The sequence below is a fragment of the Burkholderia sp. LA-2-3-30-S1-D2 genome, assembly GCF_001523915.2.
In the GTDB taxonomy this organism is placed as follows: domain Bacteria; phylum Pseudomonadota; class Gammaproteobacteria; order Burkholderiales; family Burkholderiaceae; genus Burkholderia; species Burkholderia diffusa.
The window spans coordinates 3,367,694-3,424,376 of sequence record NZ_CP013384.1 but is presented as its reverse complement, the minus strand read 5'-3'; the positions used below and the strand labels follow the sequence as shown (position 1 = coordinate 3,424,376).

54 protein-coding genes, 2 tRNA genes and 1 pseudogene (2 of these 57 cut by a window edge) are annotated in these 56,683 nt (G+C 66.9%); 35 read left to right on the top strand and 22 right to left on the bottom strand.

Annotated elements, in window-relative coordinates; all coding sequences use genetic code 11:
- From WS66_RS28960 to WS66_RS34170, 3 genes are all read right to left on the bottom strand, one after another.
- Positions 1–209, bottom strand: the 5' end (the start) of a protein-coding gene (locus WS66_RS28960; protein WP_059602964.1) for a GGDEF domain-containing protein. It extends 1,150 nt beyond the left edge of the window; only the first 209 of its 1,359 coding nucleotides appear in the window; the start codon lies at positions 207–209; the stop codon falls past the left edge of the window.
- A gap of 111 nt (positions 210–320) precedes the next feature.
- A complete protein-coding gene (locus tag WS66_RS28955; protein ID WP_006756942.1) occupies positions 321–569 on the bottom strand; it encodes a DUF2795 domain-containing protein in 249 nt (82 codons plus the stop codon).
- Between the two features lie 106 nt (positions 570–675).
- A complete protein-coding gene (locus WS66_RS34170; protein ID WP_006489933.1) occupies positions 676–846 on the bottom strand; it encodes a hypothetical protein in 171 nt (56 codons plus the stop codon).
- Between the two features lie 152 nt (positions 847–998).
- Between WS66_RS34170 and speG the strand changes: the two genes are divergently transcribed.
- On the top strand, positions 999–1,541 hold the full coding sequence (speG, locus tag WS66_RS28950; protein ID WP_059603008.1) for a spermidine N1-acetyltransferase: 543 nt from the start codon (positions 999–1,001) through the stop codon (positions 1,539–1,541).
- Between the two features lie 150 nt (positions 1,542–1,691).
- Here speG and WS66_RS33830 read toward each other — a convergent pair whose 3' ends face one another.
- Complete coding sequence (locus WS66_RS33830) at positions 1,692–1,895, bottom strand: hypothetical protein (protein ID WP_159086591.1); 204 nt, start codon at positions 1,893–1,895, stop codon at positions 1,692–1,694.
- 146 nt (positions 1,896–2,041) lie between these two features.
- On the opposite strand from WS66_RS33830, the gene sap1 reads away from it, so the two are divergent.
- Complete coding sequence (gene sap1, locus WS66_RS28945; RefSeq protein WP_059602967.1) at positions 2,042–2,389, top strand: surface attachment protein Sap1; 348 nt, start codon at positions 2,042–2,044, stop codon at positions 2,387–2,389.
- A gap of 175 nt (positions 2,390–2,564) precedes the next feature.
- Positions 2,565–3,119 (top strand): YaeQ family protein, encoded by a 555-nt coding sequence (locus tag WS66_RS28940; RefSeq protein WP_006498691.1) that lies wholly within the window; start codon positions 2,565–2,567, stop codon positions 3,117–3,119.
- 10 nt (positions 3,120–3,129) lie between these two features.
- Here the strand turns inward: WS66_RS28940 and WS66_RS28935 are convergent, their stop codons facing one another.
- A complete protein-coding gene (locus WS66_RS28935) occupies positions 3,130–3,543 on the bottom strand; it encodes a VOC family protein (protein ID WP_059602970.1) in 414 nt (137 codons plus the stop codon).
- 451 nt (positions 3,544–3,994) lie between these two features.
- Between WS66_RS28935 and ada the strand changes: the two genes are divergently transcribed.
- The 3 genes from ada (at position 3,995) to gshA (ending at position 8,151) form a co-directional block, all read left to right on the top strand.
- Positions 3,995–5,086 (top strand): bifunctional DNA-binding transcriptional regulator/O6-methylguanine-DNA methyltransferase Ada, encoded by a 1,092-nt coding sequence (gene ada, locus WS66_RS28925; protein ID WP_059602973.1) that lies wholly within the window; start codon positions 3,995–3,997, stop codon positions 5,084–5,086.
- Positions 5,083–6,057, top strand: coding sequence for a DNA-3-methyladenine glycosylase family protein (locus WS66_RS28920; protein WP_059602976.1), 975 nt, complete (start codon positions 5,083–5,085; stop codon positions 6,055–6,057). The genes ada and WS66_RS28920 overlap by 4 nt, the downstream gene beginning before the upstream one ends.
- Before the next feature lie 480 nt (positions 6,058–6,537).
- Positions 6,538–8,151: a glutamate--cysteine ligase gene (gene gshA / locus WS66_RS28910; protein WP_059602979.1), complete on the top strand. Its 1,614-nt coding sequence runs from the start codon at positions 6,538–6,540 to the stop codon at positions 8,149–8,151.
- A gap of 76 nt (positions 8,152–8,227) precedes the next feature.
- Here the strand turns inward: gshA and WS66_RS28905 are convergent, their stop codons facing one another.
- Positions 8,228–8,539, bottom strand: a complete 312-nt coding sequence (locus tag WS66_RS28905) for a DUF4148 domain-containing protein (RefSeq protein WP_059602982.1) — start codon at positions 8,537–8,539, stop codon at positions 8,228–8,230.
- A 510-nt stretch (positions 8,540–9,049) separates the two neighbouring features.
- Between WS66_RS28905 and WS66_RS28900 the strand changes: the two genes are divergently transcribed.
- Complete coding sequence (locus tag WS66_RS28900) at positions 9,050–10,690, top strand: L-lactate permease (RefSeq protein WP_059602985.1); 1,641 nt, start codon at positions 9,050–9,052, stop codon at positions 10,688–10,690.
- Positions 10,691–10,785: 95 nt separating this feature from the next.
- Here the strand turns inward: WS66_RS28900 and WS66_RS28895 are convergent, their stop codons facing one another.
- A complete protein-coding gene (locus tag WS66_RS28895) occupies positions 10,786–11,694 on the bottom strand; it encodes a LysR family transcriptional regulator (protein WP_059602989.1) in 909 nt (302 codons plus the stop codon).
- A gap of 229 nt (positions 11,695–11,923) precedes the next feature.
- Here WS66_RS28895 and WS66_RS28890 point away from each other — a divergent pair, with 229 nt between their 5' ends.
- The gene (locus WS66_RS28890) at positions 11,924–14,095 is read left to right on the top strand and encodes a phosphocholine-specific phospholipase C (RefSeq protein WP_059602991.1); all 2,172 of its coding nucleotides are present in this window, start codon (positions 11,924–11,926) and stop codon (positions 14,093–14,095) included.
- Positions 14,096–14,279: 184 nt separating this feature from the next.
- Positions 14,280–15,008, top strand: coding sequence for a phosphonate utilization associated transcriptional regulator (locus WS66_RS28885; protein WP_059602994.1), 729 nt, complete (start codon positions 14,280–14,282; stop codon positions 15,006–15,008).
- A 93-nt stretch (positions 15,009–15,101) separates the two neighbouring features.
- On the opposite strand, the gene WS66_RS28880 is transcribed toward WS66_RS28885, so the two are convergent.
- Complete coding sequence (locus WS66_RS28880; protein ID WP_059602997.1) at positions 15,102–16,499, bottom strand: FAD-dependent oxidoreductase; 1,398 nt, start codon at positions 16,497–16,499, stop codon at positions 15,102–15,104.
- A gap of 105 nt (positions 16,500–16,604) precedes the next feature.
- A pseudogene (locus WS66_RS28875) lies at positions 16,605–16,965 on the bottom strand (2-aminoethylphosphonate--pyruvate transaminase); the annotation flags it as partial.
- A 143-nt stretch (positions 16,966–17,108) separates the two neighbouring features.
- On the opposite strand from WS66_RS28875, the gene phnA reads away from it, so the two are divergent.
- From phnA to WS66_RS34920, 3 genes are all read left to right on the top strand, one after another.
- On the top strand, positions 17,109–18,347 hold the full coding sequence (gene phnA / locus WS66_RS28870; protein WP_059603000.1) for a phosphonoacetate hydrolase: 1,239 nt from the start codon (positions 17,109–17,111) through the stop codon (positions 18,345–18,347).
- A gap of 27 nt (positions 18,348–18,374) precedes the next feature.
- On the top strand, positions 18,375–19,829 hold the full coding sequence (gene phnY / locus WS66_RS28865; RefSeq protein WP_108064738.1) for a phosphonoacetaldehyde dehydrogenase: 1,455 nt from the start codon (positions 18,375–18,377) through the stop codon (positions 19,827–19,829).
- A gap of 89 nt (positions 19,830–19,918) precedes the next feature.
- On the top strand, positions 19,919–20,134 hold the full coding sequence (locus WS66_RS34920; protein WP_059607538.1) for a hypothetical protein: 216 nt from the start codon (positions 19,919–19,921) through the stop codon (positions 20,132–20,134).
- Positions 20,135–20,163: 29 nt separating this feature from the next.
- On the opposite strand, the gene WS66_RS28855 is transcribed toward WS66_RS34920, so the two are convergent.
- Entirely contained in the window at positions 20,164–20,979 is an 816-nt protein-coding gene (locus WS66_RS28855; protein WP_059607536.1) for an alpha/beta fold hydrolase, read from the bottom strand.
- Positions 20,980–21,060: 81 nt separating this feature from the next.
- On the opposite strand from WS66_RS28855, the gene WS66_RS28850 reads away from it, so the two are divergent.
- Positions 21,061–21,675, top strand: a complete 615-nt coding sequence (locus WS66_RS28850; RefSeq protein WP_059607534.1) for a CGNR zinc finger domain-containing protein — start codon at positions 21,061–21,063, stop codon at positions 21,673–21,675.
- 42 nt (positions 21,676–21,717) lie between these two features.
- Here the strand turns inward: WS66_RS28850 and WS66_RS28845 are convergent, their stop codons facing one another.
- Positions 21,718–22,767, bottom strand: coding sequence for a DUF3592 domain-containing protein (locus tag WS66_RS28845; protein WP_059607532.1), 1,050 nt, complete (start codon positions 22,765–22,767; stop codon positions 21,718–21,720).
- A 200-nt stretch (positions 22,768–22,967) separates the two neighbouring features.
- Positions 22,968–23,043, bottom strand: a tRNA-Lys gene (locus WS66_RS28840).
- Between the two features lie 191 nt (positions 23,044–23,234).
- Between WS66_RS28840 and WS66_RS28835 the strand changes: the two genes are divergently transcribed.
- Complete coding sequence (locus WS66_RS28835; protein ID WP_011886440.1) at positions 23,235–23,639, top strand: PaaI family thioesterase; 405 nt, start codon at positions 23,235–23,237, stop codon at positions 23,637–23,639.
- An 8-nt stretch (positions 23,640–23,647) separates the two neighbouring features.
- Entirely contained in the window at positions 23,648–24,514 is an 867-nt protein-coding gene (locus WS66_RS28830) for a patatin-like phospholipase family protein (RefSeq protein WP_059607530.1), read from the top strand.
- A 49-nt stretch (positions 24,515–24,563) separates the two neighbouring features.
- On the opposite strand, the gene WS66_RS28825 is transcribed toward WS66_RS28830, so the two are convergent.
- Positions 24,564–25,577, bottom strand: a complete 1,014-nt coding sequence (locus WS66_RS28825; RefSeq protein WP_059607527.1) for a D-2-hydroxyacid dehydrogenase family protein — start codon at positions 25,575–25,577, stop codon at positions 24,564–24,566.
- 426 nt (positions 25,578–26,003) lie between these two features.
- Here WS66_RS28825 and WS66_RS28820 point away from each other — a divergent pair, with 426 nt between their 5' ends.
- Positions 26,004–27,053 carry a LysR family transcriptional regulator gene (locus WS66_RS28820; protein ID WP_059607525.1) on the top strand — a complete coding sequence of 350 codons (1,050 nt, stop codon included), beginning with the start codon at positions 26,004–26,006 and terminating at the stop codon, positions 27,051–27,053.
- Between the two features lie 142 nt (positions 27,054–27,195).
- Here the strand turns inward: WS66_RS28820 and WS66_RS28815 are convergent, their stop codons facing one another.
- The 3 genes from WS66_RS28815 to dprA form a co-directional block, all read right to left on the bottom strand.
- The gene (locus WS66_RS28815) at positions 27,196–29,793 is read right to left on the bottom strand and encodes a DNA topoisomerase III (RefSeq protein WP_059607523.1); all 2,598 of its coding nucleotides are present in this window, start codon (positions 29,791–29,793) and stop codon (positions 27,196–27,198) included.
- A gap of 191 nt (positions 29,794–29,984) precedes the next feature.
- The gene (locus WS66_RS28810) at positions 29,985–30,365 is read right to left on the bottom strand and encodes a thioredoxin family protein (RefSeq protein ID WP_059607521.1); all 381 of its coding nucleotides are present in this window, start codon (positions 30,363–30,365) and stop codon (positions 29,985–29,987) included.
- 36 nt (positions 30,366–30,401) lie between these two features.
- Positions 30,402–31,676 (bottom strand): DNA-processing protein DprA, encoded by a 1,275-nt coding sequence (dprA, locus tag WS66_RS28805; RefSeq protein ID WP_082729060.1) that lies wholly within the window; start codon positions 31,674–31,676, stop codon positions 30,402–30,404.
- A gap of 229 nt (positions 31,677–31,905) precedes the next feature.
- Here dprA and def point away from each other — a divergent pair, with 229 nt between their 5' ends.
- From def to WS66_RS28735, 14 genes are all read left to right on the top strand, one after another.
- Positions 31,906–32,409: a peptide deformylase gene (gene def / locus WS66_RS28800; protein ID WP_059607517.1), complete on the top strand. Its 504-nt coding sequence runs from the start codon at positions 31,906–31,908 to the stop codon at positions 32,407–32,409.
- A gap of 34 nt (positions 32,410–32,443) precedes the next feature.
- Entirely contained in the window at positions 32,444–33,436 is a 993-nt protein-coding gene (gene fmt, locus WS66_RS28795) for a methionyl-tRNA formyltransferase (RefSeq protein WP_059607514.1), read from the top strand.
- Between the two features lie 110 nt (positions 33,437–33,546).
- Positions 33,547–34,188 carry a LysE family translocator gene (locus tag WS66_RS28790; protein ID WP_059607512.1) on the top strand — a complete coding sequence of 214 codons (642 nt, stop codon included), beginning with the start codon at positions 33,547–33,549 and terminating at the stop codon, positions 34,186–34,188.
- A gap of 100 nt (positions 34,189–34,288) precedes the next feature.
- Complete coding sequence (gene htpX / locus WS66_RS28785) at positions 34,289–35,146, top strand: zinc metalloprotease HtpX (RefSeq protein WP_006485774.1); 858 nt, start codon at positions 34,289–34,291, stop codon at positions 35,144–35,146.
- Positions 35,147–35,321: 175 nt separating this feature from the next.
- A complete protein-coding gene (gene rsmB / locus WS66_RS28780) occupies positions 35,322–36,710 on the top strand; it encodes a 16S rRNA (cytosine(967)-C(5))-methyltransferase RsmB (RefSeq protein WP_059607552.1) in 1,389 nt (462 codons plus the stop codon).
- Positions 36,707–37,297, top strand: a complete 591-nt coding sequence (locus WS66_RS28775) for a DUF4390 domain-containing protein (RefSeq protein WP_059607510.1) — start codon at positions 36,707–36,709, stop codon at positions 37,295–37,297. Before rsmB ends, WS66_RS28775 begins: the two co-directional genes overlap by 4 nt.
- Entirely contained in the window at positions 37,287–39,701 is a 2,415-nt protein-coding gene (esaS, locus tag WS66_RS28770) for a sensor histidine kinase EsaS (protein WP_059607507.1), read from the top strand. The genes WS66_RS28775 and esaS overlap by 11 nt, the downstream gene beginning before the upstream one ends.
- The gene (esaR, locus tag WS66_RS28765) at positions 39,702–40,403 is read left to right on the top strand and encodes a response regulator transcription factor EsaR (protein WP_059607505.1); all 702 of its coding nucleotides are present in this window, start codon (positions 39,702–39,704) and stop codon (positions 40,401–40,403) included.
- Positions 40,404–40,463: 60 nt separating this feature from the next.
- A tRNA-Phe gene (locus WS66_RS28760) sits at positions 40,464–40,539 on the top strand.
- Between the two features lie 351 nt (positions 40,540–40,890).
- Entirely contained in the window at positions 40,891–41,625 is a 735-nt protein-coding gene (gene queC, locus WS66_RS28755; RefSeq protein ID WP_059607503.1) for a 7-cyano-7-deazaguanine synthase QueC, read from the top strand.
- Positions 41,626–41,700: 75 nt separating this feature from the next.
- Positions 41,701–42,333, top strand: coding sequence for a 7-carboxy-7-deazaguanine synthase (queE, locus tag WS66_RS28750; protein ID WP_059468636.1), 633 nt, complete (start codon positions 41,701–41,703; stop codon positions 42,331–42,333).
- A gap of 18 nt (positions 42,334–42,351) precedes the next feature.
- A complete protein-coding gene (gene queD / locus WS66_RS28745; protein WP_044847357.1) occupies positions 42,352–42,804 on the top strand; it encodes a 6-carboxytetrahydropterin synthase QueD in 453 nt (150 codons plus the stop codon).
- Between the two features lie 296 nt (positions 42,805–43,100).
- Entirely contained in the window at positions 43,101–43,886 is a 786-nt protein-coding gene (locus tag WS66_RS28740; RefSeq protein WP_059607501.1) for an HpcH/HpaI aldolase family protein, read from the top strand.
- Complete coding sequence (locus WS66_RS28735; RefSeq protein ID WP_059607500.1) at positions 43,883–44,650, top strand: tetratricopeptide repeat protein; 768 nt, start codon at positions 43,883–43,885, stop codon at positions 44,648–44,650. The genes WS66_RS28740 and WS66_RS28735 overlap by 4 nt, the downstream gene beginning before the upstream one ends.
- Before the next feature lie 110 nt (positions 44,651–44,760).
- Here the strand turns inward: WS66_RS28735 and rodA are convergent, their stop codons facing one another.
- From rodA to WS66_RS28710, 5 genes are all read right to left on the bottom strand, one after another.
- Positions 44,761–45,909 carry a rod shape-determining protein RodA gene (gene rodA, locus WS66_RS28730; protein WP_059607498.1) on the bottom strand — a complete coding sequence of 383 codons (1,149 nt, stop codon included), beginning with the start codon at positions 45,907–45,909 and terminating at the stop codon, positions 44,761–44,763.
- 11 nt (positions 45,910–45,920) lie between these two features.
- A complete protein-coding gene (gene mrdA / locus WS66_RS28725; protein ID WP_059607496.1) occupies positions 45,921–48,206 on the bottom strand; it encodes a penicillin-binding protein 2 in 2,286 nt (761 codons plus the stop codon).
- A 109-nt stretch (positions 48,207–48,315) separates the two neighbouring features.
- Positions 48,316–48,828, bottom strand: a complete 513-nt coding sequence (mreD, locus tag WS66_RS28720; protein WP_009687274.1) for a rod shape-determining protein MreD — start codon at positions 48,826–48,828, stop codon at positions 48,316–48,318.
- Positions 48,825–49,892, bottom strand: a complete 1,068-nt coding sequence (gene mreC / locus WS66_RS28715; RefSeq protein WP_059607494.1) for a rod shape-determining protein MreC — start codon at positions 49,890–49,892, stop codon at positions 48,825–48,827. The genes mreD and mreC overlap by 4 nt, the downstream gene beginning before the upstream one ends.
- 127 nt (positions 49,893–50,019) lie before the next feature.
- A complete protein-coding gene (locus WS66_RS28710) occupies positions 50,020–51,063 on the bottom strand; it encodes a rod shape-determining protein (RefSeq protein WP_004189550.1) in 1,044 nt (347 codons plus the stop codon).
- 366 nt (positions 51,064–51,429) lie between these two features.
- Between WS66_RS28710 and gatC the strand changes: the two genes are divergently transcribed.
- The 5 genes from gatC (at position 51,430) to WS66_RS28685 (ending at position 56,552) form a co-directional block, all read left to right on the top strand.
- On the top strand, positions 51,430–51,729 hold the full coding sequence (gatC, locus tag WS66_RS28705; RefSeq protein WP_006407213.1) for an Asp-tRNA(Asn)/Glu-tRNA(Gln) amidotransferase subunit GatC: 300 nt from the start codon (positions 51,430–51,432) through the stop codon (positions 51,727–51,729).
- Between the two features lie 66 nt (positions 51,730–51,795).
- Positions 51,796–53,286 (top strand): Asp-tRNA(Asn)/Glu-tRNA(Gln) amidotransferase subunit GatA, encoded by a 1,491-nt coding sequence (gene gatA / locus WS66_RS28700; protein WP_059607492.1) that lies wholly within the window; start codon positions 51,796–51,798, stop codon positions 53,284–53,286.
- Between the two features lie 4 nt (positions 53,287–53,290).
- Positions 53,291–54,763, top strand: a complete 1,473-nt coding sequence (gene gatB, locus WS66_RS28695) for an Asp-tRNA(Asn)/Glu-tRNA(Gln) amidotransferase subunit GatB (protein WP_059607490.1) — start codon at positions 53,291–53,293, stop codon at positions 54,761–54,763.
- 126 nt (positions 54,764–54,889) lie between these two features.
- The gene (locus tag WS66_RS28690) at positions 54,890–55,729 is read left to right on the top strand and encodes a PPK2 family polyphosphate kinase (RefSeq protein ID WP_059607488.1); all 840 of its coding nucleotides are present in this window, start codon (positions 54,890–54,892) and stop codon (positions 55,727–55,729) included.
- 49 nt (positions 55,730–55,778) lie between these two features.
- A complete protein-coding gene (locus WS66_RS28685; protein WP_059607486.1) occupies positions 55,779–56,552 on the top strand; it encodes an exodeoxyribonuclease III in 774 nt (257 codons plus the stop codon).
- A gap of 105 nt (positions 56,553–56,657) precedes the next feature.
- Here the strand turns inward: WS66_RS28685 and WS66_RS28680 are convergent, their stop codons facing one another.
- Positions 56,658–56,683, bottom strand: the final stretch of a protein-coding gene (locus WS66_RS28680) for an NAD(P)-dependent alcohol dehydrogenase (protein ID WP_059607484.1). Its footprint extends 1,027 nt past the window's final position; the window shows 26 of its 1,053 coding nt (coding positions 1,028–1,053); its start codon lies off the right edge, out of view — the gene reads right to left on this strand; it ends in the stop codon at positions 56,658–56,660.

Below are 56,683 nucleotides of genomic sequence, written 5' to 3'. Positions count from 1 at the left end.
ACGGTGAACTGCGCGCCGAGGAAGAAGGCGGCGATGCTCGCGGTGGTGAACACGGTCAGCGCGCACATCGGCATGAACGGCTCGACGGCCGGCAGCGCGACGTTCGCGTGAGGCATGGCGATCCCGAGCGCGAGCACGATGACGAGCGCCGTCAGTGCGCCGAACCAGAGCTGACGACGCGTCGTGTGCTGGATCAGAATGCCTTCCATGGATTTCCCCCGGGCGCTCGTGCGGTCACGCCCGGTCTTGGCGCCGGACGGCATGCATCCGGCCGCGATGCGACCGGTGCGGCCCGATCCTATCGCGTTATTCGCGCGCGCTCAAATCCCGAGGCCGGGGCCGAAGTTGCCGGCGACCCAGCGCGTGACGGCATCGACGTCCGCATAGTCCTGTTCGGGCAGGCCGTCGAGCATCGACAGCACTTCGTTGCTCGCGCCGGCGTCGCGTGCAGCGTCGACGATCGCATCCTTGTTCGCCGGGTAGCGGACGGCGGCCAGCACGTCGGCGATCTGCAGATCGATCGCTTCGCCAGGGATATCGTGCGGAGGGAGGGCGGGTTTGTCGTTCACGTCGGCGTCTCGCGGGTTCAGCGGGAATGGGTTCGTAGCGGAAGGGGCACCGTTCGGCTCGGGGCGACCGGCCCCGGACGGAGTGCCTGCGGGGATGGCGATCGACTCAGTGCCCGCGCCGCACGCGACGCCACGGATGCTTCCAGTCGATATGCGGTGCGTTTTCGTCGCGCGGGTGCTGCCGCCGATGTTCCTGCCACAGTTCGTCGGAGAACAGTGCAGCCACGATCACGAGTGGCAATACGAGGAAGATGCCGAGTATGACTTGCTCGATCACGATAGCCTCCTTGCGGTGGCAGGAACCCTTGTTCCCATTCTAGGCTCTGAACTTCGCCCGCGGTCAACTTCTTGCAGCGCGGAACGCGCTCCGGTCGCCGTGCCGCGGCACGGACGTTTCACACGCACGCGGGCATCAAAAAGGACACGACCATGCAACTCCAGAACGACAAGCACACGCTTGCACTGCGGCCGCTGGAGCGTCAGGACCTGCGCTTCGTTCACGAGCTGAACAACGACGCGAAGATCATGCGCTACTGGTTCGAGGAGCCGTACGAAACATTCTCCGAGCTGTCGCAACTGTATGACCGCCACGTGCACGACCAGCGCGAGCGCCGCTTCGTCGCGGTCGATCCTCAGGACGAACTGGTCGGCCTCGTCGAGCTGATCGAGCTCGACTACATTCACCGTCGCGGCGAGTTCCAGATCATCATCGCGCCCCAGTGCCAGGGGCGCGGCTATGCGGGCCAGGCGACGCGCCTCGCGATCGAATATGCGTTCAAGGTGCTGAACATGCGCAAGCTGTACCTGATCGTCGATACGTCGAATGCGGCGGCAATCCACGTGTACGAGAAATGCGGATTCCAGCACGAGGCGGAATTGAAGGAAGAATTTTTCGGAAACGGCGCGTATCACAACGCTTATCGCATGTGCATCTTCCAGCGCGATTATTTCGAGCGGCCGCAATCAGTCTGAATAACGCTGGATAAAACACAGGTGAAGACGCCCCTGCGGCCACGCGCTGCGGGCGCACGGCCCATTCGGGAAAATACGGGTAAATACGAGTGCGCTTATACCTGGCATTTTTCTTGTATCAGGTAAATCCGGTTCCGCACTGCGGTAAATTCATATCGTTTCGGATGACTTTGTGTGCAACGCATCAAAATGGTCTCGATATTGAAATGAATTATCCAAACCGTTCAACCGGCGTATTGCAATTTCGCTGACGGTCTTGCGGGACAACGCATTGCGCCCGGCGGCGCGGGCGAATTCGCCTGATGACAGCCGCCGCCGCGCGTGCGCGGCAAGCAAAAAATCGGAGGTGCGCATGGTGCGACAATTCGTCGCTATTGCGGTCGCACAACAAATGTGCTTGCTATCGCTTGCCAGTCTTCTAAATTGAAAAACGCGGGTTCACGATCACCTTTAAACACATAGCTAACCGAGCCTGGTGCCCGCAAGCCTGGAGACAGAACATGATGAAGCGTACCGGTGTCCTTTTCGCCCTTGTCGGCGCATTTTCCCTGGTGTCGATCGCCCAGGCGGGCGGCGATGCGGCTGTCCAGCCGAAGCAGGAAATCCAGCTGACGAAGAACGCATGGGGCTGTCTGTCGAAGGACAATCTGGACTCCGTACTGAGTCACGAGCGTGACGGCAAGTCGCAGGCGAAGCAGCAATACTTCGACGACTACCGTTGCCTGTCGGTGCCGGAAGGCCAGCGCTTCCGCGTGGTGTCGGTCGATCAGGGCGACGTCCAGTTCGTCAGCGCCGACAACAGCGACCAGCAGGGCCTCTGGACCGATTCGCGCTTCGTCAAGCAATAACCCGCACGCACCTCTCGCACCCGCGCGCCGGCCGGAACTGCCGGTGGCGCGGCACGAACGCGGCCCGGCCGATGCCGGGCCGTCGTGCTGTGGAGCGCCCGTCACGCGCCGGGCGGCGCGCATTCGGTATCATCACGGCCCGACCGAACCGAATGCCCGCCCGGGCCGTATCCGCATGGCGCTGAAATCCACGATCTACAAAGCCGAGCTTCAAATTGCCGACATGGATCGGCACTACTACGCCGATCACGCGTTGACGGTCGCCCGTCACCCGTCGGAAACCGACGACCGGATGATGGTGCGCATCGTCGCGTTCGCGCTGTTCGCGCACGAGCGTCTCGAGTTCTGCAAGGGGCTGTCGGACGTCGACGAGCCCGATCTGTGGCAGAAGGACCTGACGGGCGCGATCGACGTGTGGATCGAGGCTGGCCAGCCCGACGAGCGGCGCATCTCGAAGGCGGCCGGCCGCGCCGGGCAGGTCACGGTGATCGCGTATGGCGGCAAGACCTCGGACATCTGGTGGCAGGGCGTGCGCAGCAAGGTGGAGCGACTGCGCAACGTCCAGGTGCTGTCGCTGGCCGACGGCGTCGCGGCCGCGCTCGGGCGTCTCGCCGAGCGTACGATGCGCCTGCAGTGCACGGTTCAGGACGGCGCCGCCTGGATCTCGAGCGCCGATCACGATCCCGTCGCGGTCGAATGGACGGTCCTGAAGGCGCGCGCCGACGCGTGACGGCCGGCGCTCAGCCGAGCGCGGCGGGCGGCCCCTTGAATTCCAGCATGTTCCCTTCGGGATCGAACAGATAGATCGACGGCCCGTAGCCGCCTGCACCGTAGCGTTCGGCGGGGGCGCCAGGGCGCGCACCATGCGCGGCGAAATGCTCGATCAGTGCATCGGGGTCGAATGGCTCGACGCGCAGGCATAGATGGTCGAGATTGCGGCCGGTGCCGGGCGGGCCGCTGTCGGGACGGTCGATCGGGCCGCCAACCGACAGCAGGTCGATCAGCGCGTCGCCGGCGCGCAACTGTACAAGGCCCAGGTCGGGTTGTTCCTTCTCCACGTGGCAGCCGACGGCATCGCAGTAAAAGCGCGTCATCGCAGCCATGTCGGTCACGCGCAGCACGACGTGATCGATCGCGCGGATGGTCGGTTTCATGAGCGGGCACTCCTTCGCGGATGGCGTGCACCGAGTGTAGACCGCGCCGGCGACGCATGCCGGAACGGGCACGATCGACGGACGAAAAAAAGCCCGTTCACGCAGAGCGGAACGGGCTTAATCCATATCAGGAGGAGACATGGAGGAGACAGTTCCAACTATACACACGGCGATGGTGCGTTGCAATATTCCGAGTGTAAAAAATGGTCAGCACGGCGATTTGTCGCATCCGCACTGCAGCAAAATGGTGACGCGATGATGACGAAAGCGGCGTGGACGCAGCGGCCGCGCGGCTTTTCGTCCGATTGAACGGGTTCGATGTGCCCCCGATTGTTTCCCCGAGTTAGTCTCGGGTTTCACCGGCGCGAATCACAGAGCAAGATTCAGGGCGCGACGGCCCATGCCGATGTCTAGAGTAGGCACCATCTACACTGGAGAGTGCGAGGTTCAGATGAAAGCCGCCTATTCGACCGACGATGCCCGCTGGGGCGCCGTGACCGCCCGCGATCCGCATGCGGACGGCGCGTTCTTCTATGCCGTGCGCACGACCGGCGTGTTCTGCCGCCCGAGCTGCGCGTCACGGCTGCCGCGGCGCGAGCACGTGTCCTTCTTTGCCGATCCGGCCGCCGCGCGCGCGGCCGGCTTCCGCCCATGCAAGCGCTGCCAGCCGGAAGGATTGCCGCGCGAGCTCGAGATCGTCAACCGCGCGTGCGCGGTGCTCGATGCGCATCCGGAGCGGCTCACGCTGCAGCAGCTGAGCGACGCCGTGCACGTGAGCCCGTTCCACCTGCAGCGGCTGTTCAAGCGCGTGGTCGGCGTGTCGCCGCGGCAGTATCAGGCCGCGCAGCGCGGCGCCGCCTTGCGCGAGGCGCTGCAAAGCGGGCAGCCGGTCACGCAGGCGGCCGTCGACGCGGGGTTCAACTCGCCGTCGCGGCTCTACGCATCGGTGCCGCGCGAGCTGGGCATGGCGCCGTCCGCGTTCCGTCGTCAGGGCGCCGGCTCGAGAATCGATTATGCGACCGCGTCGACGCCGCTCGGCTCGGTGCTCGTCGCCGCGACCGAACAGGGCATCTGCCGGATCGCGTTCGGCGACGAACCGGCGTCGCTCGTCGGCGAATTGAAGGACGCGTTCGCGCGTGCCGAGCTGGTCGAATCGCCGTCGCGGCTTGCGCCGTTCGTCGCGCAGATCCGCGCGTATCTGGACGGCACGCGGCACGCGTTCGACCTGCCGCTCGACATTGCGCCGACCGCGTTCCAGCAGCGGGTGTGGGAAGCGCTGACGCACATCCCGTACGGGCAAACGCGCAGCTATTCGGAAATCGCCGAGGCGCTGGGCTCGCCGCGCGCGGTGCGAGCCGTCGCATCGGCTTGCGCGTCGAATCCGGTCGCGCTCGCGATCCCGTGCCACCGTGTCGTGCAGAAGGGCGGCGCGCTCGCCGGCTATCGCTGGGGCGTGCGCCGCAAGGCGACGCTGCTCGCGTCCGAGGCGCGCCATGTGCGCGACGATGAAACCGAAGCCGTTGCGGAGGGCAACGCAGTTTGAGCATCGACAAAACCACGACGACATCGATCGCGAACGGCGGCCACGTGCCGCCGTCCGTGCAGATGGCGCTGCGCTTCAAGGCGCCGTACGACTGGGCGCGCGTGCTGCGCTTCTTCAGCGGACGGGCGATTCCGGGTGTCGAACAGGTCGTCGACGGCACGTATTGCCGGATCGTCGATCTGAACGGCGACGCGGGCAGGCTCGTCGTCACGAAGCATCCGCGCCGGCATTGCCTGATCGCGACGCTCGAAGGGGCGGCCGCGCGGCATATCGACGATGCATTCGCGCACCGCGTCGCATCGATGTTCGACCTCGGCGCCGACCCGGCCGCGATCGGCGGCGGACTCGCGCGCGACCCGTGGTTCGCGCCGCTCGTCGAGGCCGCGCCGGGGCTGCGCGTGCCGGGCGCCTGGTCGGGATTCGAGCTCGCGGTGCGCGCGATCGTCGGCCAGCAGGTGAGCGTGAAGGCGGCGACGACGATCGTCGGCCGGCTCGTCCAGCGCGCCGGCGAGCGCGTCGTGCACGACGACGGCATGGCGGCGCCGGACGGCGCCCCCGCTTGGCGATTTCCGACGCCGGACGCGCTCGCCGCATGCGATCTGGAGAAGATCGGGATGCCAGGCAAGCGGGCCGCGGCGCTGACGGGCATGGCGCGCGCGGTGGCGGCCGGCCACGTGCCGCTCGATCCCGCACAGGCCGATCTTGCGACGCTGCGTCGCGCGTGGCTCGACCTGCCCGGCATCGGCCCGTGGACCGTCGAATACATCGCGATGCGCGCGTGGCGCGACCCGGACGCGTGGCCGGCGTCCGATCTGGTGCTGATGCAGTCGATCGCGGCGCGCGATCCGTCGCTCGACCGGCTCGCGAGCCAGAAAAGCCGGACCGAAGGCTGGCGGCCGTGGCGCGCATATGCGGCGCTTCATTTGTGGAACGACGTGGCGGACCGGGCCGGCGGCGCGCGCGGCGGATGACGGTCTTGGCCGCAGGCCGGCGGGTGCGACCGGGCAGGGCCGCGACGCAACGCGCAAGGGGCATCACGCCGGCAGCGATCGGTCGGTGATCCTCATGGTTGCGACGTTTGACGGTGATCAACCCGCTCCGGTGTCTGACGCCCCGGCGCGCACGGTTGGCCCGGCCGTGACGACGATGCATCGCGGCTTCGGCTGAACGGGTTGCACCTGACGGCGCTGCCGTGCTCGTCGCTCACGTTCCCTCCGATGAATGTCGCGTGATGGTTGCGTCCGTCGGTGCCGACGACGGTCAGCCGTGCGCGCGGCGTTCGTTGCCATCGGCCCGCCCGACGGCCCGCCGCGGCCGGCGCGCACCGCCCGGCGCCACCTCAAGCGCGTGTTACGGCGAGATGTTAAAGTGCCCGCTACCAACGAAGCGACCAATAATCCAGCCGGCCGCGCGCGGCATTTCGCGCGCGGCCGTCACGCACTTGCGTCTCCATGTCGAACACCATGACTCACCGCCAGTCCGAACTGCTGCTGAATCGTCTCGAAGCGCTGAGCTCGGGCCCGACGCGGCAGCATCTGCCCGACGGCCTGCGCGGCATCGAAAAGGAAAGCCTGCGCGTGACGCGCGACGGGATGATCGCGTTCACGCCGCATCCGCGCGCGCTCGGTTCAGCTCTCACGCACCCTTCATTGACGACCGATTATTCCGAAGCGCTGATCGAACTGATCACGCCGGCGGAAGGCGACGCGTCGATCACGCTCGAACGTCTCGACGATCTGCACCGCTACGTGTATGCGTCGCTCGGTGACGAGATGCTGTGGAACGACTCGATGCCGGGCCTGCTGCCGGCCGACGATGAAATTCCGATCGCCGACTACGGCACGTCGAACATCGGCCGCCTGAAGACGGTGTACCGCCGCGGCCTCGCGTATCGCTACGGCCGCACGATGCAGTGCATCGCCGGCATCCACTACAACTACTCGCTGCACGAGGAAGTGTGGCGGCGCCTGCATGCGGAAGAGGGCTCGACGGCCACGCTCGTCGAGTACCAGTCGGAGCGCTACCTCGCGCAGATCCGCAACTTCCGTCGCCGCAGCTGGCTCTTGATGTACCTGTTCGGCGCGTCGCCCGCGCTCGACGCGAAATTCCTGCGCGGCAAGCCGCACAAGCTCGACGCGTTCGATGCCGATACGCTGTACCGGCCGTACGCGACCAGCCTGCGGATGAGCGACCTCGGTTACTCGAACACGACCGCGCAGGCCGCGCTGCACGTCGACTACAACACGCTGCCTGGCTATCTCGATGCGCTGTCGAAGGCCGTGAGCGAGCCGTATCCGCCGTACGAGGCGATCGGCACGCATCGCGACGGCGAGTGGATCCAGATCAACACGAACGTGCTGCAGATCGAGAACGAGTTCTACTCGACGATCCGGCCGAAGCGCGTCACGTATTCGGGCGAGCGTCCGCTGCATGCGCTCGCGTCGCGCGGCGTGCAATACATCGAAGTGCGCTGCCTCGACATCGATCCGTTCGAGCCGACCGGCATCGCGCTGGAGACCGCACGCTTCATCGACGCGTTCCTGCTCGCCTGCGCGCTCGACGAGAGCCCCGCGCTCGACTGCGACGCGTACAAGGAAGCGAATGCGAACTTTGGCAGCGTGACGATGGAAGGGCGCAAGCCGGGGCTCACGCTGGTGCGCGACGGCCAGCCGGTCACGCTGCAGGCGTGGGCGGACGACCTGATGGCCGATATCGAGACCGTCGGGCGCCGTCTGGACGAGATCCGCGGCGGCGACGAGCATGCGCGTGCGATTGCCGCGCAGCGCGAGAAGCTCGCCGATCCGGAGCGGACGCCGTCGGCGCGCGTGCTGCGCACGATGCGCGAGAACGGTCAGTCGTTCCTCGCGTTCGCGCTCGCACACAGCGAAGCGCACGCCGCGCATTTCCGCGCGAACCCGCCGTCGGCGGAGACGATGCGCACCGAGCAGGCGCTCGCGGCGAAGTCGCTGGCCGAGCAGGCCGAACTGGAAGCGAAGGAGGCAGGATCGTTCGATGCGTTCGTCGCGGCCTATCGTGCCTATACGCTGAATCGCTTCAGCGTTTGATGGCCGCCGCCCGCTGCGCGTCGCGCGGCGGGCCGGATGGTGGTGCGGTCACGCGCCCGGCCGGGTTTCAGCCGCTTCAGTGATGCGCGTATGTGTCGCGATCGGCCACGCGCGGCAGCGTCGGCTTCCCTGATTCCACATTCGCGTGGCCGTCGTTGCCGTGGCCGGCCGCATCGCCGCGCGCCTGCGCGGCGCGCTGCATGACCGCCTGCATGTTTTGCGGAAAGTCGGGACCGCTGGCGAGGCTCGGCCGATAGCCGGCGGCCTGCAGCTCCGCGAGTTCCTGGCGAACTTGCGCGCGCGTCAGCGTCGACTCAGCCTGAGCCTGGGCGGCGACGGCCGAGCCGATCAGCACCAACGCGTACGCCGCAAGTTTCATGGTTTTCATCGTGTTTGCTCCGTGAGCGTTCCGGAGCCGCGCCTTCGTCGACGCGGGCGGAATCGATGCAGCGAGTCTAGGCTTCGGATGCCAAACGAAACACCCCGCGTCCCGTCAGTCACCTTTTCCGGTTGAGCAACATTGCGCCGGCGGATTGCTGGCGCGCGCGTCAGCGGGTCGCCAGCCGCCGTTCAACGTGCGGCGGATGCCGTGTATCGGCACCACGCGCATCGGGCTTGCCCTCCTTGTGAAAGCGCAATGCGCCTCCTAACCTCTTTTAAGCGACCGATCGGTTGGCGCTGCGGCATGGTTGCGTGCGCAAGCGTCGGATGATCGTTGCGGCCGTGGAACAGACGTTTGAACGGGATCGAGGTGTGCGCAGGCGCTGATGCGCGAGCCCCGGTCGACCGTGAAGCATGGGACCGGAGTAGGCGCTGAAGCGCCAACTCCGGTCGACCGCGAAGCATGGGACCGGAGTAAGGCGCTGAAGCGCCAACTCCGGTCGACAACGGAGACACGATGAATCCCACCGCAGCCCTGCCGCCCGGCATCCTGTTCGCGCAGCCGTTGACGCCCGTCGCCAACTCGCTGTTCCTGTCTTTCCTCGTCGCCGTGATCCCGATCGCGGTCGCGCTGATCGCGCTCGGCGTGCTGCGCCGGCCAGCGTGGCAGGCGTCGCTCGCCGGCCTCGTCGCGGGCCTCGCTGTCGCGATCGGGGCTTGGGGCATGCCGGCCGGCCTCGCGTTCGACGCGGTCGGCGCCGGCATGGCGCTCGCCGTCGTGCCGGTGATGTGGATCGTGTTCAACGCCCTGCTGCTGTACAACATCGCGGTGAAGTCGGGCCGCTTCGACCAGTTCCGGCAGTGGATGCTCGACAACCTGCCCGACGACCGCCGCCTCGTGCTGCTCGTCGTCGCGTTCTCGTTCGGCTGTTTGCTCGAAGGGATATCCGGGTTCGGCACGCCGGTCGCGATCACCAGCGCGCTCCTGATCGCGCTCGGCTTCCCCGCGCTCGAAGCGCTCACCTACACGCTGCTGTTCAATACGGCACCGGTCGCGTTCGGCGCGCTCGGCGTGCCGATCACCGTGCTCGGCGCGGTCACGTCGCTGCCGCCCGCGACGCTCGGCGCGATGGTCGGCCGGCAACTGCCGTTCTTCGCGCTGCTGCTGCCGTTCTACGTGGTCGGCGCGTACGGCGGCCTGCGCTCGATCTCGAAGCTGTGGCCCGCGCTGCTCGTGTCGGGCGGCAGCTTTGCGATCGCGCAGTTCGTCACGTCGAACTTCCTCGGCTACCAGCTCACCGACGTGCTGTCGTCGCTCACGTCGCTGATCGTCACGATCGGCTTCCTGCAGGTGTGGAAGCCGCAGCCCGATCCGCAATACGCGCTCGCACGCAGCGCGCCCGCCGCGGCCGGCGCCGCGCGCGCGGGCTTCGGCGGCTGGCTGCCGTGGATCGTCGTGTCGGTGGTCGTGATCGTCTGGGTGCATGCGAACGTCGCGGCGATCGGCGACGTGAAGATCAAGTGGCCGGGCCTGCACAACGCGGTGTTCGTGTCGCTGTATCACAAGCCGTATGCGGCGATCTGGGACTTCCAGCCGCTCGGCACGGGCACCGCGATCCTGCTCTCGGCGATCATCACGGCCGTGCTGACGCGCACCGGCGTCGGCGCGTTCTTCCAATGCGTGGTCAAGACCTGGCGGCAGACGTGGATCGCGATCATCACGGTGATGATGATCGTCGGGCTTGCGTATTTGCTGAACTACTCGGGCATCAGCTACACGCTCGGCACCGGCGTCGCGTCGACCGGCGCGCTGTTCCCGCTCGTGTCGGCGTCGCTCGGCTGGATCGCGGTGTTCCTGTCCGGCAGCGACACGTCCGGCAATGCGCTGTTCGGCAACCTGCAGGTGGTCGCGGCGCGGCAGCTCGGCTTCGATCCGGTACTGATGGCCGCGACCAACTCGTCGGGCGGCGTGATGGGCAAGATGATCTCGCCGCAGAACATCGCCACGGGCGTGTCGACGACCGACCTGAAGGGGCAGGAAGGCGTCGTGTTCGCGCGCACGTTCTGGCACAGCGTGATCCTCACGCTGCTGCTCGGCGTGCTCGTGTTCCTGCAGCAGCACGTGTTCACGTGGATGATTCCGGCGCTGCCGAAGTAACACACGGCGGGAAGCAAGAAGGAAGGCGCGGGACAAGCGCCGGACATGACCACGGAGGTGCAGGGAAATGCGCGAACCGGTGAACGCGCGGCGGCTCAGCGCGCGTTCACCGGCCGCGTCGCGTGCGTTGGCTCGTGCGTCGCGGTCTGCGCCGGCAGGATGCACGCGAGGAACGCATCGATCGCGGGGCTCTGGCGGCGCGCCTTCAGGTAGTACACATATTCGTCGATCGTCGTGTCGACACCGCGCAGCGCGACGACGCGCAGGTCCGGATGACGCTCGGCCTCGCCGCGCGGAAACAGGCTGCCGCCCACGCCATGCAGGATCGCCTCGCGGATCGCTTCGCGGCTGCCGATCTCGGCGACCGACGTGGGCGCGACCCCGGCCGCCGCGAGGATCGTCTCCGTGCAGCGGCGCGTGACCGACCCTTCCTCGCGAATCAGCAGCCGCACGTTCGCGAGTTGCGCGGCGTCGATCGTGTCGAAGCGCGCGAGCGGATGGTCGCGATGCACGACGAGCACGAGCGGATCGGTGGAGATCACCTTGCATTCGAGGCCTTCCGCGTCATTGCGCTGCGACGACACGGCAAGGTCGATGCGGAATTCCTGCAGCGCCTGCAGGATTTCCTCGGAATTGCCGATCCGGCACGTGAGTGCGATCGACGGATGCGCATGCGAGAAGCGGCCGACCGCGTCCATGATGTAGTACGGCCCGGTCGCACCGATCCGCAGGTGTCCTTCGAACAGGCCGCCGACGTTGCGCAGCATGATGTCGGCCTGCGCCTCGAGCGAGATCATCTTCTCGACGAGCGGCAGGAGCTCGATGCCGGTTTCAGTGACTTCGAGCCTGCGGCCGCTGCGATAGAACAGCTCGACGCCGTACAACTGCTCGACTTGCCGGATCTGCGCGGCGATCGTCGGCTGGCTGACGCCCAGGTGGCGCGCGGCGCGCGTGATGCTGCCCTGCCGGACGGTCGCGTGGAACGCCTTCAGCTGATCGAACACGACTCGGCTTCTCCCCCCTCTTCATCGCGCGTCAGCGTAGCGCAGGCATGTGTCGGCCGGATGAAAGGCGCGCCGGGCGCCGCTTCGAAAAAAAGCTGGGGGTGAGCGCAAGAAACCTGCTGGAACCGGTCACGGCCGGGACACGCCGGTGCGGAGTAATAGCGGCAACGCACCGACCGCCGGCCCCGCTCGACCGGCGCCACCCTTACCGACCCACAGGATCCTCTTCATGTCCGCCACCAATCGACGCGATTTCCTGCGTCTTGCCGCCCAGTCCGCCGGCGCGATGGCCGCCTACGCCGGCTTCCCGCCCGCGATCCGCAAGGCACTGGCCATGCCGGCCGCCTATCGCACCGGCACGATCCGCGACGTCGAACACGTCGTCATCTTCATGCAGGAAAACCGCTCGTTTGACCATTACTTCGGCGGGCTGCGCGGCGTGCGCGGCTTCAACGACCCGCGCCCGCACCTGCTGCCGAGCGGTGCGCCGGTGTGGCAGCAGCCGCCGGCGTCGGTGTTCACGAAGAACTACCATTCGCGCGGGCTCGACCCGTCCGCGCCGTACGTGCTGCCGTTCTATCTCGACCCGAAGCAGACGACCGAATTTCAGCCGGGCACCAACCACGGCTGGAGCAGCGGCCACCTGTCCTGGAACAACGGCCAGTGGGACCAGTGGGTGAACCAGAAGCAGGACGTGCTGACGATGGGCTACCTGAAACGCCAGGATCTCACCTACCACTACGCATTGGCCGACGCGTTCACGATCTGCGACGCGTACTTCTGCTCCGCGCACGCCGACACGGCACCGAACCGCATCTACCTGTGGACCGGCACGATCGACTCGCGCAACGTGTACGGCACGCAGCCGAACGGCCCCGGCATCGGCGAGCGCAACAACACGAACGGCTACACGTGGACGACATACGCGGAACGTCTCGAGAACGCGAAGATCAGCTGGAAGGTGTATCAGGGCGGCACGGGTATCCCGGGCGACCCGACCGACAACTACACCGACAATTCGCTGATGTTCTTCAAGAAGTTCCAGGTGAAGGAAGGCGCGAGCGGCCCGCTGGTCGACAAGGGCGCGTCGGACCACACGCTCGCCGAGCTGAAGGCCGACGTGCAGGCGAACCGGCTGCCGCAGGTGTCGTGGATCGTCGCGCCGTACAAGTACAGCGAGCACCCGCAGGCGTCGCCGACCGACGGCGCGTTCTACATCAACATGGTGCTCGAGGCGCTGACGTCGAACCCCGAGGTGTGGGCGAAGACGGTGTTCATCCTCAACTACGACGAGAACGACGGGCTGTTCGACCACGTCGTGCCGCCGGTGCCGCCGGTCACGAGCGGGGCAGGCGGCCAGGGCATCGTGTCGTCGAACCTGCTGTCGAACCTCGGCGACGAACTGCTCGACCTGAACAAGTACCCGGGCGAGATGAGCCCGCTGGTGCCGGGCGCGGACCCGGGCGGCATCCAGCCGATCGGCCTCGGGCCGCGCGTGCCGCTGATCATCATCTCGCCGTGGACGAAGGGCGGCTGGGTCTGCTCGGAGACGTTCGACCATACGTCGGTGCTGCGTTTCCTCGAAGCGCGCTTCGGCGTGCAGGAGCCGAACATCAGCGCGTGGCGCCGCTCGGTCTGCGGCGACCTCACGTCGGCATTCGACTTCTCCGCGCGACCCGATACGCGCACGGTGAGCTTCACGGTGCCGCAGCACATCGCCACCGCCGGCCAGGCATACCAGGTGCCCGCGCAGCAGTCGATGCCGGCGCAGGAGCCCGGCACGCGTCCGGCGCGCGCGCTGCCGTACGAGCTGTTCGTGCATGCCCGCGTGAACGGGCGCGACGACAGCGTGTCGCTCGACTTCGCGAACTCGGGTGACGCGGGCGCCGCGTTCTACGTGTACGACCGCCGCAATCCGGCGACGCCGCCGCGCCGCTACGCAGTGTCCTCGCACGACCGTTTCGCCGACACCTGGAGCACGTCCGCCGCGCGCGGCGACTACCATCTCGCCGCCTATGGCCCGAACGGCTATCTGTGCGAATTCCAGGGCAACACGCGGCTGGCCGCGGACGGCCGCCACGCGAACCCGGAAGCGAAGATCGGCTACGACGTGCGCAACCGCCACCTGTACCTGCAACTGCGCAACAGCGGCCGTGCGGCATGCCGCGTGGTCGTCGACAACGCGTACAGCCACGCGCATGCGCGCACCTACACGCTGGAGCCGGGCGAGCGCATCGAGGATCACTTCGAGCTGTCGTCGAGCCACGGTTGGTACGATCTGACGATCACCGCGACGACGCTGCGCGGCGGCGACGACAAGGTCGTGCGCCGCTTCGCGGGCCACGTCGAGACGGGCCGGCCGAGCCAGAGCGATCCGGGGCCGGTCAAGCAGACGGCCTGACGGCTGGTCTGCGTCGTGCGGTTCGGCGTGCTCGCGCCGGCCGCACGCTCATCGCATTCCGGCATGAGGCACTCGCTATTGGAAACTGAAAACTGTTGACAATATATCGGGGCGAGGGTATATAGCGATCATTCGCCGACATGGCGCCCTCGTTCTCATCCGCAGCTTCGCTGCCTGCCCGATCATGACTGCCCCGAACGCGCTCAACGCCATCGAACTCCTGCAAAGCCAGTCGCTCGCGATGCTTGTCCAGGACATGCTCGAGCGCGCGATCGTGTCCGGCGAATATGCGCCCGGCGAGAAACTCAACGAAGTCGATATCGCGACCAAGTTGAACGTGTCGCGCGGCCCCGTGCGTGAGGCGTTTCGCGCGCTCGAGCAGGCCGGGCTGCTGCGCAACGAGAAGAACCGCGGCGTGACGGTGCGCGTCGTGCCGCTGCGCGAAGCCGAGGAGATCTACGAAGTGCGCGCGATGCTCGACGAGTCGGTCGCGCGCGCGCTCGCGAAACGCATTTCGCCCGACACGCTGAAGGTGCTGAAGGGCATCATCCAGTCGATGAAGGATGCGGCGAAGACGCACGACGTCACGCGCTACACCGAGCTGAACGTGCAGTTCCACGACGCGATGGTGGTCGGTGTCGGCAATACGCACCTCACCGACACCTATCGCCGGCTCGTGCGCCAGCTCGGGCTGCTGCGCCAGGCCGCGATCGAGGCCGAGGAGGACGCGATCGCGGTGTCGGCGGCCGAGCACGACAAGATCGTGCAGGCGCTCGCGAGCGGCGACGAGGAGAAGACCGTCGCGCTCGTGCGCGAGCACGTCGCGCACGGCCTTGCGCGGATGCGCCGCACGCACGAGCAGGCGCTGCCCTCGGCGGGCAACGTGGCGCGTGAGAAAGCCGCGCGCGTCTGACGCGGCCGCACGGGCGGTCGTGCCAAATGCAAAGGGACGCTTCGCAGCGTCCCTTTTTCATTGCACTTCGTTGCGCGTGACGTCATCGCATCGTCACGCCTTGTCGGCCTTGTCGGCCTTGCCGGCCGCGCTCGCGAATTTCGCGAGCCACGTGTCGACCCTCGCCGGCCGTCGGCTCTCGTCTTCCGCGCGCTCCTTGCGGCGGATCGCATTGCGCACGACGTGCGCGCCGACATAGCGGATCGGCTCCGGCGGGAAATGGCCGAGCGGGCCGCGCACGATCGGACTGCGCGTCCAGACGTTGTCGAGGCCGAGCACCAGCGACGACAGGATCTGCCCGCCCATGTAGGTCGGCCCGACGCCGTTGCCCGAATAGCCGAAGCCGTAGAACACGTTCGGCGCGTCGTCGAGGCGGCCGAAAAACGGGAAGCCCGTCACCGAGCGGTCCGACGGGCCGTTCCAGCTCGCGGTGATCGGCACGCTCGCGAGCGACGGGAAGAATTCGCGCAGGCTCTGCGTGAGCTGCGCCTCGTACGGCGAGCGCCGGTCGAACACCGGCGCGATGCGGCTGCGCCACGAGAACGTGTTGCCGCCCTTGCCGAGCATCAGTCGCCCGTCGGCCGTCGTGCGGTAGTAGTACACGAAGATCCGCGAATCGAGCACCGACACACCGTCCACGAGGCCGGTCTGCTCGAGCAGTTCCGGGCATTTCTCCGTGATGACCATGTCGCTCGACACGACCGCGATCGTGCGTTCGAACTGCGGGAAGCGACTCGCCATCCACGCGTTGATCGCGAACACCAGCTTGCTCGCGCGCACGCTGCCGGACGGCGTGCGCACGACGGCCGGCTGCCCCGGCGTGAAGTCGACGAGCGGCGTGCGCTCGTAGATCCGGATGCCCATGTCGAGCGCGACGCGGCGCAGCCCGCGCACGAGCTTGCCCGGATGCACGGTCGCGGCGATCGGCGAGTACACGCCGTCGAGATTGCGTGCGGAGCCCGAGCGGCGCGCGACGTCGGCGGCCGGCAGGGGCTCGTAGCTGTGGATGCCGCACGCGGCGAGCGCGTCGAGCACCGGCGCGAGCGTGCCGACCTGCGCGCGCGACGTCGCGGTGTACAGCGTGCCGTCGAGCCGCAGCTCTGCATCGATGCGATGCGCGCGGCAGAAGTCGGCGATGTGCTGGACGGCCGCCTCCGACGCCTTCACGAGCCGGATCGCCTCCGCTTCGCCGAACAGGCGGCGCAGCGTCAGGAATTTCGCGGACCATGTGAGCAGGCATCCGCCGTTGCGCCCGCTCGCGCCGGCGCCGCACAGGTCGGCCTCGAGTATCGCGATGTCGAGCGCCGGGTCCTGCTGCTTCGCCTGGATCGCCGTCCAGAGCCCGGTGAAGCCGCCGCCGACGATACAGACGTCGGCCTGCGTCGCGCCCTGCAGGGCGGGGGCGAGATCGCCGTCGTTGAACAGTGCTTGTTCGATCCAGAAGGGTCGCATCGGTTGTCGTGCCGGTAAGGGTCGGGCGCCGTGCCGCGCACGGCGGGGAAAGAAAGCGAAACCGCCGCACGGCGATGCGTGTCGTCGTGCGGCGGGTACATCGCGTCAGGCCGCGGCTTCGGCGGACACGCGGCGCACGCCCATCGCCTTCGGCGTGTCGGCGATCGTGGCGACCGCGCCGACCGCGCTCGGAATGCCGGCTTCGCCGAAGTGGCCGATGCAGCCGACGCGGACCGTATCGACTGCCGGCAGCTTGCCCGGATACAGAACGTAGCCGCGCATTTTGACCTCCTGATAAAACCGCTTGAAATCGTAGTTCGGATCGTCCGCCGCATGGAACGTGACGATGATCGGCACCTGGATCGCTGGATCGCTGGATCGCAGGATCGCCGAACGGCCGGAAGCCGTCGACCAGCGCGCGGCAGCTGTGCCGATAGCGGTCGCCGTGTGCGGCGAGCCCGCCGTCCCTTCGGGTTTTGCTTTCTGTCTTCTCCATATTGTTGACAATCTACAAATCATCGATTTTAATGTCAAGCATGGAAAACATCCTCCTCGGCGCGGTGCGGGCGCCGACAGCGCAACCCCTTCGAACCGAAAGGACTGACCGTCATGTCTGAAACGCCTGTATCCGTGGAAGTGAACGGCCGCCGCTACAACTGGATGAGCCGCCCCGTGGTGGTGGTCTGCGTCGATGGTTGCGCCTATGAATATCTCGAGACGGCGGCCGAGGCCGGCGTCGCGCCGTTCCTGCGCACGCTGCTCAAGCCGGGCACGGCGCTCAAGGGCGAGTGCGTGGTGCCGAGCTTCACCAACCCGAACAACCTGTCGATCGTTACCGGCGTGCCGCCGGCGATCCACGGGATAAGCGGCAACTACTTCTACGATCGCGACACCGGCGCCGAGGTGCTGATGAACGATCCGAAGTATCTCGTCGCGCCCACCGTGCTCGCGACCTTCGCCGAACGAGGCGCGCGCGTCGCGGTCGTCACCGCGAAGGACAAGCTGCGCCGCTTGCTCGGCAAGGGGCTCAAGGGCATCTGCTTCTCGTCGGAGAAGGCCGACGAGGCGAGCATCGAGGAAAACGGCATCGACAACGTGCTGGAACTGGTCGGCAAGCCGGTGCCGAGCGTGTACAGCGCGGAGCTGTCCGAGTTCGTGTTCGCGGCCGGCGTGCGCCTGCTCGAAACACGCCCGATCGACCTGATGTACCTGTCGACGACCGACTACGTGCAGCACAAGTGCGCGCCCGGCACGGGCGGCGCGAACGCGTTCTACCAGATGATGGACGCATACCTGAAGCGGTTCGACGAGCTCGGCGCGATCGTCGCGATCACGGCCGACCACGGGATGAACGCGAAGCACGACGGCGAGACCGGCGAGCCCAACGTAATCTACCTGCAGGAGCTGTTCGACGAGTGGGTCGGCCACGATGCCGCGCGCGTGATCCTGCCGATCACCGATCCGTACGTCGTGCACCACGGCGCGCTCGGCTCGTTCGCGACCGTGTACGTGCCGGATTCCGCCGACGCCGACGCGCTGCGCGCGCGGCTTGCCGCGGTGGACGGCATCGAGGTCGTGCTGACGGGCGCCGAGGGCTGCGCGCGCTTCGAGCTGCCGCCCGACCGGATGGGCGACCTGATCGTGATCTCGAAGCAGGACGTCGTGCTCGGCACGAGCCGCATCAAGCACGACCTGTCGGGCCTCGACGTGCCGCTGCGCTCGCACGGCGGGCTCTCCGAGCAGATCGTGCCGCTGATCTTCAGCAAGCCGGTCGCGACCGACGTCACGGCCCGCGCGCGACTGCGCAACTTCGACATCATCGACATCGCGCTCAATCATCTGCAGTGACGCGTACGCACCCGTCAGGAAGACATCATGAACGACATTGCAGCATCGACGGAGGTCCGCTCGTTTCATCGTGAAGCACTGCGAATCGATGGGGCGCTGATTCATCGCGACGCGGTGATCGAGGTGCGCAACCCGTACGACGGAACGCTCGTCGGCACCGTGCCGAAGGCGACGCTCGATGACGTGCGACGCGCATTCGCCGCCGCGCGTGCATTCCGGCCGACGCTCACGCGCCACGAGCGTGCGGCGATCCTGCGCCGCGCGGCCGACATCGTGCGCGCGCGCACCGCCGAGATCGCGGCGCTGATCACGGCCGAGGCCGGGTTGTGCATCAAGGACTCGACGTACGAAGCCGGGCGCGTTGCCGACGTGCTCACGTTCGGCGCCGGCGAGGTGCTGAAGGACGACGGGCAGATCTTCTCGTGCGATCTGACGCCGCACGGCAAGAAGCGCCGCGTGTACACGCAGCGCGAACCGCTGCTCGGCGTGATCTCCGCGATCACGCCGTTCAACCATCCGATGAACCAGGTCGCGCACAAGGTCGTGCCGTCGGTCGCGACCAACAACCGGATCGTCGTGAAGCCGTCGGAGAAGGTGCCGCTATCGTGCTACCTCTTTGCGGACATCCTGTATGAAGCCGGCCTGCCGCCGCAGATGCTGCAAGTGCTCACCGGTGACCCGAAGGAGATCGCCGATGAGCTGATCACGAATCCGGCGATCGACCTCATCACGTTCACCGGCGGCGTATCGATCGGCAAGTCGATCGCATCGCGAATGGGCTACCGGCGCGCGGTGCTCGAACTCGGCGGCAACGATCCGATCATCGTGATGGACGACGCCGATCTCGACGAAGCAAGCACGCTCGCGGTGTCGGGCTCGTACAAGAACTCGGGGCAGCGCTGCACCGCGATCAAGCGCATGCTCGTGCACGAGGCGGTGGCCGATCGCTTCACCGAGCTGGTGGTCGAGAAGACGCGCGCGTGGTCGTACGGCAATCCGTCCGATCCGTCGGTGGACATGGGCACGGTGATTGACGAGGCAGCGGCAAAGTTCTGCGAGCAGCAGGTGAACGACGCGATCGCGCGCGGTGCGCGGCTGCTGGTCGGCAACGTGCGCGACGGCGCGCTGTATTCGCCGACGGTGATCGATCGCGTGACGCCCGACATGCCGCTCGTGAAATACGAGACGTTCGGCCCGGTGTCGCCGATCATGCGCTTTCGCGACATCGACGAAGCAATCCGGATGTCGAACAGCACCGACTATGCGCTGTCGTCGTCGGTCTGCACGAACCGCTTCGACAACATCACGCGCTTCATCACCGAGCTGGAAGTCGGTAGCGTGAACGTGCGCGAGGTGCCGGGCTACCGGCTCGAACTGACGCCGTTCGGCGGCGTGAAGGATTCGGGCCTCGGCTACAAGGAAGGCGTGCAGGAGGCGATGAAGAGCTTCACGAACACGAAGACGTATTCGCTGCCGTGGTAAGCGGTACGCAATGTGCCCGCGCCCGCACCGGCTTCGCGGCCAGTGCGGGCGTTATTCGATCGGCTCGCATCGTTAGACGATTTGCGTTTTTGCCGGGCTTTCGCACGTCGGTGGGATGCAAGCGCACGTTGCCGCGCTGCGTGAACCTGCTCGCAGTGCCGGCGATACGTGCGCACGATGCGGTGTTTCTCGCGGATGGCCGTGTCGTCGAGGCTGACGCATCGCGCGACTTGTTCGGGAGACCGGGCGACCCCAGCACCGCGAAATTCGTCGCGACGCTCGCGCGTGGCGTACCGGCCGTCTGACGCGCCACGCCACGCGGCTGCGGGGGCGATCAATCCTGTCGGCGTCCGTCGAGCACGGCGGCGACGATCGCTTCCGGTGCATCCTCCTGAACGAGGTGGCCTGCACAGGGCACGCGGATCAGCCTGCCGCCCGCGATGCGATCGGCGAGGGCCTGCCCCTGTTCGAGCGGAATCCACGCGTCGTCCTCGCCCCACACGATGCGCACCGGAAAGTCCGGCGGCGCATAGCGTGCCTCGGCTTCCTCGATGTAACGCTGGCGCATCTGCGCGATCTGCCGATAGAACGCCGGCTGGCCGGCCGGCGTGAGCCATGGCGAGCGATAGATCGACAGCACGTCGTCGCTCAACGGTCGCGCGACGGCATTGCCGATATAAGCCGACACGAGCGCGTGGTGCGCATACGCGGGCAGCCCTGTGAACGCGGCTTCGTGCTGCGCGACATGCCGCACGAACGGCGAGCCTTGCGGCGCGATCGCAACCGGGTTCACGAGCGTCAGGTCCGAATACGCGATGCCGTCGAGGAAGTGCGCGCGCAGCACGGTTGCACCGCCGTAGTCGTGGGCGAGCACGCGCGGGCGCGAAATATTCCATTCGTCGAGCAGTGCGCCGAACAGCACGTTCTGCCGGCCGAGCGAGACGTCCGCGTCGGGCATGTCCGACTGGCCGTAGCCGAGCAGGTCGTAGAAGAACACGCGATGACGTCGCGCGAGCCATGGCGCGATCCGGCGCCACACCTGCGATGAAAACGGCGTTCCGTGCACGAGCACGAGCGGCGGCCCTTCACCGAGCGTGCCCCATGCGATCCGGTGACCGTCGAAAACGAAGTGATTGGCGAGATCGAGCATCGGCGCCTCCGTGATAACCTGTTTAGGTTGATAACAGGTTACGCCTGTTCATCCGGATATGAAACCGATAGGTGGAAATAAATGGTTACTCGACACGAGCCTGGGCGACAGGCGCACGTATGGAGCGCGGCCGATTTCGTCGGCGGCCATCCGGCGCTCGATTTCCTGAACACGGTGGCCGACACGGGCAAGACACGCGACGAGGACAAACTCGTCGACTGGGCGGCGGTGCGCGCATGGGCGGGGAAATCGGGGTTGCTGGCTGGGGCCGACCTGACACGGTTTCTGCGTCATCCCCGGCAGGACGGTGCGGACGAACTCGCCGCGCTGCAGGGTTTTCGCGAGGATGCGTACGTGGCGCTCGCGCACCTGACGAGCGGTGGCGGCGGCAGCGCCGGCGCGCGAGCGGCGGGTCGGCTCGCGGAGGCGATCCGCGATGCGATCGGGCGCAGCTCGTTTGACGCGGTCGATGGCCGCTTCGCGTGGCGGCCCGATGCGCGTGCCGCGTCGCGCTGGGTCGACGCGGCCGCGCTCGGGTTCGAGCATCTGCTGCGTGGCGACGACTTCGCGCGCGTGCGGCAGTGCGGCCGCTGTACGTGGTTCTTCGTCGACCACGGCCGCGGCGTCGGGCGACGCTGGTGCAACATGCGCACCTGCGGGAATCGCGCAAAGGTGGAGGCATTCAGGGAGCGGTGAGGCCAGGGCCGCGGCGTCGACGGCCCGTCTCCTCCGCGTTCATCATTCAGCGAGTTCGTGCGGCCGATGATCGGGCCACAGCGCACCGATGACGAACAATCCGGTGGCGAGGAACGGTGCGCCGATCGCGAACAGGATCGCCGTGAGTCCCCACCGGTCCCAGAACCGGTCGATGACCGCGCGCTCGGGTATGACGGGGTCGTACAGCACGTTGACCACCTCGCCTTCGTACAGCCCGGGGCGCGATGAAGCCGAGCCTTGCGCGAACGTGACCGGGCGGCCGCTGTCCGTCGTGAACGCGATGGTCGCCGAATAGAGCGACGTGCGTGTGCGGGACGATTGTGCCGATTCGGTGATCTCGACGACGTGGCCGGTCGAGTGCGCGTAATGGCGGGCGATCTGCCACTGGCGCAGCCCGGCAGCACCGGCGCCGGCCAGGAAGCCGGTGCCGATCGCGATCGGTACCAGCACGATCGCGATGTTCCAGCGGCGCCGGGCCGTCTTGCCGGCGGCCGGTGCGGCAAGCGCGTCGTCTCGCCGGCTGCGGCGCTCGCTCCCGTACAGCAGGCAGCCGACCGCAAGCGACGCGACCGCGAGCAGTGCCGGCACCGCGACGGGAAACCAGCGTTGCGTGAAATCGTCGATCAGCGCGGGACGGTTCGGATGGGCAGGATCGACCAGGACGTCGACGCTTTCGCCGATGTCGTACGCCGGGACCACCGATGCAGTATTGCCGGCGACTTCACGGCGGCGGCCGTCGTTCGCGAGATAGGCGACGATCGGACGGTATCCGCGCATCGCGTCGCTGTCCTGCACGATGCGCACGACCGTGCCCGGCGTGCGGACCAGATCACCCACCGCACGGCTCGCGGTGACGGCGAGCATCGCTGCGACCACGAGCAGCGCAACGCCGAGCGCGAGTGCGACGAGCGCGTCCTTACGTGGCATGGCCGGATCCGCGGTGCGCGTCGTGCGACGGGGCCGGATGCGATCGGGGAGATGGCGCGACTCGACGTGCGCGCGGCTGTCGGCGTGACCGTGCCCTCCGAATGGTCGCGTCTCGCTCACATGATTCCATGTCTGACGTCCCATGCTCTCTCAGTGCCGGGGGCGATATGGCGATCGCCGTCCCGGTCGTGTGATATTTTGTCGGACGATTCTAGCGGAAAGTGCACGGGCGAGGCATGTATGTAATTGCATGCCGTGATGCTGGGGAGTCGGGCGGGCGCCTGAATCGGTCGCCGGAACGGAAAAAGGCCGGTCAGCTTGCGCTGACCGGCCTTTGAAATTCCTGGTGGGGCGTGAGTGACTCGAACACTCGACCTACGGATTAAGAGTCCGCTGCTCTACCAACTGAGCTAACGCCCCCAACAGAAGAAAGATTATGCACGGGTATTTCGGACTTGGCAAGCGCTTTCTACAAATTTCCTGAAAATACTTCGTCACTGCCCCGGCGGCTCCTCGCGCGCTAACGAGCGATCGCAGTTGGCGCGCTCCCGGTATGATGACGTCCACACCCGTTGCGCGGCGGTCGCGCAACGTTTTCTGGACATTCGAAGATGGACGAAAACGCAGTCCGCGAATTGCTGGATCGCCTGCTGGCCCCGTGGGTCCGCTCGCTCGGTCTGGTCCCCGTATCGATCGGCGACGACAGCGTCACGATGCGCCTGCCGTTTTCCGGCGAATTCCGTCATTCGGGCGGCATCATCTGCGGGCAGGTGTTCACGGCCGCCGCCGACACCGCGATGGTGGTCGCGATCTCGGCCGCGCTCGGCGAATTCCGGCCGATGACCACCGTCTCGCTGAACACGAATTTCATGCGTCCGGTGCGCAAGGGCGACGTGCTCGTCACCGCGCGCGTGCTGCGGATGGGCCGCAACCTGGTGTTCGGCGAAGTCGAACTGTTCGACGAGGACGGCAAGATGGCCGTTCACGCAACGTCGACCTACGCGCTCGTCAGCTGAGCGGCGCGATGTTCGACCAGATCGTTTTCGCAGGCGGCGGCAATCGCTGCTGGTGGCAGGCCGGCTTCTGGGACGTTGCCCAGCCGACGCTCGGCTTGCGCCCGCGCGTGATCGCCGGCATCTCGGCCGGCGCGGCGACCGCCTGCATGCTGTATACGCGCGATGCGGCGTGGGTGATGCGCTATTACGAGGAGGCGCTGCGCCACAACCGCAAGAACGCGTACTGGGGCAACCTGTTCGGGCGCGAGCCGGTGTTTCCGCATTACCGGATCTACCGTCAGGCATTGCTCGACATCTACGGCGAGCCGTTCGCGAAGCTCGCCGCGGCGCCGGAGATCCGCATCGGCGTGTCGCACGTGCCGCGCTGGCTCGGCGCGCGCAGTGCGGTCGCCGCCGGCCTCGTCGCGTACAACATCGAGAAATACGTGCGCAAGACGCTGCACCCGACGCTCGGGCGCACGCTCGGCTTCCGGCCCGAATTCGTGCGCGCGCAGGCATGCGCAAGCGTCGACGAACTCGCCGACCTGATCCTGCAGTCGTCGTGCACGCCGCCGTTCACGCCGGTGCTGCGCCGCGGCGGGCGGCCCGTACTCGACGGGGGGATGGTCGACAACGTGCCGGTCGACGCGCTCGACGCATCGCCGGGTGACGTGCTGGTGCTCGTCACGCGGCTGTATCCGCGCCCGCAGATGTTCACGGTCGCGCACGGCGACCAGAGGCGGCTCTATGTACAGCCGTCGAGCAAGGTGCCGATTTCGAGCTGGGATTACACGAGTCCGGCGCAGATGCGGCATGCGTACGACCTCGGACGGCTCGACGGCGAGCATTTCCTCACGCGCGTCGACGCGATGACGGGCGGCCGCGTGGCTGCCTGAAGGCGGGAACGGAGAAACGGGGCCGCGCGGCGAGCGCGGCCCGCGCCGGTCAGCGCACGCGGCGCGGCGTCAGTGCTTCCGGATTGACGACGCTCGACATGTCGCCCTGGTCGAACGCGAGGATGTTGCGGAACGCCGCGCTGAAGTAGAGCTCGTAGCTTTCGCGCTCGACGTAGCCGATGTGCGGCGTGCAGATCACGTTTTCCATCCGCAGCAGGCTGTAGCCCTGCAGGATCGGCTCGCTCTCGAACACGTCGATCGCGACCATCCCCGGACGGTTGTGCGACAGCGCGTTGACGAGCGCGTTTTCCTCGAGCAGTTCCGCGCGGCTTGTGTTGACGAGCAGCGACGTCGGCTTCATCCGCATCAGGTCTTCCTGCTCGACGATCCCGCGCGTGTCGTCGTGCATGCGCAGGTGCAGCGACAGCACGTCGCTCTGCTCGAACAGCGCTTCGCGGCTCTCGGCGGCCGTGTAGCCGTCGGCGCGCGCGGCCTCGAGCGAATGCTCGCGGCCCCAGATCAGCACGTTCATCCCGAACGCCTTGCCGTAGCCGGCGACCAGCCGGCCGATCTTGCCGTAGCCCCAGATGCCGAGCGTCTGGCCGCGCAGCACCTGGCCGAGACCGAAGTTCGGCGGCAGCGCCGACGTCTTCAGGCCCGACTGCTGCCAGGCACCCTGTTTCAGGTTCGCGACGTATTGCGGAATGCGGCGCTGGGCGGCCATCACGAGCGCCCAGGTCAGTTCGGCGGGCGCGACCGGCGAACCCGTGCCTTCGAGCACCGCGATGCCGCGGTCGGTACATGCTTCGAGGTCGATGTGGCTCGAGATACGGCCGGTCTGGCTGATCATGCGCAGGTTCGGCAGCTTGGCGAGCAATTGCGACGAAATCGGCGTGCGCTCGCGAATCAGCACGAGCGCCTCGACTTCCGCCAGGCGGCTCGCGAGTTGCCCCAGGCCGCGAACCGTGTTGTTGAAGACCTTCACGTCGTGCTCGGCAAGCATCTCGAAGCAGTTCAGCTTGCGGACGGCGTCCTGGTAGTCGTCGAGGATGGCAATTTTCATGATCAGCGGGAGTCGCGCGTTGAAAGCGGCAGTGGCGGCGGCGCACGTCGCGCACCCGTCCCGCCCGGCCGGGGCCGACATGATGCTACGTCGGCGGACGTCTTGGTGTCTTTTTAACAGGTTGTTACGCTCCGCCGCAATCGGCGCCGGCCTGACCCGGCGTCGCTCCCGTCGGGTGCGACGGGGTGCGATGTTGTGTCGCATCAGACACGTCCTTCCTGATTCGGCCGCTTACCGGATGAGGTTCACCCAATTGTTGCTTCAATCAGAATAATTGGATCATCCATTCGCGATGGGTGAGGATTTTTGACTATTTTTATCGTCAACACGGGCCTTGTTGAGCAACTCTGCATCATTTCCGCTGTCGTAGGAGAATTACGCATATGCTTCAACTTTTTGAAGTTGTAACAGCGGCAGGAGTCGTTTATGGATCATTTGCAGTCGATGCGCGTGTTCGTCAAGGTTGCGGATCTCGGCAGTTTCGCGCGGGCCGCGAGTGCAATGGATATCTCCAACGCGGTCGCGACGCGTCACGTCGCCGATCTGGAAGGCCGGCTCGGCACGCGCCTGCTGAACCGCACCACGCGCAGCCTTTCGCTGACGGAGTCGGGCCAGGTCTACCTGGAGCGGGCGCGCCAGATTCTCGATGAGCTCGAGGATGTCGAACAGATGGTCGTCGCGCGCAATCACGAGCCGGTCGGCACGTTGCGCATCGTCGCGCCGGTCGTGTTCGGCCTGCACAACCTTGCCCCCGTCCTGCAGTCGTACACCGAGAAATTCCCGAAGGTGGTGCCGGATCTGACGCTGGTCGACCGCCAGGTCGATCTCGTCGAGGAAGGTTTCGACGTCGGGATCGTCGTCACGCGTCAGATGCGCAGCGCGAGCATCGTCACGCGGCGGCTGACCACGGGCTGCATGACCGTGTGCGCGACGCCGAGCTACCTGGAAAAGCACGGCGTGCCGACCCACCCGGAACACCTCGCCGAGCACCCGGCGCTGAGCTTGCCGACCGAATACTGGGGCGACGAGCGCGTGTTCACGGGGCCGGACGGCGAAGTGCGCGTGCGCCCGACCAACGTGATCGTCGCGAACAACACTGCGATGCTGCGCCAGTTCGCGCTGCTCGGGATGGGTGTCGCGATCCTGCCGAGCTACCTGATCGGCAGCGACATCGCGCGCGGTGCGCTGGTGCGGCTGCTGCCGGATTTCCGGCTGCCGCAGGTCGAGATCAACATCGCCTATCCGAGCCGGCGCCATCTGCCTGCGAAGGTGCGGACGTTCATCGACCACCTCGTCGAGTATTTCAGCCACTCGACCGACGCGACGATGGGCGAACAGTGGGCCGCACAGGGTGCTGCGCCTGCGCCGATCGGCGTCGAGATGCGCGCCGAGCCACCCGAATCGACCGACCCGAACCTGCAGCCGCGCCTCGCGCGTTCGCCGCGCGCGCGGGTCGCGGTGCCGTCGCCGCTGTAACGTCGCGGCGGCCGCGCACAGAGACTGCCGGCATCAAAAAAAACGCGGTTCGAGCGATCGATCCGCGTTTTTTTATTGCCGCTTTCATGGTCGTTCGACCGGCGCGCAACGCGCCGGGGGGAGACCCCCGGCAACCCGAGCATTACGAGCCCGTCTTGCGCGCCGTCGTCTTGCGGGCGGCGGTCTTGCGAGCCGGTGCCGGTTTATCTTCGGCGCCTTCCGTCACGGTTTCGGCGTCCTTCGTCGTCGATTTTGCCGTCTTCTTCGCGGCGGCAGCCTTCGGCTCCTTCTTCTCGAACTCGAAACCGATCTTGCCGTCCGGCTGCTTCACGAGGAAGGCCTTGAAGTTGCGGCCCGTGCGCGACGACTTGAAGTTCGGCAGCAGATCCGTGCGGCCGTCGGCCAGCAGCTTCGCCATCTGCTCGCGCGTGATTTCCTGCTGCAGGATCACCTTGCCCGAACGGAAGTCGCAGGTCTTCGGATTCGCGACCGAGTGCTCGCACACATAGCTCATCCCGTGCTCGAACACGCGGCCCTTGCACTTCGGGCACGCGCCGACCGGTTCCTGCGCGGAGAAGTCGGGCGCCTCGCCTTCCTCGCCGCCCTGGTCCTGGCCAAAGTCGAACTCGAGCTTGTAGTTCTTCGTCTCGTCGTCGAACGAGAGCTTCAGGATCGCCGAGAACGGGCGGCCCATCTTGCTGCGGAAGCCAGACAGCGGACCGATGGTCTTTTGCTGCAGCAATTCCTCGACTTCCGCGATCTCGAACTGTCGGCTACCCGGAATCTTCGAGATCGAGAACTCGCACTTCGTGCATGCGAAGCGGCGGTAGTTTTCCTTCACCTGGCCGCCGCAGTTCGGGCAGGGTGTCTCGAGCGTCGCGTAATCGCCCGGGATCGTGTCGGAATCGTATTCCTTCGCGCGCTTGACGATCTGCTGCGTCATGCGGGCGATTTCCTGCATGAACGCGTCACGCCCGAGGTTGCCGCGCTCCATCTGCGACAGCTTGTATTCCCATTCGCCGGTGAGCTCGGGCGCGGTCAGTTCCTTCACGCCGAGCCCGCGCAGCAGCGTCATCAACTGGAATGCCTTCGCGGTCGGGATCAGTTCGCGGCCTTCGCGCACGAGATATTTCTCGCCGAGCAGGCCTTCGATGATCGCCGCGCGCGTCGCCGGCGTGCCGAGGCCCTTCGCGGCCATCGCCTCGCGCAGCTCGTCGTCCTCGACGAGCTTGCCCGCGCCTTCCATCGCCGACAGCAGCGTCGCTTCCGAGTAGCGTGCGGGCGGCTTCGTCACGAGCGCGACGGCGGCGATCTCGTCCGTCTTCACCTTCTCGTCCTTCTGTACCGGCACGAGGTTCGCGTCCGCGCCTTCGGCGTCGCGGCCGTATACCTGCAGCCAGCCCGGCTCGACGAGCACCTTGCCTTCGGTCTTGAAGTGATGACCGGCGACTTCGGTGATCCGCGTCGTGACGCGGAATTCGGCCGCCGGGAAGAACACCGCGAGGAAGCGCTTCACGACCATGTCGTACAGCTTCTGCTCCGGCTCGGACAGCGACTTGGGCGCCTGCAGCGTCGGGATGATTGCAAAGTGGTCGCTGATCTTCGAGTTGTCGAAGATCCGCTTGTTCGGCTTCACCCAGCCCTTGTCGAGCACCTGCTTCGCGTGCGGCAGATAGTTGTGGCTCTCCTTGAGCATCTCGAGCGTGGACTGCACCGTCGAGATGTAGTCTTCCGGCAGCGCGCGCGCGTCGGTACGCGGGTACGTCAGCACCTTGTGCTTTTCATATAGCGCCTGCGCGAGACCGAGCGTGTTCTTCGCGGAGAAGCCGAAGCGGCTGTTCGCCTCGCGCTGCAGGCTCGTCAGGTCGAACAGCAGCGGCGACAGTTGCGTCGACGGCTTCGATTCCTCGGACACCGTGCCGACATGGTCGCGGCACGCGGCGACGATCGTTTCGGCGGCCGGTAGGCTCCACAGGCGGGAGTCGCGCCTTTCCGGATCGAATTCGTCGCGCTTGAATTTCGGGTCGAACCACTTGCCTTCGTAGAAGCCGCCCGCGCAGGCGAACTCGGCCTTCACTTCCCAGTAGTCGCGCGGGATGAAACGGCGAATTTTCTCTTCACGTTCGACGACGATCGACAACGTTGGCGTCTGAACGCGGCCGACGGTCGTCAAGAAGAAGCCGCCGCCCTTGCTGTTGAACGCGGTCATCGCCCGCGTGCCGTTGATCCCGACGAGCCAGTCGGCTTCCGAGCGGCAGCGTGCGGCGTCGGCGAGCGGCTGCATGTCCGTGTCGCTGCGCAGATGCGCGAAACCGTCGCGGATCGCCTGCGGCGTCATCGACTGCAGCCAAAGGCGCTGGACCGGCTGCTTCGCCTTCGCGTGCTGCACGATCAGGCGGAAAATCAGCTCGCCCTCGCGCCCCGCGTCACATGCGTTGATCAGGCGGTCGACGTCCTTGCGCTTCATGAGCTTGGTCAGGACTTTCAGGCGCGACTCGCTTTTTGCGATCGGGTTCAGGTCGAAATGCGGGGGGATGACGGGCAGATGAGCGAAGCTCCATTTCCCCCGCTTGACCTCGTACTCTTCCGGGGCGGCGATTTCCAGCAGGTGGCCGACCGCGGACGAGAGGACGAATTCGTCGCTCTCGAAGTACTCGTCATGCTTTGTAAAGCCGCCCAAAGCGCGCGCGATGTCGTTCGCGACAGAAGGCTTTTCCGCAATGATCAGTGCTTTGGACATGACAGATGTGTGTTGGTAGACCGGGTTCGCCGGCGTGGGTCCCTTTTACGACGGCTTTATAGCACACGCCGTGGCGACGGCGGCGCGGCGTGCAAAAAGCGGCTCATCATAGTGGGGGGCCGCAATGGCGGCAAGCGCCCGGCGTGGCGGCACGCGCGACGGCGCGAAAAGCTGCCGGGCTGGCGTGCGGCTTACGCCTCGACATTCAGGATATTGCGCAATTTCGGTGCATGCGGCGCGTCGGGCACGGCGCTCAGGTCGGACAGCATCCGTTCGACGATCGCCGCGTGCGGCAGCACCGTGCCGAAGAAGCGCGCGGTGTTCGCGTCCTCGATCAGGATCGTCGGGAAATTCTCGACGTCGAGATCGTCGAGCCGGTCGGCATGGGTTTCGACGTCGATCCACGCGAAGCAGGCCTCGGGATGGGCGTCGGCGAGTTGGTCGAAGGCCGTTCGGTACTCGCGGCAGGTGCCGCACCATTCGGCGCACAGGCAGGCGACCAGCAGCGTGTCGGGATCGGCGAGGCGCTCGGCGATCCGATCGGCATCGGTGTCGAGATTCAGCGCGGGCATGGAATTCCTTGAGTAGCGTCGGCGGCACGGCCGCCTCTATGCGGGGGACTGTAGCACGCCGGACGCGGGCGGGGTGGGCGTTGCGTCAAGCCGCGCGAAGCGTCCGCCGGGCATGCTCGCAACGCGGCCGGCCAGTTCGAGCCCGAGTAGCGAGCGGTGCAGCGCGTCGTCGGGCAAGCCGGTGTGCTCGGCGAGCCACTCGTAAGTAACGGGGCCGTATCCCAGTGCGGCGAGCACGGATCGTTCGGCCGGGTTGTCGGTTGGCGTGCCGTCGATCTCGGCGGGCGCAGCGGCCGGAATGGCGGAACCCGCTTTCCCGATGTGCTCGCCCGCGCACTGCCCGGCGGTGTCGGTCGTTCCTCCGTTATCGGGGCGCGAACGCAAATTCGCCGCGCGGCCGGCGTGAGCAGCCGGTTCGCCCAACCCGTATTCCTCAAGCACGTCGAGCGGCGTTGCGGTGAGCTTCGCACCGTCGCGGATCAACGCGTGGCAGCCCTGCGCGAGCGGCGCGTGGATCGAGCCCGGCATCGCGAACACGTCGCGGCCCAGCTCGTTCGCGAGCCGCGCGGTGATCAGCGAGCCGGAGCGCGGCGCGGCTTCGACGACGAGCGCGCCGAGCGCGAGCGCAGCGATCAGCCGGTTGCGCTGCGGGAAATGTGACGCCCGCGCGGGTGTGCCGAGCGGCCATTCGGAAACGATCGCGCCACGTGCGGCAATCTCGTGCGCAAGGGTGCGGTGCCGAGCCGGATAGACGAGATCGGCACCCGTCGCGATCACCGCGACCGTGCCGGCGCGGCCGTCGAGCCCGCCGCGATGTGCGGCGCCGTCGATGCCGAGCGCGAGACCGGAGACGATCACGAGGCCCGCATCGGACAGCGAATGCGAGAAGCGCGTGGCGTCTGCGAGCCCCTGCGGCGTTGCATGGCGGCTGCCGACCACGGCGAGCCCGCGTCCGTGCAGCAAGTCGAGCCTGCCCTTTACATATAGCAGCGGTGGCGGATCATGCAGGTCGCGCAGCCGCGGCGGATAGACGGGATCGTTGAGCGTGACGATCGCGTTGCCCGGTGTATCGAGCCATGCCAGTGTGGCGTCGGTGCGCGCATCGAGGTCGTTCCGCTCGCTGGTGCGCACTGCCCGCGCGGTGGCAGCGCTGCTCGCCGCACCGATGGCCTGGTCGGACGCGCGCAGCAGCGCCGTCGGCGAGCCGAATGCATCGAGCAGCGCACGCAGCACGGCGGGCGAGAGTCCCGGCGCGTGTGAGAGCTGTAGCCACGCACGCAACGCGGAGGTCGTCAGCGCTTGCGGCGACATGAGGTTCCCCTCGAATGCGGCGGCCAGCGAACCGCGTGGCGCCATGATAAAATTTTCATCATCCGAAATACTCGACAGGGCCGCGCGCGCGAGCGTCCGGCCAATTGCAGGGGGCAGACCCGCGGCGTTGACATGCCGCGCGTCCGCCTCATCTTCATTGCATCCCGGCGGCGGCGCCAGCCGGCCGGATGGCCGATGCGGCGCGCCGCTCCACCGAATACCGAACACCATGGCTTTGCTGAACATTCTTCATTACCCCGACAAGCGGCTGCACAAGGTCGCCAAGCCCGTCGACAAGGTCGACGACCGGATCCGCAAGCTCGTCGCCGACATGGCCGAAACCATGTACGCCGCGCCGGGCATCGGCCTGGCGGCGACGCAGGTCGACGTGCACGAGCGCGTGATCGTGATCGACGTCTCCGAGGAGAAGAACGAGCTGCGCGCGTTCATCAATCCCGAGATCATCTGGTCGAGCGACGTGAAACAGATCTACGAGGAGGGCTGCCTGTCGGTACCCGGGATCTACGACGAAGTCGAGCGTCCCGACCACGTGCGTGTGCGTGCGCTCAACGAGCAGGGCGAGACCTTCGAACTCGACTGCGAGGGCCTTCTCGCCGTGTGCGTGCAGCACGAGATGGATCACCTGATGGGTCGCGTGTTCGTCGAATACCTGTCGCCGCTGAAGCAGACCCGTATCAAGACGAAGATGAAGAAACTCGAACGCGCGATGTGACGCGCGTTTGCCCAGACCGATCCCGAACGCTGTCATGACCCATACGTTGCGCGTGATTTTTGCCGGCACGCCGGAATTCGCCGCGGCCGCACTCGCCGCGATCCACGAGGCCGGTTTTCCGGTGCCGCTCGTGCTCACCCAGCCCGACCGTCCCGCCGGGCGCGGGATGAAACTGCAGGCGAGCGCCGTGAAGCGCTATGCCGTCGAGCACGGAATGTCCGTCGCGCAGCCGGCGTCGCTGCGCCGCGCGGGCAAGTACCCGACGGAGGCGGCCGACGCGATCGAGCTGCTGCGCACGACACCGCACGACGTGATGGTGGTCGCCGCATACGGCCTGCTGCTGCCGCAGGAAGTGCTCGACATTCCGCGCGCCGGCTGCATCAACATCCACGCGTCACTGCTGCCGCGCTGGCGCGGCGCCGCGCCGATCCATCGCGCGATCGAGGCCGGTGACGCCGAGACGGGCGTCACGCTGATGCAGATGGACGCCGGCCTTGACACCGGCGCGATGATCGACGAAGCGCGCGTCGCGATTGCGGCCGACGATACGACCGCGACGCTTCACGACCGGCTGGCCGCCGACGGCGCGCGCCTGATCGTCGACGCCCTGGTGCGGCTCGAGCGCGACGGCGCGCTGCCCGCCACCCCGCAACCGGCCGACGGCGTGACTTACGCGGAAAAGATCGGCAAGCACGAAGCGGCGCTCGACTGGCGCAAGCCGGCCGACGTGCTCGCGCGCCAGGTGCGCGCGTTCGACCCGTTCCCGGGCGGCGTCGCGATGCTCGACGGCACGGCAATCAAGCTGTGGGCGGCCGAGCCCGCCGCGGCGCGCGGCGGGAATGTCGACGCGGCGCCCGGCACGATCGTCGAGGCTTCGCCGGAAGGCTTGGTCGTCGCATGCGGCGGCGGCGCGCTGCGCGTCACGCAACTGCAGAAGCCGGGCGGCAAGCGGCTGCCCGCGCGCGAATTCCTGGCCGGCTCGCCGCTCGCCGCGGGCCAGCGCTTCGCGTTGCCCGGCGGGCTGTGAGCGTCATTCGACCCGACATGCCGGTCGTGCGCAATTGGCCGGATGGCCGAGTCGCACGGCGCGGCAGGCGCGCGTAGAATTTCCCTGCGCTTTCCGATTTCGAGGTTTTCATGCTTGGCATCACCCATTTCGGCTTCTTCGTGCTCGCGGTTTTCCTGCTGAACGTCACGCCCGGCCCCGATACGGCGTACATCGTCGGCCGCAGCGTCGCGCAGGGCCGTGGCGCGGGGCTGATGTCCGCGCTCGGCATCTCCGCCGGCTGCTGCGTGCACGCGCTTGCGTGCGCGTTCGGCCTGACCGCGCTGCTCGCGGCGTCGGCCGCCGCGTTCATGGTGATCAAGCTGGTCGGTGCCGCTTACCTGATCTATCTCGGCGCGCGCATGATCCTCGCGAAGCAGGCCGCCGCGCCGGCAGGCGCCGAGGCGGCGCGGGCCACGGCCGCGAAGCCGCTGCGCCAGCTGTTCATGCAGGGTTTCTGGACCAACGTGCTGAACCCGAAGGTCGTGCTGTTCTTCGTGTCGTTCTTCCCGCAATTCGTGTCGGCCGACAGCCCGCACAAGGCGCTGGCGTTCCTCGCTCTCGGTTCGGTGTTCCTCGTGATGAGCACGGTCTGGAGCTGCATCGTCGCGTGGGTCGCGGGCAGCGTCACGCAGCGCTTTTCCGGCAAGCCGGGCGTCAGGAAGTGGCTTGACCGCACGGTGGGCAGCGCCTTCGTCGGCCTCGGGCTGCGGCTCGCAGCGACGCAACGCTGAAATTGAATTTTTCCGGCAAGACCTTATCTAACAAATCGCTTACAATTTTCCGCCGTGCATCGTAATGTGCGGCGGGTCCCCTGACGGATAAGGAGTGGGTATGTTCAATTGGGTCAAAACGGCGATGCTGATGGCCGCGATCACGGCCCTGTTCATCGTGATCGGCGGCATGATCGGCGGCTCGCGCGGCATGACGATCGCCCTGCTGTTCGCGCTCGGCATGAATTTCTTCTCGTACTGGTTCTCCGACAAGATGGTGCTGCGCATGTACAACGCGCAGGAGGTCGACGAGAACACGGCGCCGCAGTTCTACCGGATGGTGCGCGAGCTCGCCACGCGTGCGAACCTGCCGATGCCGCGCGTCTACCTGATCAATGAGGACGCTCCGAACGCGTTCGCCACGGGCCGCAACCCCGAGCACGCGGCGGTCGCCGCGACGACGGGCATCCTGCGTGTGCTGTCCGAGCGCGAGATGCGCGGCGTGATGGCGCATGAGCTCGCGCACGTGAAGCATCGCGACATCCTGATTTCGACGATCACCGCGACGATGGCAGGCGCGATTTCGGCGCTGGCCAACTTCGCGATGTTCTTCGGCGGTCGCGACGAAAACGGCCGTCCGGCCAACCCGATCGCGGGGATCGCAGTCGCGTTGCTCGCACCGATCGCCGGTGCGCTGATCCAGATGGCGATCTCGCGAGCGCGCGAGTTCGAGGCCGACCGCGGCGGCGCGCAGATCTCGGGAGATCCGCAGTCGCTCGCCACCGCGCTCGACAAGATCCATCGCTATGCGGCCGGCATCCCGTTCCAGGCGGCCGAAGCCCATCCGGCCACCGCGCAGATGATGATCATGAACCCGCTTCACGGCGGCGGTCTGCAGAATCTGTTCTCCACGCACCCGGCGACCGAGGAGCGCATCGCGCGCCTGATGGAGATGGCGCGCACCGGCCGCTTCGACTAAGTCGCGTCGCGCTCGACACATCACCCCGCATGCCCCGCGCTGCGGGGTGTTTCATTTGTGCGCCCCGTAAAGGGGCCGCATGATCGCACGCTACAATGCGCGGTTTGGAATCGCGGCGGCCATGCGGCCGCAGGGTTCCCGCCGCTCGCGGCACCCGTTTGCCGATTTTGCTCCGATGACACGAACCCGCTCCTCCGCTCAGTCTTCCTCCGGCCGCGCCGCGCGCCTGCCCGCGCTGCATCTCGCGCCCGATTCGCTGGGCTTCGCGCTCGACGCGGCCGCGCAGGCCGTCGATGCGGTGCGGCGCGGCACCGCGCTGCCGGCGGCACTGGCCACGGTGTTCGCGCAGATGCCGGCCGGCGCGCAGGCGCTGGCGCGCGGCGCGACGCAGGACGTCGCGTACCGGACGATGCGTCGTCTCGGCAGTGCGGATTGGCTGATCGGCCGGCTGGTCAGCAAGGCGCCGGCCGCACATGTGCATGCGGTGCTCGCCGGTGCGCTTGCGCTGCTGCTCGATCCGGAGGACGCGGCCGCGTATCCGGCATTCACCATCGTCGACCAGGCCGTCACCGTGATCGGCGCACGGCGCGAATTTGCGTTCGCGAAGGGGCTGGTCAACGCCGTGCTGCGGCGTTTCCAGCGTGAGCGCGACGCGCTCGTCGCGGCGATGCAGAACGATCCCGTCGCACGCTGGAATTACCGCACTTGGTGGGTCGATGCGGTGAAGCATGCGTGGCCGGAAGCCTGGCAGACGATTCTTGCGGCTGGCGAGCGCCAGGGTCCGCTGACGCTGCGCGTGAATGCGCGCCGCGCAACCGTCGATGCGTATCTCGATACGCTGCGCGCGAGCGGAATCGAGGCGACCGGGATCGGTCGCCATGCGGTGCGGCTCGCGTCGGCGCTGCCGGTTGACCGCATTCCGGGCTTTGCCGACGGCGTGGTGTCGGTGCAGGATGCCGGTGCTCAGCTTGCGGCCGAATGGCTCGGTGCGCGCGACGGCATGCGCGTGCTCGACGCGTGCGCGGCACCGGGCGGCAAGACCGGGCATATCCTCGAGCTGGCCGACGCCGAAGTCGTCGCACTCGAAAGCGACGCGACGCGCGCGGCGCGCATCGGCGAGAACCTCGCGCGTCTGTCTCTCGCGGCGGACGTGCGCGTGGGCGACGCGGGCGCGCCGGACGCGTGGTACGACGGCCGTCCGTTCGACCGCATCCTGGCCGACGTGCCATGCTCGGCGTCCGGCATCGTGCGTCGTCATCCCGACATTCGCTGGCTGCGCCGCGAAGCCGACATCGCCGCGCTCGTCGCGGAGCAGCGCCGCATCCTGACAGCGTTGTGGCCGCTCGTGAAGCCGGGCGGCGAACTGCTCTACGTGACCTGTTCGATCTTCCCCGAGGAAGGTGAGTTGCAGGCTCGCTGGTTTGAAGCGGCCTGTGAAGATGCGGTACGATTGGACGCGCCCGGCCAACTGCTGCCGTGCGGCGTGCACGGCGGGGCGGCCGGCGCACTCGACCAGAACACCGATCACGACGGATTTTTCTACGCGCGGTTTCAGAAACGGTGACGATCAAACACCTTTTTCCACTTCGGCTCGCGGCCGTCCTGCTGGTCGCGTTGGCGCTGTGCCTGACTGTCGTTCGGCCGGCGCGTGCCGAGTCGATCGCCGTGCAGCGCGCATCGCTGCAGGCTGACGGAAGCGGCTGGAGCCTCGATGCCCGCTTCGATTTCGAGCTGAATCCGAACCTCGAGGATGCCGTCAACAAGGGCATCCCGCTTTACTTCACGACCGATTTCGAACTGGGCCGCGCGCGCTGGTACTGGTTCGACGAGCAGCCGGTGTCGGTGTCGCAGACGATCCGCCTGTCGTTCCAGCCGCTCACGCGCGAATACCGCGTGTCGACGGGCGGGCTGCAACTCGGCTTCCCGTCGCTGAAGGATGCGCTCGCGGTCGTCCGGCACATCACGTCGTGGCACGTGATCGACCGCAACCAGGTGCGCGCCGGCGAAACCTACACCGCCTCGGTGCGGATGCAGCTCGATACGGCGCTGATGCCGAAACCGTTCCAGGTCGACGCGGTGAACAACCGCGACTGGACGCTCGGGTCGGACTGGAAGCGCTTCACTTTCACGGTGACCGAACGTGCTAAATAAAGTGCGCCGCGCGGCCAGCGGGAAGAGCCTCCTCGTTCGTGTGATCGTCTCGACCGTCGCGCTCACGGCGCTGCTGCTGCTCGTGCTGCTCGCGGCCGCGAGCGCGAACACCGAATTCTTCGACCGCTACTACTCGTGGCTGTACGCGATGAACATCATCGTCGCGCTCGTGTTCCTGCTGGTGGTGCTCGGGCTGATCGGGATGATCGTCGTGCGCCTGAGGAAGGGCAAGTTCGGCACGCGGCTGCTCGCGAAGCTCGCGGTGTTCTTCGCGCTCGTCGGCGTGGTGCCGGGCGGGATCATCTACATCGTGTCGTACCAGTTCGTGTCGCGCAGTATCGAGTCGTGGTTTGACGTGAACGTCGAGACCGCGCTGACCGCCGGCCTGAACCTCGGCCGCGGGATGCTCGACGCGTCGCTGTCCGACCTGCAGACGAAGGCGCGGCTGATGTCGGACCAGCTCGCGAGCGTCGATGCGAATACGAACGGCACGACACTCACGCTCTTGCGCCTGCGCGACCAGTTCGGCGTGCAGGATGCGACGATCGTCGAGCCGAGCCGCGGCGGCTCCGGCGCGGCGCCCGACCTGCACATCGTCGCGCAGGCGTCGGGCAATTTCGCCGCGCTGATTCCGGACGACCTGCCGACTCCGCTGATGCTGAGCCAGGCGCGCGAACACGGCGCGTACGCGGCGATCGAGGGCGAGGTCGACGGCGACCCGCGCGCGCACGGCGCGAAGGGTGCGCTGCGGCTGCGCGTCGTGCGGCCGATACCCGATGCGACGACGTCGCTGCTGCAACCGGCGGAGCGATTCCTGCAGCTCACGCAGCCGGTGCCGCCCACGCTCGCGCACAACGCCGACGCGGTACAGCGCGCGTATCGCGAATATCAGGAAAAAGCGCTCGGCCGCACCGGGCTGCGCAAGATGTATATCGGCACGCTGACGCTCGCGCTGTTCCTCGCGACCTTCATTGCGATGATGCTCGCGCTCGCGCTCGGCCAGCAGCTCGCGCGGCCGCTGTTCCTGCTCGCGCAGGGCACGAAGGAGATCACCGAAGGCGACTACACGCCGAAGCGCGAGATCAAGTCGCGCGACGAGCTCGGCTTCCTCACGCAGTCGTTCAACGCGATGACGCGCCAGCTGTCCGAGGCGCGGCAGGCGGTCGAGAAGAACCGGATCGCGCTCGAGCATTCGAAGACGTATCTCGAGAGCATCCTCGCGAACCTGACGGCCGGCGTGTTCGTGCTCGATCGCCAGTTCCGGCTGACGACGGCCAACCGCGGCGCCGAGCGGATCTTCCGGCAGCCGTTCGGCGCGATGATCGGCACGGCGCTCGACCGGATCGGCGTCGTCGCGGAATTCGGTGCGATGGTGCGCAAGGCGTTCGCCGATCGCGAAGCGGCTTCGGACGGCGGCAGCGGCGATCGCGGTCACTGGCAGCAGCAGTTCGCGATCGAGGTGCCGGGCGAAGCCGATCCGCTGACCTTGCTCGTGCGCGGCACACGCCTCGTGTCGACGGTCGAGGGCGAGGCCGACGATCCACAGACGTCCGGCTACGTCGTCGTCTTCGACGACATCTCCGACGTGATTTCCGCGCAGCGTTCGGTCGCATGGGGCGAGGTCGCGCGGCGGCTCGCGCACGAGATCAAGAACCCGCTGACGCCGATCCAGCTGTCGGCCGAGCGGTTGCAGATGAAGCTGTCCGACAAGCTCGCACCGCCCGATGCGGACGTGCTCAAGCGCGGCGCGACGATGATCGTCAACCAGGTGGCCGCGATGAAGCGGATGGTCGACGATTTCCGCGAATATGCGCGCACGCCGCCGGCGGTGCTCGCGAACCTGCAGCTGAACGAACTGGCGAGCGAGGTGCTCGGGCTGTATGGTGTCGGCGAAGGCAAGAGCGCGATCGTCGCCGAACTCGCGCCGTCGCTGCCGGTGATTCGCGGCGACGCGACGCAACTGCGCCAGGTGATTCACAACCTGCTGCAGAACGCGCAGGACTCGGTCGCGGAAGTCGCGCATCCGCGTGTGTTGATCGAAACCAAGACAGTAGAATATGGCGACCCCGACGCCGAGGGCAAAACGCGCGTCGCGGTCCGTCTTACCGTGTCCGACAACGGGCCCGGTTTTCCGGCACGCATCCTGACCCGTGCGTTCGAGCCTTACGTGACGACGAAGGCGAAGGGCACGGGGCTCGGGCTGGCCACGGTCAAGAAAATCGTCGACGAGCACGGCGCGCGGATCGATCTGCGCAATCGCATGCACGGCGAGACCGTCGAGGGTGCGCAGGTGTCGATCCTGTTCCTGCAGATGGCGAGCGATACGCCAGGCGCCGAATCCGGCGCGCAGGGCGGGACGGCTCCCGCCAAGACAAAAGCAAGTATGCAGACAAAGGCAGCGTAAATGGCAACCATCCTGGTGGTAGATGATGAAATGGGCATCCGGGAATTGCTCTCGGAGATCCTCAGCGATGAAGGACATGTCGTCGAGGCGGCGGAGAACGCGCAGGCCGCGCGGGAATACCGCCTGAATCAGGCGCCCGATCTCGTGCTGCTCGATATCTGGATGCCCGATACCGACGGCGTCACGCTGCTCAAGGAATGGGCGGCGCAGGGCCTGTTGACGATGCCCGTGATCATGATGTCCGGGCACGCGACGATCGACACGGCCGTCGAGGCGACGAAGATCGGCGCACTCGATTTCCTCGAGAAGCCGATCGCGCTGCAGAAGCTGCTGAAGTCCGTCGAGCACGGTCTCGCGCGCGGCGCGGCGCCGGTGTCCGTCAACGCGGCCGCGAAAGCCGGTGTCGGGCAAGCATCGGGGCAGGCGGCAGTCGCATCCGCGGCCGCGCTGCCGACGCTCGGCGACGACATGGCCACGGCGCTCGGCCTCGCGGGCCAGACGGCCGCGATTCCGTTCGACATTCCGTTGCGCGAAGCGCGCGACGCATTCGAGCGCGCGTACTTCGAATATCACCTCGCACGCGAGAACGGCAGCATGACGCGCGTCGCGGAAAAGACGGGCCTCGAGCGCACGCACCTCTATCGCAAGCTCAAGCAACTCGGCGTCGAGCTCGGCAAGAAACCGTCCGAAGGCGCCGCATAAAATATTTCGCGAAAACTCTTGCTCAGGAACGAATAGCTCGATATACTTTCATTCTTCGTTGGCCCGGTAGCTCAGTTGGTAGAGCAGCGGATTGAAAATCCGCGTGTCGATGGTTCGATTCCGTCCCAGGCCACCAGCATTTAAAACCCCAAGAATCGGAAGGTTCTTGGGGTTTTTCGTTTGTGGTGGGTATTGCGTGTCGTGGGCGGCGTGCCCGGCAGCATTCGCCGGGGCATGATAAAATCCGTGCCTGCTCAATGACTTAGCGCATCGCTTCATGCGCATGGCCGGTCGCCCGTGGCGCGCCTGCCGTGGTGCGCGGCAACGATGCCGCGCGATGAGCGGTATAAGCGCGCCGCCGCATTCGCGGCCGACCGCGCTGCCTATACTGGTCGGGCCGGCGCAGGCCGGCCGCGTCGGGCCGCCCGGCGGCAGCCGGCCTCGGGGCGCAGTGCGACGCGAGCCTACACATTCACGGAGTATCACGGTGATTCGGACAGACGCTAAAGACGGCGCGCTCGTGTTGTTTTCCGGCGGGCAGGATTCCGCCACGTGCGTGGCCTGGGCCCTGGAACGCTACCAGACGGTCGAGACGCTCGGCTTCGATTACGGCCAGCGTCATCGCGTCGAACTCGAGTGTCGCGAAGGCGTGCGCGAAGCGCTGAAGCGCAAGTTTCCGGCGTGGTCGGACCGCCTCGGCGACGATCACATGATCGATCTGTCGGTGCTCGGCGCGATCAGCGATACCGCGATGACGCGCACGATCGAGATCGAGACCTCGGCGAACGGCTTGCCGAACACGTTCGTGCCGGGCCGCAACCTGCTGTTCATGACGATCGCGGCCGCGATCGCCTATCGCCGCGGTCTGCGCGTGCTGGTCGGCGGAATGTGCGAGACCGATTTCTCGGGCTACCCGGACTGCCGCGACGACACGATGAAGGCGCTGCAGGTCGCGCTGAACCTCGGCATGGACACGCGTGTCGTGCTCGAGACCCCGCTGATGTGGCTGGACAAGGCGCAGACCTGGCAACTCGCCGAGCAACTCGGCGGGGAGGCACTCGTCGAACTGATCCGCGTCGAGACGCACACGTGCTACGTGGGCGAGCGCGCGGAACTGCACGACTGGGGCTTCGGCTGCGGCGAATGCCCGGCCTGCAAGCTGCGCAAGCGTGGCTACGAGGCTTACCTGAAGGGCGAGCGGGTGACCGAAGCGCCGCTGTGACGCGGGTGCGTCGGCGGCGCTGGATGAATAACGGATTCTGATCGACAACGAGCGGCGCAAGCCGGACGAAGCACGATGACTTACGCGGTCAAGGAAATTTTCTACACGTTGCAGGGCGAGGGCGCGAACGCGGGCCGTCCGGCCGTGTTCTGCCGGTTCGCCGGCTGCAATCTGTGGTCGGGCCGCGAAGAGGATCGTGCGGACGCCGTGTGCCGTTTCTGCGATACGGACTTCGTCGGCACCGACGGCGAGAACGGCGGCAAGTTCAAGGACGCCGAAGCGCTCGTCGCGACGATCGCCGGCCTGTGGCCGGACGGCGAAGCGCATCGCTTCGTCGTCTGCACGGGCGGCGAGCCGATGCTGCAGCTCGACCAGCCGCTCGTCGACGCGCTGCATGCGGCAGGCTTCGAGATCGCGATCGAGACCAATGGCTCGCTGCCGGTGCTCGAGACGATCGACTGGATCTGCGTGAGCCCGAAGGCCGACGCGCCGCTCGTCGTCACGAAGGGCAACGAACTGAAGGTCGTGATCCCGCAGGACAACCAGCGGCTTGCCGACTACGCGAAGCTCGATTTCGAGTATTTTCTCGTGCAGCCGATGGACGGCCCGTCGCGCGATCTCAATACGAAGCTCGCGATCGACTGGTGCAAGCGGCATCCGCAGTGGCGGCTGTCGATGCAGACCCACAAATATCTGAACATTCCCTGAGCCACGGCTTTTGACATCGTGCTGATTACCCGAAAACTCGAATTCGACGCGGGCCACCGCATTCCCGATCACCGCAGCCAGTGCCGGAACCTGCACGGCCATCGCTATGTGCTCGAAGTCACGCTGCGCGGCGATCTCGTCGATACCGAGGGGGCGCCCGACCGCGGCATGGTGATGGATTTCGCCGACGTGAAGGCGCTCGCGGTCGAGCACCTCGTCAACAAGTGGGATCACGCGTTCCTGGTCTACGCGCGCGACGAAGTCGTGCGCTCGTTCCTCGAGCAGATGGCCGACCACAAGACCGTCGTGCTCGACCGCATCCCGACCGTCGAGAACCTCGCGGCGATCGCATTCGACATCCTCGCGAACGTGTACGACGCGCACTACGGTGTGAACCTGCGCCTGGAACGTGTGCGTCTGTACGAAACGCCGAACTGCTGGGCCGACGTCGAGCGCCAGCCCGGCCGCTGATATTGCCCTTTCGGCAGCCTCGCCAACCGGTGCGGGCTGCCTGCCACCGCGCCGTGCGGCCTCGTCCGGCGCCGCTTTCCACCTGCTTCCACATTCCGCGTAACGCCGCGCTATGATCGTTGCGTGGCACCGGAAAACGCATCCGCGCGACCCGCGCTGTCAGATCGGCCGCCTACGTCCGACCAACGTTCAGGGCCCCGGTCCGGTGCCGCCGTGCATGGCGGCCCGGCGTGTTACGCCCGCTTTGCTTGTTGCTTGTCCCGTTCGATTGCCGTTCCGTCCAGGAGGCCGTATCGATGAGCACGCTCACCAATTCCCTCAAACAACGTCTGCACGACGGCGACGAGCCGCTGTACGGCCTGTGGCTGTCGCTCGGCAGCGATTCGGTCGCGGAAGCGCTCGCGCACGCCGGCTACGACTGGCTCTGCATCGACATGGAGCACGCGCCGAACGACAGCCGCGACGTCGCGTCGCAACTGCGCGCGCTGGCGGCGGCGCACCTGCCGAGCGAGCCCGTGGTGCGTGTGCCGGGGCGCGAGCCGTGGCTCGTGAAGCGCGCGCTCGACGCCGGCGCGCGCACGCTGATGTTCCCGTGCATCGAGACGCCCGACGAGGCCGCGCACGCCGTGCGTCTCACGCGCTTCCCGTCGCCGGATTCCCCCGACGGGCTGCGCGGCGTGGCCGGCATGGTGCGTGCGGCGGCGTTCGGCATGCGCCGCGATTACCTGCAGACGGCGAATGCGCAGGTCGCGGTGATCGTGCAGATCGAATCGGCGCGCGGCATCGATGAAGTCGAGCGGATCGCCGCGACGCCGGGCGTCGACTGCCTGTTCGTCGGCCCGGCCGATCTGGCGGCGAGCCTCGGGCATCTCGGCGACAGCCGCCACCCGGACGTCGAAACCGCGATGGCGCGCGTGCTCGCGGCCGGCAAGCAGGCCGGCGTCGCGGTCGGCATCTTCGCGAACGATACGGCAACCGCGCGTCAGTATCGCGAGGCTGGCTACCGGATGATCACGCTGTCGGCCGACGTGAGCTGGCTGCTGCGTGCGACGCGTCAGGCGCTGCAGGAGGTGCGGTCATGAACGGCAGCGACGGCGCGGGGTCCGGACGCGTGCGGCGTACGGCCGGCGTATGCGGGCGCATCGGCGCGATGCTCGGGCTGTGGGCCGTGTGCGTCGCGGCGGTCGCGCAGAATGCGCCGCATGCGAAGCCGGACCCGGCGCGCGAGACGCAGTCGGCGGTGGCCGACTACAACGCCGGCGACTATCGCGCGGCGCTGGTGCAGTTCCACGACGCGGCCGAACGCGGCGACCGCCTCGCGCAGTTCAACTACGCGATGATGCTGCTCACCGGCGTCGGCGTGACCGCGAACGTCGACGAAGGGCTGCGCTGGCTGAAGCGGGCGGCCGACGCGAATATGTCGCATGCGCAATACGTGTACGGGCGGATGTTCGACGACGGTGAGTTCGTCGCGCGCAATCCGGCCGAAGCGCACCGCTGGTTCCTGCGTGCGGCGAAGCAGGGGCACGTGCAGGCCGAGCTGTCGCTCGCGAACCAGTTCCTCGACGGGCGCGGCACGCAGCGCGACAACCGGCAGGCGTTCGCGTGGTACAAGCAGGCAGCCGACGCGGGCGAGCCGACCGCGCAGTACGTGACCGCGTCGTTCTACGAGCGCGGCGGCGACGGCGTCACGCAGAACCTGAACATCGCGCGCGCGTATTACGCGGCCGCGGCCGCGCAGGGCGACGAGACGGCCGGGCTGAAATTCAAGGAGCTGAGCGCGCGCCTGAAGACGCAGGAGCCGGCATCGGGCGCGGACCATGGGAACCCGCGCGCGACGCCGTAGTGAGCGGGCGGCACGCACTGCATTCGACCTGCCCAATGAAAAACGGCGCCTCGTGCGCCGTTTTTCATTGCCGCGACTGCTCCGCTGGCGACTGCGTGTCGTGCGCGGCGTCAGCTCTTCATCAGCCGCCGCTGTCGCCCGATGCTCATGATCATCCCGATCGCGATGCCGAGCGTCGTGAGCGCGGTGCCGCCGTAGCTCATGAACGGCAACGGCACGCCGACGACGGGCAGCACGCCACTCACCATCCCGATGTTGACGAACGCATAGACGAAGAACGCGAGCGTGAGCGAGCCCGCGAGCAGACGGCCGAATAGCGTCGCGCCCTGCGCGGCGATGTAGAGCCCGCGCGCGATCAGCGCCATGTAGAGCGTCAGCAGCACGAGGCCGCCGACGAGCCCCCATTCCTCCGAGAACACCGCGAAGATGAAGTCGGTGTGTTTCTCCGGAATGAATTCGAGGTGGGCCTGCGTGCCCTTCAGGTAGCCCTTGCCGAGCACACCGCCCGAGCCGATCGCGATCACGGCCTGGATCGTATGGAAGCCCTTGCCGAGCGGGTCGGAGGTCGGGTCGAGCAACGTGCACACACGGTGCTTCTGGTAGTCGTGCATCAGCGGCCACTGCACTTCGGGCTGGCAGATGCGCTCTTCGAACACGGCGATCGAGCCGACCGCGATCACGCCCGCGACGAGCACCGGCACGATCAGCTTGAATGACAGGCCGGCGAGGTAGATCACGAAGAAGCCGGCCGCGAACACGAGCAGGCCCGTGCCGAGATCGGGCTGCTTGGCGATCAACCCGACCGGCACCATCAGGATCCCGAACGCGGCGACGAAGTCGTACCAGCGCAGCCCGCCTTCACGGCGCTGGTAATACCACGCGAGCATCAGCGGTGTCGCGATCTTGAGGATTTCCGACGGCTGGATCACGACGCCGACGTTCAGCCAGCGCTTCGCGCCCTTCTTGGTCATCCCGAACAGCGCGACCGCGACCAGCAGCGCGACCCCGAACGAATACAGCGGGACCGCGAAGCGCATCAGCGTCGTCGGCGGAATGTTGGCGATCACCCACATCAGCACGAACGTCAGCAGGATGTTGCGCAATTGGTCCTCGACGCGGCCCGGCATGTCGATCGACGCGCTGTACAGCGTGACGATGCCGACGCACAGCAGCAGGAACACGATGAGGGCGAGCGGGCGGTCGAAGCCCGCGAACATCTGCTTGATCTTGTCGAGCCAGGCGCGCTTGTCGAATTGCATGCCTTTCTCCGTTAATGAGCGGTGCCGACGTTCGCCGCTTTCGCGGCGGCCGGGGCACGGGAGTTGTCGTCGCGCGGCGCGGTGGCGAGCGGCTGCGCGTCGCTGGCGGGCCGGCGAGGCCGGTGCGGGCGCCGGATCGGCGGCAGTCTCGCAGCCATCGGCGCTGCTGCGCTCGCGACGGCGGGCTGCGCCGCGCTTGCCCCGGCCGCGCCCGATGCATCGGGCGCCGACGCGGCCGATGCCGCATCCGCCGCGCTGGCCGCGACCGGCACGACGGGCTGGGGAAGCGCCTTGAAGCCGGCCGCGACGGACACGGTCTTCGAGGCATCGCCGATCACCGGCGCGTTGATCGGCTCGGTCGCCGACGCAGCAGCGGCGACGGCGGCCGCCTCGTTCTCCGGTTTCTGGCGATCGACGAGGTAGAAATCGAGCACGCGGCGCGCGATCGGGCCCGCGGCCTGCGCGCCCCAACCGCCGTTCTCGACGATCAGCGCGATGGCGATCTGCGGATGGTCGACCGGCGCGTACGCGATGAACAGCGCGTGGTCGCGCAAGTGCTCGGCGAGCAGGTGGCCCTTGTAGTTCGAGCCCTGCAGCGAGAACACCTGCGCGGTGCCGGTCTTGCCGGCCGCGAGGTACGGCGCGCCGCGGAACACCTTGTACGCGGTGCCGGACGGGTTCTCGATCACGTTCTCCATCCCGCGCTTCACCACGTCGATGTCGGCCTGCTTGAGCGGAATCGTTTCGCTTTCCTTCGGCACGGTCAGATGGCGCACGCGCGTGATCGGATCCTCGACCTCCTTCACGAGGTGGGGCTTCATCACGACGCCGTTGTTCGCGAGCGTCGCGGTGGCGTGCGCGAGCTGCAGGATCGTGAACGAGTTGTAACCCTGGCCGATCCCGAGGCTGATCGTCTCGCCGTCGAACCACTTCTGCTGCGCGGCCTTCTTGAACGCCTTTTTCTTCCAGTCGGTCGACGGCAGGATCCCGCGCGCCTCGCCCTGGATGTCGATGCCGGTGATCTGGCCGAAACCGAACGGCTTCATGAAGTTCGCGATCGCGTTCACGCCGAGGTCGCGCGCGAGCATGTAGAAGTAGGTGTCGTTCGACACCATGATCGCCTTGTTCATGTCGACCCAGCCCTGGCCCGAGCGCACGTCGTTGCGGAACGTGTGACCACCGAACGTGAAGTAGCCGGGATCCTGGAAGCCCCAGCCCGGCGAGCGCTTGCCGAGCGTCAGGCCGGCCAGCGCCATGAACGGCTTGTACGTCGAGCCGGGCGGGTAGGTGCCGTGCAGCGGGCGGTTCAGGAGCGGCTTGTCGGTGGAGTTGTTCAGCTCGTCCCAGGTCTGCTGGTCGATGCCGTCGACGAACGAATTCGGGTCGAAGCTCGGCGACGACACGAACGCGAGCACGTCGCCCGACTTCGGCTCGATCGCGACGAGCGCGCCGCGCTTGCCGGCAAACGCCTGCTCGGCGACCTGCTGCAGCCCGATGTCGAGCGACAGCACGAGGTTGTTGCCGGGCGTCGCCTGCGTGCGCGACAGCGTGCGCACGGGCCGGCCGCCGGCCGTCACTTCGACTTCCTCGAAGCCCGTGAGGCCATGCAGCTCGGTTTCGTAGCTCTGCTCGACGCCGATCTTGCCGATGTAGTCGGTGCCCTTGTAGTTGTTCGCGTCGCGACGCGGATCGTAGTGTTCCTGGTCGCTGTCGTTGTCGTCGCTGATCGCGTCGATGCGATCCTGGTCGCGCTTCGAGATCCGGCCGATGTAGCCGATCACGTGCGCGGCGGTCGTGCCGAGCGGATATTGGCGGAACAGGCGCGCGCGCACGTCGACGCCGGGGAAGCGGAAGCGCTGCGCGGTGAAGCGCGCGACTTCCGCGTCCGTGAGGCGCGTGCGGATCGGCAGGCTCTCGAAGTTCTTCGAGTCTTCCTGCAGCTTCTTGAAGCGGCGGCGGTCGCGCGCGTCGATCGGGATGATCGCGGACAGCTTGTCGATCGTGTTGTCGAGCGTGTCGTCGAGCTTCGACGGCGTGATCTCGAGCGTGTACGCCGAATAGTTTTTCGCGAGGACCACGCCGTTGCGATCGGTGATGATCCCGCGGTTCGGCACGATCGGCGCGACCGAGATGCGGTTTTCCTCGGCCTGCAGCGCGTATTTGCCGTGCTGCATCAACTGCAGGTAGAAGAAGCGGCTCGCGAGCAGCCCGAAGCAGACGAACACGAACACGCCCGCCGCCGCGACGCGCAGGCGGAACTTCGAGAGCTGCTGTTGGGTGTCGTTGAATTCGGTCATGCGGTTACGATCGATCTGGCCCGTGCGCGGCGACCACGCGCGGGCGAGGAGCCGCCCCGGAGCGCGGCGCGCGGGTGTGGGGGCGGCAGGTATTCAAGGTCGGTCCGGCTCAGATGGGGCGCGTATCGTCCGGGTCGACCGGGCGGCGTTGCGGCATCAGCAGCAGGTGGCTCGCGATCGGCCACAGCGCGGCCTCGACGAAGCCATCCACCAGATAGCGCCAGCCGGGAAACGCGGCGCCCATCACGAGGCGGATCACGAACGGCACCAGTTGCGCGACGACGAGCAGCGGCGTGACGTACAGCACCTGTACTCCGATCGGCATCCACAGCACGCGGCGGTGGATCGTGATCGCGCCGTACGACAGCAGCGTATAGGCAAGCGCGTGCTCGCCGAGCAGCCCCGCGTCATGCACGTCCATCAGGATGCCGAGCGCGAACGCGACACCCATCCCGACCTTGCGCGGCTGGTGGATGTTCCAGAACAGCAGCACGAGCGCGACGAAGTCGGGCACGCCCGGCAGGCGGCCCCACGGCATCAGGTTCAGCAGGAACGCGGCGGCGAGGCTGAAGACGATGAAATACGGGTTGACCGGCTGCAGGATGTATTGCGGGCGGTTCATCGCTGGGCTCCTGGTTGCCCGGCCGCGGGCTTCGCGGGCGCGACGGCGGGCTTGGCCGGAGCGACGGGTGCCGACGGCGCGGGTTGCGCGCCGGGCGCGGCCGCGGCGGCCGCCTTCGCGTTCGCGTCGGCCTTTTCTGCCTTGTCGCCCTTCGCGGCGGCCTTGGCGCCCTTCTTGCCCTTCGCGTTCTTCTCGGCGGCCGGGTCGGGCTCGACCGGGCGCGGCGGGACGTCGTTCTGGTAGTGCAGCACGAGCATCTGGCGCGCGCCACGCACGGCGGCGACCGGCGCGCAGGTCACGCGCGCGAATGCGGTATCGGCGAGCTTGTCGACGCGCACGACCTTCGCGACCGGCAGGCCCGGCGGGTACACGCCGTCGAGGCCGCTCGTGACGAGTTCGTCGCCGGCGACGAGGTCCGAGCTCGTCGGCACGAAGCGCAGGTCGAGCGAATCGCCCTTCGGCGTCCCGTAGATCACGCTGCGCAGGCCGGTGCGCAGCACCTGCACGGGGATCGCGAGATCGCGGTCGGTGATCAGCGTGACTTCGGCCTGCAGCGGGAACACGCGCGTGATCTGACCGATCACGCCGTCCTCGCTGACGACCGGTGCGCCGTTCTGGATGCCTTGCTGCGAACCCTGCCCGATCACGATCTTCTGCGTGAACGGGTCGCTGGTGTCGTACTGGATCTCGACGGGCGTCGATTGCGTCGCGATGTGCTGGCGCAGCTCGAGCACCGCGCGCAGATGCATGTTTTCCTGCGTGAGCACCGCGGCCTGGTTGGCCTGCGTGGACAGCTGCAGGTTGCGCTTGCGCAGCGCGTCGTTCTCGTGGCGCAGCGATGCACCCGTGACGGCGATGTCGGCCGCGCCCATGAACAAGTCACGCGGCACGAGCGCCGCGCGCTGCAGCGGGTACAGCACGGTGCCCAGCACGCCGCGGACGATTTCGAGCGTACTGAAGCGCGCGTCCGACACGAGGAGCGCGATGGCGAGGGCGACGAAGAAGATGAGCCGCGCGAGCGCGGGCGGACCTTGCTTGAAGAGGGGCGGCGGACTGTATTCCATGGTCGGCGCCGGGCGCGTGGGATCGGTTAAATAATGCTCAGACGCGCAAACGGCGTGGCGGTTCGTTCTGAACGAGCGATCCGGCCACGCCGCGGGTGCGTCATATCAAACGGGACTGCTTAGGCGATCACTCGTACGAGAAGATGCTGCCCAGCTTGTCCATGCGCTCGAGCGCCATGCCCGAACCGCGTACGACGCAGGTGAGCGGATCTTCGGCGACGAGCACCGGCAGGCCGGTTTCTTCCGCGAGCAGGCGATCGAGGTCGCGCAGCAGCGCACCGCCGCCCGTGAGCATCATCCCGCGCTCGGCGATGTCGGCGCCGAGTTCCGGCGGCGTCTGCTCGAGCGCGATCTTCACCGACGACACGATCTGGTTCAGCGGATCGGTCAGTGCTTCGAGGATTTCGTTGCTGGAGATCGTGAAGCTGCGCGGAATGCCTTCCGACAGGTTGCGGCCCTTCACTTCCATTTCCTTGACTTCGGAGCCCGGGAACGCGGAGCCGATTTCCTTCTTGATCGCCTCGGCCGTCTGCTCGCCGATCAGCATCCCGTAGTTGCGGCGGATGTAGTTGACGATCGCCTCGTCGAACTTGTCGCCGCCGACGCGCACCGAGCCCTTGTACACGATGCCGCCGAGCGAGATCACGCCGACTTCCGTCGTGCCGCCGCCGATGTCGACGACCATCGAGCCCGTGGCTTCCGACACCGGCAGGCCCGCGCCGATCGCAGCCGCCATCGGCTCCTCGATCAGGTAGACCTGCGACGCGCCGGCGCCATGCGCGGCTTCCTTGATCGCGCGACGCTCGACCTGGGTCGAGCCGCACGGCACGCAGATGATGATGCGCGGCGACGGCGAGAACATGCGCGACTCGTGTGCCGTCTTGATGAACTGCTTGATCATCTGCTCGGTGACGGTGAAGTCGGCGATCACGCCGTCCTTCATCGGGCGGATCGCCTCGATGTTGCCCGGCACCTTGCCGAGCATCTGCTTGGCTTCCTTGCCGACCGCCTGGATCGTCTTCTTGCCGTTGGGGCCGCCTTCCTGGCGAATCGACACGACGGACGGCTCATCGAGCACGATGCCCTTGCCGCGCATGTAGATCAGGGTGTTTGCGGTGCCGAGGTCGATCGCCAGATCGTTGGAGAAGTAGCTGCGCAAAAAACCGAACATTCAGAATCCTGTTTCGCTCTGGGCCGGCCCTGCATAGCGAACGCTGAGGGCGGCAGCGGAAAAAATAACAGCCTCGGGAAGCGTGGCGGAAGCGGCCGCCGCGGCGCACGAAGCTGCGAGTGATGGCTACCGGGGATCGCACGAAGCACGCACGGCTTGCCGAAGCGGGGCGAAACGGTGCGGGAAAAGGCTGCCGGGTTTGGGTCGAACGCGTAATGATACCTTATAATTTCTCGGTATTTGAATCGAAACGGACGGTATTTTTGCCGCTTCGGCCCTGATTTTTGAGGGTGGGATCGCACCCTCCAACCCCCCGCCGCAGCGCGGTTTTCATGCGCTGCGCAGCCTTGTTTTTCCGGTGATCGCATGGCCCTGACCCTGACCGATGTGAAACGCATCGCGCACCTGGCGCGACTCGAAATGGCCGACGCCGACGCCGAGCATACGCTCGGCCAGCTCAATGAATTCTTCGGCCTCGTCGAGCAGATGCAGGCGGTCGACACCGCCGGCATCGCGCCGCTCGCCCACCCGATCGAACAGATCCAGGAAGTCGCGCAGCGCCTGCGCGACGACGCCGTGACGGAAGTCGTCAATCGCGACGACAACCAGCGTCCGGCGCCGGCCGTCCAGGACGGCCTCTATCTCGTGCCGAAGGTGATCGAGTAAGCATTCGATGACAAGCGCGCCGCCTTCGCGCCGCGCGCCACCCAGAATTCCCAGGAAAACCACTCAATGCACGCAAAAAGCCTGACCGAACTGCGCGCCGCGCTCGCCGCCAAGGAATGCTCGGCCGTCGAGCTCGCGCAGCTCTACCTGAAACGGATCGACGCGGCACGCGACCTGAACGCGTTCGTCCATGTCGACGCCGAGCTCACCCTCGCGCAGGCGAAGGCCGCCGACGCCGAACTCGCGCGCGGCGCGGGCGGCGCGCTGACCGGCTTGCCGATCGCGCACAAGGACGTGTTCGTCACGCGCGGCTGGCGCTCGACCGCCGGCTCGAAGATGCTCGCGAACTACGAAAGCCCGTTCGACGCGACCGTCGTCGCCCGCCTGCAGGCGGCCGGCATGGTCACGCTCGGCAAGACCAACATGGACGAGTTCGCGATGGGCTCGTCCAACGAGAATTCGGCGTTCGGCGCGGTGAAGAACCCGTGGGACACGAACGCCGTGCCGGGCGGCAGCTCGGGCGGCAGCTCGGCCGCCGTCGCCGCGCGCCTCGCGCCGGCCGCGACCGGCACCGACACCGGCGGCTCGATCCGCCAGCCCGCGTCGTTCGCGGGCGTGACGGGCATCAAGCCGACCTACGGCCGCGTGTCGCGCTACGGGATGATCGCGTTCGCGTCGTCGCTCGACCAGGGCGGCCCGATGGCGCAGAGCGCGTCCGACTGCGCGCTGCTGCTGAATGCGATGGCCGGCTTCGACGAGCGCGACTCGACGAGCCTCGAGCGCGACGATGAAGACTTCACGCGCCACCTCGGCCAGCCGTGGGCGCCGGGCAACGATGCGGGCAAGCCGCTCGCGGGCCTGCGCATCGGCCTGCCGAAGGAATACTTCGGCGACGGCCTCGCCGACGACGTGCGCGCGTCGATCGACGCGGCGCTCAAGCAATACGAGGCGCTCGGCGCAACACTCGTGCCGGTGTCGCTGCCGAAGACGGAACTGTCGATCCCCGTGTATTACGTGATCGCGCCGGCCGAGGCGTCGTCGAACCTGTCGCGTTTCGACGGCGTGCGCTTCGGCCACCGCGCCGCGCAGTACGGCGACCTGCTCGACATGTACAAGAAGTCGCGCGCCGAAGGCTTCGGCCCCGAGGTGAAGCGCCGGATCCTGGTCGGCACCTACGTGCTGTCGCACGGCTACTACGACGCGTACTACCTGCAGGCGCAGAAGATCCGCCGCATCATTGCGAACGATTTCCAGGAAGCGTTCAAGTCCTGCGACGTGATCATGGGCCCGGCGTCGCCGACGGTCGCATGGGATCTCGGCGCGAAGGGCGACGATCCGGTGCAGATGTATCTCGCGGATATCTACACGCTGTCGGTGAGCCTCGCAGGCCTGCCCGGCATGAGCGTGCCGTGCGGCTTCGGCGCCGGCGCGAACGCGAAGCGCCCGGTCGGTCTGCAGATCATCGGCAACTATTTCAACGAAGCCCGGATGCTGCAGGTCGCCGACGCGTTCCAGCGCGCGACCGACTGGCACAAGCAAGTTCCGGCGGGGGTGTAAGCATATGACTCAATGGGAAGTCGTCATCGGTCTCGAGACGCACGCGCAACTGTCGACCGTCTCGAAGATTTTCTCCGGCGCGTCGACGCAGTTCGGCGCCGAGCCGAACACGCAGGCCTGCCCGGTCGACCTGGCGCTGCCGGGCGTGCTGCCGGTGCTGAACCGCGGCGCGGTCGAACGCGCGATCCGCTTCGGCCTCGCGATCGGCTCGACCATCGCGCCGCGCAGCATCTTCGCGCGCAAGAATTATTTCTACCCCGACCTGCCGAAGGGCTATCAGATCAGCCAGTACGAGATTCCGGTCGTGCAGGGCGGCTCGATCACGATCCAGGTGCCCGCCAACGAAAAGGCCGGCAAGGAAGCGTACGAGAAGACGGTCAACCTGACCCGCGCGCACCTCGAGGAAGACGCGGGCAAGTCGCTGCACGAAGACTTCGCCGGTATGACGGGGATCGACCTGAACCGCGCGGGCACGCCGCTGCTCGAGATCGTCACCGAGCCGGAAATGCGTAGCGCGGCCGAGGCCGTGGCCTATGCGAAGGCGCTGCACGCGCTCGTCGTGTGGCTCGGCATCTGCGACGGCAACATGCAGGAAGGCTCGTTCCGCTGCGACGCGAACGTGTCGGTGCGGCCGGTCGGCCAGGAGAAGTTCGGCACGCGCGCCGAGATCAAGAACCTGAACTCGTTCCGGTTCCTCGAGGAAGCGATCAACTACGAAGTGCGCCGCCAGATCGAGCTGATCGAGGACGGCGGCGAAGTCGTGCAGGAAACGCGCCTCTACGATCCGGACAAGCGCGAGACGCGCTCGATGCGCAGCAAGGAAGACGCGCATGACTACCGCTACTTCCCCGATCCCGACCTGATGCCGCTCGTGATCGGCCAGGACTGGGTCGAGCGCGTGCAGTCCGGGATGCCCGAGCTGCCGGCCGCGATGCAGCAGCGCTTCGTCGAGCAGTACGGCGTGTCCGCGTACGACGCTGGCGTGCTCACGTCGAGCAAGGCGATGGCCGCGTATTTCGAGGCCGTGGTCGCAAAGGCCGGCGCGGCGAACGCGAAGATCGCCGCGAACTGGCTGATGGGCGACGTGTCGTCGCAGCTGAACCGCGACGGCATCGAGATCGACGCGATTCCGGTATCGGCGGCCCAGCTCGCACTCGTGCTGCAGCGCATCGCCGACGGCACGATCTCGAACAAGATCGCGAAGGAAATCTTCTCGACGATCTGGGACGAGAAGGCGACCGACGAAGGCGCGGCCGATCGCATCATCGATGCGAAGGGGCTGAAGCAGATCTCCGACACCGGCGCGCTGGAGGCGATCATCGACGAGGTGCTCGCGGCGAACGCGAAGTCGGTCGAGGAATTCCGCGCGGGCAAGGAAAAGGCGTTCAACGCGCTGATCGGCCAGGCGATGAAGGCGACCAAGGGCAAGGCCAATCCGCAGCAGGTCAACGAGTTGCTGAAGAAGAAGCTCGGCTGAGCATGGCCGCGCGCCTGAACCGCGCCTGACGACGGGCCGCCGCCGAACCTGTTCGGGGCGGCCCGTCGTTTTGGTGCATGCGTTATCGTGTGCGCGTGTGCCTTGCACCGTCCAACGGAGGAACGAATGGCGAAACAACCGTCGCTCGACGATTTCCGCGTGCCGTACAGCACGCGCGAGAAGGAAGCCGCCGCATTCACGCTCGATGCGTTCGACCCGGCCGCGAAGCCGTTCTCGTCGGGGTCGAAGGATGCCGACCGCGAACGGCTGTCGGCCGTGTCGATCGAGCTCGACGTGCAGCAGGAACGTCTGCACACGCAGCAGAAGAAGCGCGTGCTGCTCGTGCTGCAGGGGATGGATACCAGCGGCAAGGACGGCACCGTGCGCGCCGTGTTCCGCGAGGTCGATCCGCTCGGCCTGCGCGTCGTGTCGTTCAAGGCGCCGACACCGATCGAAGCCGCGCACGACTTCCTGTGGCGCGTGCATGCGCAAGCGCCGGCCGCGGGCGAGCTGGCGATCTTCAACCGCAGCCACTATGAAGACGTGCTCGTGCCGCGCGTGCTCGACGCGATCGACAGCAAGGAGTGCGAGCGCCGCTACCGGCAGATCCGCGATTTCGAGACGATGCTGGTCGAGAACGGCACGACCATCATCAAGTGCTTCCTGCACATCTCGAAGGACGAACAGCGCGCGCGGCTGCAGGCGCGTATCGACGATCCGACCAAGCACTGGAAGTTCGACATCTCCGATCTCGATGCGCGCAAGCGCTGGGATGCATATCAGTCCGCGTACCGCGACACGCTCGCCGCGACGTCGGCCGAGCATGCGCCGTGGTACGTGATCCCGGCGGACTCGAAGACGCACCGCAACGTGATGATCGCCGAGCTGCTGCTGCGCACGATGACCGACATGAAGCTGGAATTCCCGCTGCCGAAGCCCGAGCTCGAAGGCGTGAAGATCCGCTAGCCTGCGATCCTGTAACAACATCGAACTGAACTGAACAACGGAACCCGACATGATGCGAGTGATTACCGCCAACCTGAACGGCATCCGCTCCGCCGCGAAGAAGGGCTTCTTCGAATGGCTCGGCGAACAGAACGCCGATTGCGTGTGCGTGCAGGAAATCAAGGTATCGGCCGACGACCTGCCGGCCGAATTCGTCGAGCCGCACGGCTTCAGGAGCTACTTCCACCACGCCGAGAAGAAGGGCTACAGCGGCGCGGGCGTGTACAGCCGCCACGAGCCCGATGACGTGATCATCGGCTTCGGCAGCAGCGAATTCGATTCCGAGGGGCGCTACGTCGAGGCGCGCTACGGCAAGCTGTCGGTCGTGTCGGTGTACGTGCCGTCCGGCTCGAGCGGCGAAGAGCGCCAGCAGGCGAAGTACCGCTTCATGGACGAATTCATGCCGCACCTCGCCGAGCTGAAGAAGAAGCGCGAGGTGATCCTGTGCGGCGACGTGAACATCGTGCACAAGGAAATCGACATCAAGAACTGGAAGAGCAACCAGAAGAACTCGGGCTGCCTGCCGGAAGAACGCGAGTGGCTCACGAAGCTGTTCGACGATGTCGGCTACGTCGACGTGTTCCGCACGCTCGACCAGCGCCCCGAGCAGTACACGTGGTGGAGCAACCGCGGCCAGGCGTATGCGAAGAACGTCGGGTGGCGGATCGACTACCAGATCGCGACGCCCGGCGTGGCCGGTACCGCGAAAAGCACGTCGATCTTCAAGGACATCAAGTTCAGCGATCACGCGCCGCTGACGGTGGATTACGACTACAAGAAGTGATCGTCGGCGCGGCGCCGCCACGCGCGTAGCCGTCGGGCCGTTCGGTCGCCGGATGCAAAACGGGCCGCATGTCGAACATGCGGCCCGTTTCGTTTGGCGCGTGGCTTACTGCTTGATCGACGCCATGTCGA

Bases quoted from the DNA above. Each gene is read 5' to 3' on its own strand.
- phnA (WP_059603000.1), top strand. From the start codon at position 17,109: ATGTCTGAAACGCCTGTATCCGTGGAAGTGAACGGCCGCCGCTACAAC.
- WS66_RS33830 (WP_159086591.1), bottom strand. From the start codon at position 1,895: ATGCGCACCTCCGATTTTTTGCTTGCCGCGCACGCGCGGCGGCGGCTG.
- WS66_RS28810 (WP_059607521.1), bottom strand. From the start codon at position 30,365: ATGCCCGCGCTGAATCTCGACACCGATGCCGATCGGATCGCCGAGCGC.
- esaR (WP_059607505.1), top strand. From the start codon at position 39,702: ATGGCAACCATCCTGGTGGTAGATGATGAAATGGGCATCCGGGAATTG.
- WS66_RS28825 (WP_059607527.1), bottom strand. From the start codon at position 25,577: ATGAAAATTGCCATCCTCGACGACTACCAGGACGCCGTCCGCAAGCTG.
- WS66_RS28740 (WP_059607501.1), top strand. From the start codon at position 43,101: ATGAGCACGCTCACCAATTCCCTCAAACAACGTCTGCACGACGGCGAC.
- WS66_RS28890 (WP_059602991.1), top strand. From the start codon at position 11,924: ATGTCCGCCACCAATCGACGCGATTTCCTGCGTCTTGCCGCCCAGTCC.
- WS66_RS28790 (WP_059607512.1), top strand. From the start codon at position 33,547: ATGCTTGGCATCACCCATTTCGGCTTCTTCGTGCTCGCGGTTTTCCTG.
- WS66_RS28850 (WP_059607534.1), top strand. From the start codon at position 21,061: ATGGTTACTCGACACGAGCCTGGGCGACAGGCGCACGTATGGAGCGCG.
- rodA (WP_059607498.1), bottom strand. From the start codon at position 45,909: ATGCAATTCGACAAGCGCGCCTGGCTCGACAAGATCAAGCAGATGTTC.
- WS66_RS28735 (WP_059607500.1), top strand. From the start codon at position 43,883: ATGAACGGCAGCGACGGCGCGGGGTCCGGACGCGTGCGGCGTACGGCC.
- WS66_RS28835 (WP_011886440.1), top strand. From the start codon at position 23,235: ATGGACGAAAACGCAGTCCGCGAATTGCTGGATCGCCTGCTGGCCCCG.
- WS66_RS28845 (WP_059607532.1), bottom strand. From the start codon at position 22,767: ATGGGACGTCAGACATGGAATCATGTGAGCGAGACGCGACCATTCGGA.
- speG (WP_059603008.1), top strand. From the start codon at position 999: ATGCAACTCCAGAACGACAAGCACACGCTTGCACTGCGGCCGCTGGAG.
- WS66_RS28905 (WP_059602982.1), bottom strand. From the start codon at position 8,539: ATGAAAACCATGAAACTTGCGGCGTACGCGTTGGTGCTGATCGGCTCG.
- gshA (WP_059602979.1), top strand. From the start codon at position 6,538: ATGTCGAACACCATGACTCACCGCCAGTCCGAACTGCTGCTGAATCGT.
- WS66_RS28880 (WP_059602997.1), bottom strand. From the start codon at position 16,499: ATGCGACCCTTCTGGATCGAACAAGCACTGTTCAACGACGGCGATCTC.
- phnY (WP_108064738.1), top strand. From the start codon at position 18,375: ATGAACGACATTGCAGCATCGACGGAGGTCCGCTCGTTTCATCGTGAA.
- def (WP_059607517.1), top strand. From the start codon at position 31,906: ATGGCTTTGCTGAACATTCTTCATTACCCCGACAAGCGGCTGCACAAG.
- WS66_RS28685 (WP_059607486.1), top strand. From the start codon at position 55,779: ATGATGCGAGTGATTACCGCCAACCTGAACGGCATCCGCTCCGCCGCG.
- mrdA (WP_059607496.1), bottom strand. From the start codon at position 48,206: ATGACCGAATTCAACGACACCCAACAGCAGCTCTCGAAGTTCCGCCTG.
- WS66_RS28885 (WP_059602994.1), top strand. From the start codon at position 14,280: ATGACTGCCCCGAACGCGCTCAACGCCATCGAACTCCTGCAAAGCCAG.
- sap1 (WP_059602967.1), top strand. From the start codon at position 2,042: ATGATGAAGCGTACCGGTGTCCTTTTCGCCCTTGTCGGCGCATTTTCC.
- fmt (WP_059607514.1), top strand. From the start codon at position 32,444: ATGACCCATACGTTGCGCGTGATTTTTGCCGGCACGCCGGAATTCGCC.
- WS66_RS28710 (WP_004189550.1), bottom strand. From the start codon at position 51,063: ATGTTCGGTTTTTTGCGCAGCTACTTCTCCAACGATCTGGCGATCGAC.
- gatB (WP_059607490.1), top strand. From the start codon at position 53,291: ATGACTCAATGGGAAGTCGTCATCGGTCTCGAGACGCACGCGCAACTG.
- queE (WP_059468636.1), top strand. From the start codon at position 41,701: ATGACTTACGCGGTCAAGGAAATTTTCTACACGTTGCAGGGCGAGGGC.
- WS66_RS28690 (WP_059607488.1), top strand. From the start codon at position 54,890: ATGGCGAAACAACCGTCGCTCGACGATTTCCGCGTGCCGTACAGCACG.
- WS66_RS28855 (WP_059607536.1), bottom strand. From the start codon at position 20,979: ATGCTCGATCTCGCCAATCACTTCGTTTTCGACGGTCACCGGATCGCA.
- gatA (WP_059607492.1), top strand. From the start codon at position 51,796: ATGCACGCAAAAAGCCTGACCGAACTGCGCGCCGCGCTCGCCGCCAAG.
- ada (WP_059602973.1), top strand. From the start codon at position 3,995: ATGAAAGCCGCCTATTCGACCGACGATGCCCGCTGGGGCGCCGTGACC.
- rsmB (WP_059607552.1), top strand. From the start codon at position 35,322: ATGACACGAACCCGCTCCTCCGCTCAGTCTTCCTCCGGCCGCGCCGCG.
- WS66_RS28935 (WP_059602970.1), bottom strand. From the start codon at position 3,543: ATGAAACCGACCATCCGCGCGATCGATCACGTCGTGCTGCGCGTGACC.
- WS66_RS28940 (WP_006498691.1), top strand. From the start codon at position 2,565: ATGGCGCTGAAATCCACGATCTACAAAGCCGAGCTTCAAATTGCCGAC.
- htpX (WP_006485774.1), top strand. From the start codon at position 34,289: ATGTTCAATTGGGTCAAAACGGCGATGCTGATGGCCGCGATCACGGCC.
- WS66_RS28830 (WP_059607530.1), top strand. From the start codon at position 23,648: ATGTTCGACCAGATCGTTTTCGCAGGCGGCGGCAATCGCTGCTGGTGG.
- WS66_RS28815 (WP_059607523.1), bottom strand. From the start codon at position 29,793: ATGTCCAAAGCACTGATCATTGCGGAAAAGCCTTCTGTCGCGAACGAC.
- gatC (WP_006407213.1), top strand. From the start codon at position 51,430: ATGGCCCTGACCCTGACCGATGTGAAACGCATCGCGCACCTGGCGCGA.
- WS66_RS28820 (WP_059607525.1), top strand. From the start codon at position 26,004: ATGGATCATTTGCAGTCGATGCGCGTGTTCGTCAAGGTTGCGGATCTC.
- mreD (WP_009687274.1), bottom strand. From the start codon at position 48,828: ATGAACCGCCCGCAATACATCCTGCAGCCGGTCAACCCGTATTTCATC.
- WS66_RS28900 (WP_059602985.1), top strand. From the start codon at position 9,050: ATGAATCCCACCGCAGCCCTGCCGCCCGGCATCCTGTTCGCGCAGCCG.
- dprA (WP_082729060.1), bottom strand. From the start codon at position 31,676: ATGTCGCCGCAAGCGCTGACGACCTCCGCGTTGCGTGCGTGGCTACAG.
- mreC (WP_059607494.1), bottom strand. From the start codon at position 49,892: ATGGAATACAGTCCGCCGCCCCTCTTCAAGCAAGGTCCGCCCGCGCTC.